Here is a 42,705-nt window from a genome sequence, read left to right on the forward strand (position 1 = left end):
CGCGGCGCTGCTCGGCGACCCGGAGATCCTGGTGCTCGACGAACCGGTCAACGGGCTCGATCCGGACGGCATCCGCTGGGTGCGCACCTTCCTGCGGGAGTTCGCGGCCTCCGGCCGTACCGTGCTGTTGTCCAGCCACCTGATGGCGGAGATGGCCGAGACGGCGGACGAGGCGGTCGTCATCGCCCAGGGAAGGATCGTCGCGCGCGGCTCGATCGAGGAGATCACCGAGGGGCACGCGTCGCTGGAGACGGCCTTCTTCGCGCTCACCGGCGGCCAGGTGGGGTGGTGAGCGCCGTGTTCGCAGCGACCAGGGCCGAACTGACGAAGATCGTCACCCTGCGCACGGTGTGGATCGTCACCGGTGTGATCCTCGCCCTGCACCTGCTGGTCTCCTACGCGAACGTGGGGATCAACATCGAGGCGGTGCGCGCCATCACCCCGGACGGCATGATCGAGCTGTTCGCCGACGACCCGCAGCCCGCCAACCGGGCGATCGTCGACTTCCTGGTGGCGTCGTCGTTCCAGATGGGGCTGTTCCTGCCCGGCCTCGGGGCGGTCATCGCCGGACAGGAGTTCCGTACCCCGCAGCTCGGGCAGACGCTGCTCGCGGTGCCGCGCCGGGGGCGGCTGATCGTCGCCAAGACCGTCGCGGCCACCGTCTACCTGCTGTTCGTGGCCGTGGTCGTCGCCGGGGTCAGCACGGCGTTCATGTACGCCGCGGTCAGGGACTGGAATCCGGGCCTGCTGGTGAGCCCGGGAGCCTGGGTCGGGCAGGGGAAGTTCGTCGCCTTCGCGGTGCTGACCGGCCTGATCAGCTTCGCGATCACGGTGATCGCCCGCAGCACCCTCACGGGTGTCGCGGTCACCGTCGGGCTGATCGCGGTCACCATGACGCAGCTCCTGGCCGTGTTCTCCCCGGCCCTCGACGCGCTGTTCCCGCTCAGCGCGGGCCGCAACCTGCTGCTCAACCCGGTGGAGAACACGCTCTCCGCGGGGCCGGGACACGCCATGGTGGTGCTGGTCGCCTGGCCTTTGGTGACCACGGTCGTGGCCGCCTTCCTGCTCGCCAGGAGGGACGCGCGATGACGAACCTGCCACGCGACGGGGAGCACACGCGACTCCCACGCGGCGAGGGGAACGGGCGACCCCCACGGGGCGACGTCCCCGCGCGACTCCCGCGCGCCGGAGAGGAAACGCGGCTCCCCCGTGACGAGGAGAACGCGCGATGACCGGTCTCTCCGAACGGCGGGAGGCGATCGGGCTGGCCGACCTGGTGCGCGCCGAGTTCACCAAGATCCGCACCCTGCCCGCGACCTGGATCGCGCTGGCCGTCACCCTGGTGGCCAACACGCTGCTGGGCCTGCTCGCGGCCTCCGACACCGTGCGCGTCGCCTCCCAGGGCGGACCGGTCGCCATCGCCCAGCTCGGCACCGTGATGCTGGCCCCGGTCTACGCCTTCGTCGCCGTCCCGGTCTTCGCCGCGGGCAGGGAGTACGGCGGGCAGCTGCGGGTCAGCCTCATCGCGACGCCCGACCGCAACCGGTTCTTCCTGGCCAAGCTCCTGGCCGGCGCGGGGACGGCCGTCGTGGCGGCGACGGCCGTGCTGCTCCCCGGTCTTCTCGTACGGCAGGCGGTGGACGGCCTGCCCGCCGAGGTGACGGCCTATCTGCTGCTCGGCCTTCTCGGGTGTGGTTTCGCGGTTCTGGCCAGGACGGTCGTCACCCCGCTGGCCGTACTGTTCATCCTGCCGATCCTGGTCTCCCCGATGCTCGCGGGCCTGCTGCCCGGCCTCGTACGGCTGCTGCCGCACGAGGCGACGCTGAGCTTCCTCGGCGCCCCCACGAGCCCGGTGCTGGCGCTCAGCCGTCCCGCCGGTTTCGGGGTGCTCCTGGCCTGGGCCGCGGTGTTCGTCGGCGCCGCCTGGGTGGTCACCGTACGGCGGGACAGCTGAGGGGTGTCACGACTGGTGCAGCAGGTTCGCCCGGATGACCACGGCGACGAGCGCGTCCCGGCCCGCTCCCTTGGGGAGCCGCAGCTTCTCGCTGACGTACTTGATGTGGGCGTCGACGGCACGCGGGCTGATGGACCGGTAGCGGGTGCGCAGCTTGTCGGCGATCTCCACGGAGGTGGGCAGGCTCGCGTCCATGGTGCCGTTCAGCCTGTCGCGACAGAGTTCGGACAGGACGGAGAAATAGGTTGAACGGCGGTCGAGCAGCGGACGCGGTGGCGGCGACTGGCACATCACCAGGCGGTCCTGGGAGGTGTACTGCGGCTCGTAGCCGAAGACGGCCACTTTGGGGGCGTTGGGTGAGGGGGCCAGTTCGATCTGCGCCAGTTCGAACGGGACGGGCACGTCGCGGCGTCCGGGTTCGACCACAAGGTACTGGTACCAGTCGTCCATGTTCGTCACGGTCATCGGTGCCTCGCCGGACAGGTTGCTCAGCGACCAGAATCCGGTGTGGGCGGTGACGCGGCCGATCGCCGGTGGCAGTTCGTCGGTGTCGATGCGCAGGTCGACCCTGCAGTGTCCGCAGCGACAGGCTCCGATCGTGGCGGACTGCCCGGCGGTCAGGCTGATCTGGGTGGCCGTCTCACCGATCTCGGCGGGGCCCTGGATCGTGATCTTCTTGTTCATCGCTTCCCCGTTGTTCTTCATGGCTCCCCGTGCTGATCAAGAAACTCTGGGGTGTGGCCGTACGTCGCTCCTCGGATCGTCTCGTCGGTGTCCTCGGGCAGGCCTACGGAGGAGCCGCCGCGGTGGCGACGCCGACCGGTCGGCTGCTGTGCGAAGCGAGAATCGTCACCTCCCGATGATGTCGTCCGGTCTGGACAGGTCACAGCGTCCTTTTTGTAGTTTTATGCCAGCCTGAAAACGGGCGAACGGCCGGAGAATTCACCATCAGGCAGCCGAAAATCACCCTTAATGTAAGACATGTGCGCTCATGGCTACAAGGGTGGCCGCAGGGGTGAAGCGGCTGATCGGGACGCACTGTTAATGGGTGTTCTCAGACGCGCCGGAAGCTGGGAGAACTCCATATCCGTTCGCATTGACTACGGAGAGTCATTGCGGTCACGTGCGACAGTGAACCAGATCACTAATCGGTCGGCACGCGCGCGTGTATCAATGATTTTCCCCAACGGCAACCGGACGACTTCTCGGATCGCCGAGATTACCCCGGGCGGACGGGCGGCTTAGCTTTCTGTGTGGGCACCGGCCGGTGCCGACGCACCAACGACCCACATGAGAGAGGAGTACACCGTGAGTGACTACACCGCGCCCACGCTGACCCGGATCGGATCGTTCGAGGACGTCACCAAGAGCCTCGGCAGCGCCCGTGAGCACGACATCCTCGGCTTCCGCGCGCTGATCGTGATCCACCCGCCGGCGTAACCCGCGAGGGACGGCTGAGCGCGGGCACGGAGCAGCAGACACCTGCTCCGTGCCCGTCCAACCCTACCCAATTCCCATCGACGCGGAACACGATGAAAAGGCCGGGAATTTCGCCATGCCTGTGGTAGTCCTGCCAGACATCCCTTTGCGTCCCGCACTCGTGAACGAGATCGTCGAGCACGCGGGAGAGATCCTGTTCCGACATCCATCGGGATTCCCGTGGATCATCGGCGGCGACGGCCGTGGGATCGTGCGGGCGGGAAACAGGGATATCGACGTCATTCTCCTGGGAAACAGCGGAACGGCATTCACAGAAAGCGATCTTGCCCGGCTCGTCGGCGACAGGAAAACGGTCAGGGAACTCGATTCGGTCGCCGAGCGGCTCGTCGAGGGCGACCTCCTGCTCTTCGCCAGAGAGAACACGCGCATGCGCTCGCAGGGCCCGCTCCTGCTCACCCGCGCCCTGTGCTGGGCCATGGTCGACGGGGTGCCCCTGATCTCCGACGACCAGCACACGCTCAGGACCCTGGCCCGGCTGCGCCCCGACCCGGCCGTCCTGGCGAGCAGGCTCACCGACGCGGAGATCACACACGCCTACGGACTCAGGAGCGTCTGGGAGGGCGTGCACGTCACCGGCCCCGGCGAGTGGCTCGACTCCTGGAACGACCGCGCCCCCGCCCGCACGGTGTGGTGGCGACCGCCCCACCCCGGCCGCTCCGTGGACGACCTCGCGGAGGAGCTGCGCGGGGCCGTCACCGAGGCGCTACGCCTCAGAACGGCGGGACACCAGGAGATCAGCGCCGACCTGTCCGGCGGCCTCGACTCCACGACGCTCTGCTTCTTCCTCGCCGACCTCGGCCTCAAGCCGCACACGCTCTTCCTCGCCTCGGCCAACGTCGCCAACAACGACCACCGATGGGCGGGCCGCGCCGCCGCGGAACTGGGCGTCGACCACCACAGCGTGCCGTACGGCTCGGTCATCCCGCACCTGCTGGACGAGCGGACGGGCACGGTGGCCACGGCGCCGGAGGGGCCGGGCATCGCCAACGCCGCGCTGGCCTCGGTCTCCATGATCGAGGAGGTCATGAAGGAGACCGGGACCACGCTGCACCTCAACGGTCACGCGGGCGACGCCCTGTTCGGCTCGGTCTCCACGATGCTCTGGTCGCTGTTCCACTCGCGGGAGAAGGGGCGCTACCGCCGTACGTGGCGGTTCCGGGTGCTCAACCGGCACCCGCTCGGCCAGACCGTCCGGATGCTCGCCGAGCGGGGCTCCTACCTGGACGACCTGCGCAGGATCGCCCGGCACGACTTCGGCGTCCGTGACGAGGGGGTGGCCGCCTACTCCCGCTGGGTGCCGCTGCCGAAGGTGCACCCGGCGCTGACCGAGACCGCCCGTGAACACCTGCGACGACTGGCCGCCGACGCGGTGCTCGGGGAACGGGGAGCCTTCTCCGAGGACCGTACGGTCAACCAGATCCTCGACTACCTCGTGGTGCACGGCAACGTCGTACGGCGGATGAACCAGGCCGCGACCCCGGGCGGGATCACCTTCGACAGCCCGTATCTCGACCGGCGCGTCGTCGAGGCCGCCCTGGCGCTCGGCGTCGGCGCGCGCAGCCACCAGTACCCGGCCAAACCGCTGCTCGCGGCGGCCAGGCCCCCGGCGATGGCGCTCGACTACTTCACCAGGCCGGACAAGGGCGACTACACCGCCGAGGTGTTCGCCCAGCACCAGGCGGTCAAACCGGTGCTGCGAAGGCTCTTCGCCGACGGCTCCGCCCTTGAGGACCTGGGCCTGGTCTCCGCCGAACGCGTCCTGCGCCTGGCCGAGCGGTACACCACGAGCGGGACCGCCTACACCGACCTGGACAACATCGTGATCGCCGAGCGCTGGCTGCGCTCCGTGGGACAGGGGGAGTGACGACCGTGGTTCACCTCAGGCAGGGCCTGTCGATCGTCGAGGTCGAGGACGGCAAGGTCATCCTCGACACCAGACGCGGCGTCTACTGGCACCTCAACCAGACGGCGATCACGATGGTCGAGGAACTCGGCCGGGGCCGCGCCCTCGACGACCTGGTCGGTCAGATCGCCAGGGAGACCGGGGCCGACGCCGAGCGGGTCCGCTCCGACCACCTGGCCCTGTTCGACGAACTGCGCCGCGCCAAGCTCATCGAGGGGAAGCTGTCGTGAACGGCCTGCCGAAGGAGCCCTTCACGAGCCCGCCGACGGGATCGCCCGCCATGGAAGGCCTGTCGGCGGGATCGCTCGCGACGAACGGCTTCCTGACAGGTTCGCTCAGGATGAGCGGCCTGCCGGCGGGGTGGTCGCTGTGAGCGCGCCGATCATGCCGCAGCGCCGGGTACGGCTGCGCCGCAGGCCCGCCGTCGCCGCCAGGACCGCCGCCGCGCTCGCCCTGCCGCTGTCCAGGCTCTCCCCGCACCTGCTGCGCCGCGTGCTGAACCTGCTGGTCAGGGGCACCCGGCCACCCGTGGCGGCGGACGTGCTCGCCTGGCGGGACGCGGTCAACAGCGTCAGCCGCCGCTGCGCGGGCGAGGGCTGCCTGCAACGCTCGGTCGCGGTCATGCTGCTCGGCCGCCTGTACGGCGCGCCGCCCGCGTGGAAGACCGGCTTCCGGCCCGACCCCTTCGTCGCGCACGCCTGGGTCGAGGTGGACGGAGTGCCGATCGGAGAGCCCGAGGTGGTGGCGCACTTCCACGCCGTCATGTCGGTCCCCCACCGCTGACCCCCACAACTTCCTGAAATTTCCGGAAACGAGGTCGTATACCGTGACCACCGTAGTCGCGCAGGAGACCGTGGCACCGGACGCCACCCCCGGGTCCGGACAGGCGGCACCCCAGGTCGCCGGGTTCCGGCAGGCGCTGGCCCTGCTGAGGCCGTACCGCCCGAGCATGGTCGTGGCGTTCGCGTTCGGCGCCGCCTCGACCGTGCTCGCGGCGCTGCAGCCGCTGCTGGTCTCCTCGACGGTCGACGGGTTCGCCGGGGGCGTGCCGTACGGGGCGCTGGGGCTCATGTTCGCGCTGCTGGTGGCCAGCGCCACCCTCAACGGGCTCGAACAGTACGTCCTGCAGCGCTCGGGCGAACGCTTCGCCTTCGACACCAGGCAACGGCTGATCAGGCACGTCTACCGGCTGCCGATCGGCGTGCTCGAACGGCGTGAGCGCGGCGACCTCGTCTCCAGGATCACCACCGACGTGTCCCAGACCCGGTCCATCCTCAGTTCGGGACTGGTCGAGCTGGCCACCAGCCTGATCACGGTGCTGGTCTCCATCGTCATGATGGCGCTGATCGACTGGGTGCTGCTGGCGCTCGCGGCACTGGCCATCTTCGTGGTCATCGTGGCGGTCTACCTGATCGGACGGCGTACTCGCCCGGCCGGGTTGCGCGCGCAGAACGCCGTCGGCGACCTGGCCACCGTCGTCACCCGGGCACTCGGCGCGATACGGACCATCCGTGCCACCGTCTCGACCACCCGCGAGGCCGACTCCGCCGTGGAACGGGCCCGCGAGGCCCTCGACGCGGGCTTCGCCGTCGCCCGGCTGCGGGCCGTCGTGCAGACCTTCTCCGGCGTCGCCGTACAGCTGCTGCTCGTCGCGGTCGTCGCCGCCGGGGCGATCCGGGTCGCCGCGGGCTCGCTCACCATCGGCCAGCTCAGCGCCTTCATCATGTATCTGCTGCTCATGGCCACCCCGATCACGGTGTTCGGCGGCCTGGTCTCCCTGCTCGGCGAGGCCTTCGGCTCGCTCACCCGGATCATGGAGATCCAGGCGATGGAGCCGGAGACCGACACCCCGCTGACGGCCCTGCCCGCACGGACGGCCCCCGGCGAGCCGGTCTTCACGCTCAGGGACGTCTCCTTCCGCTACCCGAGGCGTACGGAGAACGGCTCCGACGACGAGGCCTGGGCCCTGCGGAACGTCACCCTGGACTTCCCCGGCGGCAGGACGACGGCCGTGGTCGGCCCGTCCGGCGCGGGCAAGTCGACGCTCTTCGCCCTGCTCGAACGGTTCCACGACGTCACCGAGGGGGAGATCGGCTTCCTCGGCGAGGACGTGCGGCGGCTGTCACGCGACGAGCTGCGCGGGCAGATCTCCTACGTCGAGCAGGACGCGCCCGCGCTGTCCGGCACCGTACGGGACAACCTGCTGCTCGGCGCGCACACCGCGAGCCGGGAACGGTGCCTTGAGGCCCTGCGCCGGGTCAACCTGCCCGCGACGGACGACTTCCTCGACGCCCAGGTCGGTGAGGTCGGGGTGCTGCTCAGCGGCGGCGAACGGCAGCGGCTGGCGATCGCGCGGGCGTTCCTCGCCGACGCGCCGATCCTGCTGCTGGACGAGGTCACCTCGAACCTGGACAGCAACAACGAGAAGGTCGTCCAGGACGTCCTGCGCGCCAAGGACGGCACCCAGTCGATCATCGTGATCGCGCACCGGCTCTCGACCGTGGTCGCGGCCGACTCGATCATCGTCATGGAGAACGGCCGGGTCGTGGCCCAGGGCAGGCACGAGGAACTCCTGAGGATCTCCCCCCTCTACCGCGAACTCGCCCACAACCAGCTGCTCGCCTGACGACCGCCTCGCGGAAGCGCGGCAGACCACAGGGGTTTCCCACGGCCGCGAGTCCGGCGGACTCGAACGCCGGTCGCGGTCAGGACCGGCCGGCCTCACGGGCCACCTTTTCGAGCCGGTCGCGGTAGCGGGCCCACCAGGCCTCGTCGCCCGGCGCCATGTTGTCCATGTCCGCCCGCAGGCCGACGGCCCCGTCGATCAGCTCCCGGACGATGTCGGCGTGCCCGGCGTGCCGGTTGGTCTCGGCGATCATGTGGATCAGGATCAGGTGCAGCGTGACCTCGCTGCGCTCCGGCGGCCACCACGCCACCCGTCCGACGGAGTCCAGGGCGAGCGTGCCGATCGTGGTGTCCGCGTGCGCGCACGCGCGGCGGTAGAGCGCGACGATCCCCTCGCGGGTCTCGCTCTCGTCGGCCCACATGTCCGCGTTGGGTTCGGCCTCCTCGGACATCCACGGCAGCGCCTCGCCGTACGGCCTCCCGAAGGTGTCGCCGAAGTAGGCGGCCTCGACCCCGGCCAGATGCTTCACCAGGCCGAGCAGGTTGGTGCCCGTCGGGGTGAGCGGCCGGCGGGCGTCGTACTCCGACAGCCCGTCGAGTTTCCACACCATGGCGTCACGGGCGCGCTGAAGGTAACGGTGAAGGTCCGTCTTCACGCCTGACTCCGTCATGTCCGGTGTCCCTTTCTGTGGACGTTCTTCACGGTCAGGCGCGCCACCACGCCAGGACGCCCTGCTCGACCAGCAACCCGGGGCTCGGGGGTTCGCGCCCAGATCCCTTAGAAGCTAAGAGAAGTACGGTTATCATAACTACACTTCTCACGGCTCGGCCGACGTCAGAGGGTACGGCGTGCCAGGTCAGGCCCCGTTTCGCAGGAACTCCCGTGCGCCGCGGAGTCTCGTTCGCAGGTGTCGCCGGGTCAGGGAGCAGTCCAGGCGGACGTCGAGGGGGCGGGGCGAGGGGAGGTCGGCGCTGCGGCCGGAGGGCAGGCGGGCCGGGTCCAGGCCGTCGCGTTCCGCGATCAGGAGGCCGAGGTCGTAGCGGCTCACCGCGTCGGCCCCGGCCACATGGTGGACCCCCGAACGGCCGGAGGCGGCGAGCTCCAGCAGGGCCGAGGCCAGGTCGGAGACGTGCACGGGGCAGCGCACCTCGTCGGTGAACAGCGCTCCGGGCGTACGGCCCGCGGCCAGGGAGTGGACCATGGCCTCGTGGGAGGAGCCGCCGTCCCCGACGATCAGGGACGTCCTGGCGATCAGGGCCGAGGGGTCGATCACCTGCACGGCCACCTCTGCTGCCGCCTTCGCCGCTCCGTACGGGGTGATCGGGTCGGGGACGTCGTCCTCGGTGTAGGTGATCGCCCTGCCGGAGAACACGGCGTCGCTGGACACGTGCACCAGGTGCCCGCCGTTCTCCCGGGTCGCGACGGCCATGTGGGCGGCGCCGAGCGCCGTGGTCGTCCAGTCGGCCTGGTCGTAGGCCGCGTTGACGACGACGTCGGGGGCGAAGGACCTGACCAGGTCGGCCACGGCCGTACGGTCACGGACGTCGAGCGGCAGCCAGTCGGCCCCCGCCGTCGTTCCCGGGCGGTTCAGATAGGTCGCGGCGACGACATGGCCGGTGGCGGCCCGCCGTAGGAGTTCGCCGCCGAGAAAGCCGCTGGCGCCTACGATGCAGATTCTCATGGGCCGTCACCGTAACCGGAGGCGGTGAGGTGTCACAGACCGGGACGCCGCCCTGTCTTTCAGGCAGGTCAGACTATGGCGGACCAGTCAGGTGCGAACGACAGGAGCAAGACCGTGCCACCAGCCAGCACGTCCGTCCGGATCCGGGTCCGGATGACCGCTCGTGCCATCGACGAGCCGCACCGCGTCTCCAGCCAGCTGGAGCTGCTGTTCGACCTCACCTTCGTGGTCGCGGTCGCGGCCGTCACCGCCCAGCTCGCGCACGCCGTCGCCGCCGGTCACGGCCTCACCGGGCTGGTGCCGTTCCTGCAGGTGTTCTTCGCGATCTGGTGGGCGTGGATGAACTTCACGTGGTTCGCCTCGTCCTACGACACCGACGACGTTCTCTACCGGCTGCTGACCATGGTCCAGATGGGCGGGGTGCTGACGCTGGCCGCCGGGGTGCCCGCCGCGGCCGACCACTCCGACTACGGCATCGTCACGCTGGGCTACATCATCATGAGGATCGGGCTCGTCGCCCAGTGGGTGCGGGCCGGTCTCGAAGATCCGGCCGGTCGTCGCACCGCGCTGCGCTACGCCGCCGGCATCACCGTCCTGCAGGTGGGATGGGTGCTGCGGCTCGTCCTCGCGGACACGGGTGTCCTGCCGGAGTCCGCCTGGCTGCCGGCCTTCGTCTGCCTGGTCGTCCTGGAACTCGCGGTGCCGAGGTGGGCGGAACGGGTCAGGTCCACCAACTGGCACCCGCACCACATCGCCGAACGCTACGGCCTGTTCACGATCATCCTGCTCGGGGAGAGCGTGCTGGCCGCGAGCCGGGGAGTCGCCGGGGCACTCGAAGCGGCGGAGATCAGGCCGTCCTTCGTGGTCATCGCCGTCTGCGCCCTCGTCCTGCTGTTCGCCCTGTGGTGGCTCTACTTCCTCACCGAGGCGGGGGAGGGCCTCAACGACCGCCGCCATCGGTCCTATCTGTGGGGGTACGGCCACTACGTCATCTTCGCGGCCCTGGCGGCCCTCGGCGCCGGGCTCGAAGTGGCGGTGGAACAGAGCGGGCACGCGGTGGCGGCGTCGCCGTCGGCCCTCGGCTACGCCGTCGCCATCCCGACCGGGGTGTATCTCGCCATGCTCTGGGCCCTGCACAGACTCATCACGGCGGAGCCCGTCATCCGTCCCGTCCCGGCACTGGGCGGTGTCGTCGCCGTCCTGGCGCTGCCCCTCGCGGCGCCCGCGATCGGGGTGGCCGCCGTGGTCGGGGCGATCACGGTCGTCTGCGTCCTGCTGGTCGCGGTGACGATCATCACCGCGGGGAGGGCGTCCCGGCAGGAGGCGGCGTAGCCGTCAAAAAAGATTTTCGCGACGGCTGTCACAGGCTCGGGGGCTGCCCTGTCTTAGCTGGCGACCGGTTGGCACACGGGTGCCCCGGCGGACAGAGGACAAGCGGAAAGGGTCTGCCATGAAGATCGTCGTGGTCGGTGGAACCGGCCTGATCGGGTCGAAGCTTGTGGCGAAACTGAACGAACACGGTCACCAGGCGGTGGCGGCGGCGCCGAGCACCGGGGTCAACACCCTCACCGGTGAAGGGCTTGCGGAGGTGTTGGAGGGCGCCCAGGTCGTGGTCGACGTGTCGAACTCCCCCTCCTTCGAGGCCACCGCGGTGATGGAGTTCTTCACGACCTCCACGGGCAACCTGCTGGCCGCGGAGGCGGCGGCGGGCGTCGGTCACCACGTCGCGGTCTCGGTGGTCGGCACGGAACGGCTGCCAGAGAACGGCTACTTCCGGGCGAAGATCGCCCAGGAACAGCTGATCGAGAAGTCGTCGATCCCGTTCTCCCTCGTCCACGCGACCCAGTTCTTCGAGTTCGTCCGGCACATCGCCGACGAGGCCACAGACGGCGACAAGGTGCGGGTGGCGCCCGTGCGCTTCCAGCCCATGGCGGGCGACGAGGTCGCGCAGGAGGTCGGCAAGGTCGCGGTCGGCTCGCCGATCAACGGCAGGATCGAGATCGCCGGTCCGGAACGGTTCCAGATGGACGAGTTCTTCCGCGACGTACTGGCCGAATGGGGCGACCCCCGCGAGGTGGTCACCGACCCGCACGCGCGCTACTTCGGCAGCGAGCTGGAGGAGCGGACCCTGGTGCCGGAGGAGGGCGCCACCCTCGGCCGGATCCGCTACCGCGACTGGCCAGGCCGTACGGCGCAGGCCCAGGGCAGGTGACCCATGTCCGAGGGCACGCGGAGACCAGGATCGAACGCATGGCAGACGGCGCTGACCATGCTGCAGGAGGCGGAACCGCCGTTCATCCCGCAGGGCGCGCACGCGATGACCGTGGTGATCGAGTTCCCGCCCGGTGACCCGGGCACCCCGCCGCACCGCCACTCGGGACCGGCGTTCGGCTACGTCCTGGAGGGCGAGATGCTGTTCGAGATCGAGGGCGAGCCCGAGCGTGTCGTCCGCGCCGGGGAGGCCTTCTGGGAGCCGGGCGGCGACGTCATCCACTACCAGGACGGCAACAACCGCGACGACGTCCCGCTGCGGTTCACCGTCACGATGCTGTGCGAGCCGGGCAGACCGATGCTCACCCTCGCGGACGAGGACGAACTCGCCCAGCGCGGGGACCGTCGCGCCCCGCGCCCCGCCTGACCCCGGCCCACACCGCCCGCACGCCGTACGGCGGAGCGCTCGAACCACACGCGGAGGAAAGATGAGCACCCCGAACGCCGAGAACGAGTTCCTGTACGAACTCCAGGCCGAGGTCGAGATCGAACTGACCCAGGTCGAGGCGAGCCACCCCGAGGAGGTGGCCGGGCTGCCGGTCACCGACTGGCTGTTCGACCCCACCGACGCCGAGCGCGAGGAGATCGGCCTGCGGGGTCTGCTCGAAGCGGTCGAGGTGCTGGAGGACGACTCCCGGCCCGGCGGTCACGGTGCCTGAACACCCGGTCCGGGACGGCCGGGGCGTCAACGGGGGCGTCAACGGGGGGATCGACACGCTCGACAGCCTCAGGGAACACCTGCAGTGGGCGATCGAGCTGGAACACGCGACGCTGCCGCCGTACCTGTGCGCGCTGTACTCGCTGGACCCGGAGCGCAACCGGGAGGCCGTCGAGGTGGTGGGCAGCGTCTTCGCCGAGGAGATGCTGCACCTGACGCTGGCCGCGAACCTGCTCAACGCCGTCGGCGGCAGGCCACGCCTCGACACCCCGGAGATGCTGCCACCGCATCCCCGGCGGCTGCCCCACAGCGACATCGAACTGTCCCTGGTCCCCTTCGGGCCGGAGGCACTGGAGATGTTCCTGCGGATCGAACGGCCCGCGCCCGCCGGTGCCGTGGCGGAGAGCGACGGCTACGAGACGATCGGGCAGTTCTACGCCGCCGTCGAACAGGGACTGCGGCTGCTGTGCGACCGGCTCGGCGAACAGGAGGTCTTCAGCGGCGACCCCGCACGCCAGGTGCGCGCGGCCCACTTCCGGCACACCGCCGGACGGCTGGTCGTCGTCGACGGCCTGAAGTCCGCGCTGACGGCGCTGGCGGAGATCGTCGAACAGGGCGAAGGCCTGGACCACGGCGAGGTCTGGGACGGCGACCGGGACGTCTTCCACCCGGAACGGGACGAGGTCGCGCACTACTACCGGTTCCAGGAGCTGAAGGCGGGCCGCCGCTACCGACGTGGCGACACCCCGCAGTCAGGGCCGACCGGTGAGGCCGTCTCCGTCGACCTGGCCGGGGTGCGTCCGATGCGGCGCGACCCCAGGCCCGCGCCGCCCGGCAGCGCCGCCCGCGCCGCGCAGGAGGAGTTCAACCACACCTACTGCGCCCTCCTGCACCTGCTGGAACAAGCGTTCAACGGCAGCCCGAGGATGCTCTCGGTCGCCACCGGCACCATGTACGCGCTCAAGGCGCAGGCCCAGGCCCTGATGGAGACGCCCGACGCCGGTCCCACCTTCGAGTACGTGGCGCCCGAACTGCGCCGGTGGAGCGTCGGCGACCGGCGGCGGATCGTCGTCCTGCGCGACGGCCCCTACGTGGTGTACGGCGGCGTGCCCCTCAGACGCAAGCGGAAGATCGTCTCCGCCGGGAACGACGCGCTGACCTGGCAGACCCACGAACACCTGGAGACCGAGGACACCTACGCGCTGTGCCGCTGCGGGCACTCCTCGTCGAAGCCGTTCTGCGACGGGACCCACGCGGCGGTCGGGTTCGACGGCACGGAGGCCGCCGTCGCCCCGCCGTACAGGGAGACGCAGCACGTGCACGACGGGGTGGGCATCTCGGCCCAGCGGGTGGGGGAGCTGTGCGTCCACGCGGCCTTCTGCGTCGGGCGGACCAGGCCGATCGCCGAGATGCTCGCCGACACCGACGACAGCGACGTGCGCTCCGACATCATGGGCCGCATCGACCACTGTCCCTCCGGCTCCTACAGCTACGCCCTGAGCCGTGGCGGCGAGACGGTCGAACCCGACCTCCCGCAGGCCGTCTCGGTCCTGGAGGAGGAGAACGGCCTGGCCAGCGCGCTGTGGGTCACCGGAGGGGTGCCGGTCACCCGCTCCGACGGACAGCCGCTGGAGACCCGCAACAGGATGACGCTGTGCCGTTGCGGCCACTCCGGCAACAAACCGCTGTGCGACGGCACCCACCGGAGGATCGACTTCCGGGAGGAGCCGGGGCCGCTGTGCGACGGCGGAGCGTAGGCCGTTTTGGCCGGTCGTGTGACGGATCACCGGCCGGCCGGGGAATCAATGTGGACAGGTTGTCGCCGATGCAGCGAAGGCACGGGTGAACATGCGTACGGAATCCCTGGAACAGGTCGCCTCCGCGTTCGTCGAGCTGCGTCCGCGCCTGTTCGGCATCGCCTACCGGATGCTCGGCAGCGTGACGGAGGCCGAGGACATCCTCCAGGAGGTCTGGATGCGCTGGCAGAACACCGACCGCGCGACCGTCGAGAACCCCTCGGCCTTCCTGGCGTTGATCACCACCCGCCTGTCCATCAACGTCATCCAGTCCGCCCGCTCACGCCGTGAGGCCTACATAGGGCCCTGGCTCCCCGAACCCGTCGACACCAGCCTCGACCCCACCCTGGGCGCCGAACGCGGGGAGGCACTCGAATTCGCCTTCCTGCTGTTGCTGGAGCGGCTCACCCCGACGGAACGGGCCGCCTACGTGCTCCGTGAGGCCTTCGTCTACCCCTATCCGCAGATCGCGGAGATCCTCCAGCTCAGCCAGGTCAACGTCCGCCAGCTCGTGAGCCGCGCCCGTAAACGCCTGACCGCCGAGCGCCGCGAGCCCATCGACAAGACGGAGCACCGGCGCCTGCTGAAGGTCTTCCTCGCCGCCGCCGAGACGGGGAACGTCGCCGCCCTCGAAGATCTCTTCGCGGCGGACGTCGTCAGCTCCTCCGACGGAAACGGCATCAGAGGGGCGGCGCGCTTCCCCATCACGGGCGGTTCCCGGGTGGCGAAGTTCGTCGCCACCTACGCGCCGCGGTTCTGGCCGGGCGCCGACATCACCTGGGTCGAGGCGAACGGCAGGGCCGGGGTGATCGTCCCCCGCAACCACGGCACCACCTTCCTCACCATCGACGCCTCCCCACAGGGCATCCACCACGTCATGTGGGTCGTCAACCCGGCCAAACTCGACGCGTTCGAACGCTCACGGCCTCGCACGGTCGGGGCGGTGGGACATGGCTGAGGTGAGCGCCGGGACGCTGACGGAGATGCTCAACGAACGTCGGCACCTGATCGAGATCGCCCTGTGGATGCTGGGCTCGGAACCCCTGGCCGACCGGATCGTCCAGGAGACCTACCGTCGCTGGTACAGCCTCGACGAGGCGGAACGCGGCGCCATCACGGTGCCCCGCGCCTGGCTGACGAAGGTGGCCGGAGGGATCTGCCTCGAACTCCTCGCCGCCCCGGCCCCGGCTCCCGCCCCCGGCGTCGCCGCCCCGGAGCACCGGCCAGAACCCGTCGGCCCCGCGCGTCCGCCCGCCCTCACCGCCGAACCCACGCGCCCACGGGCCCTCGCCGTCGGCTCGGCACACCCGCGGGCCCTCGCCGAGCACGACCGTGTCGTACGGCGGTTCGCCCGGGTCTGGGGCCTGGGGGACGTGACGGCGCTGCGGGAGATCCTGGCCGGGAACGCGACAGCCGTGAGCGACGGAGGCGGCAAACTACGCGCCGCCGTACATCCCGTTCACGGGGCGGACGCGGTCGCCTGTTTCGTCGTCGCCCTGCTGACCGGCCAGTCCGGCACCGAGGTGACCGCCGAGTCGGTGAACGGCCGGACGGGCCTGGTGCTGCGCCAGGCGGGCCAGGCCGTGGCGGTGGTCGGCATGAGCGTCGCCGGAGCCCTGGTCACCGCCGTGTGGATCGTGCTGAACCCCGACAAACTGCGGCCGTGGCATCGTCCGCTGCCACGGAAGGCGTACCGGTGAACGACCCGATCCTGTCCACGGACCACGACTACGACGGCTCGGCGTTCAAACCGCTCTACGTCACGAGTGTCGAGGTGAGCGGCGGCAGCTCCGCCCACGGCCGGGCCACCGGCCGGGCCCGCTCCGCGGACGGCGCCCTTGACCTGGAGCTGCGGATGCCCGAGGAACTGGGTGGCGACGCCACGGGGCCGAACCCCGAGCAGCTCTTCGCCGCGGGCTACGCCGCCTGCTTCCACGGCGCCCTCAGCCTGCTGGCCCGTCAGCACCACCTCGACCCCGCCGCGATCACGGTCGAGGCGACCGTCGCCTTCGGCCGCGACCCGGCGGACGGCGGGTACCAGCTCCGCGCCGACCTCGTCGTCAACTGGCCCGGAGCCACCCCCGACAGGGCCAACCCCCTCCTCACCCAGGCAGCCGCCCTGTGCCCCTACACCAAAATGACCCGCCAAGGCATCCCCACCACCCTCACCCTCGCCCCCTGAGCTTCGGGCGCCCCTCCTGAGGCCGGAACGTCATCCCACCCGTCGCCCCGCCGTACCTCCTGACGTGCGGCTCGGGCACGCCACCGCGGGCGGCTTCCGTGCGCCGGGGACCCGTCCTCCGCGAAATGCCCGGCCTCTCCGAACTCCGGCTCCTACACGGCCTTGTGCGGGCTTATGTGAAGGCTCACGGTCGCTCCGAAACCCGGGACTCACGGTCCGAATGAAGAACCTCGGAAATTTCGGCCCGGACGAAAGTTCCCGGGAATTCCAGCCCAGGTGAGGAGTCCCGACTTCACGGATCGAACGACGTGTGTTCCCGCCCGCCGTCCGAACCGGGACGACCATGACCATCAGCGCCCACCGGGCCCGGCCTGTCTCGGTGGTGGGCCGTCCGGTGTGAGCCGTCGCGGCTCGACCAGCGCGGACCCGGGGCGTGCTCCCCGCACGTGCGGGGAGCACGTCGGTCAGTGGGACTCGTCGGTCTTGGGGCGGGGGGCGCCGGCTTTGAGCCAGTTGTAGAGGGCTTCGCCGGGGCAGTCGGTCGAGTAGCCGTCACGGTGGCCCTTGACCTCGTTGCCCGCGCCGCCGTGTTCGCGGAGGTAGTCGATCGCGTCGAGGATGCCCAGCAGCATGTCGTCGGGCGGCTGGGTCAGGCCGGAGGTGCCGACGAGCCCCAGGACGGCGTAGTGGTCGGAGTTGAGTCCGGCGCCGTTGGCGGCGGGCAGGTGCCCGGCGCCCCGGCCCTGGAAGATCGTGCGGTGCGGGCAGACCACCAGCGAGTAGCCGATGTCGATCCAGCCGTTGCCGTCCATGTGGTGGTCCTGGATCGCCTTGACCGTGGCCACGCACCTGGCGTGCTCCCTGGCCAGGGCGGGATCGACGTGGTCGCCGGTGTAGTGGATCTTGACACCCTTGGTGTGGGTGAGCGTGGTGTAGGCGTCCTTGGGGGGCCTGGCCCCCCAGTCACGGCGGCTGAGCATGCTCATGGGCATCTCCTCTGTCGGTGTTCGGACTCACGGTGTTGCTCCGGATCGCGGTCTGGTCCTGGGGCGAGGCCCCGAACGAGCTCGCAGTGTCGTCCTGAGGTGTCATTCCGCACAGGTTCGCGGTGTCGCTCCAGGTCACGGCCCTGCTCCGAGGCGCCTCCCCGAACAGGCCCGCGGCGCCGTACGAGTCGGGCAGGCCGTACGTGGTGGTGGGCGGGGTCACGCGTGTTCTTCCTCGTCGTCGATGTCGGGGACCAGGCCCACATGGGTGAGTTGCCGGGTCAGTCTGGCGACCTGCCGTTGCAGGGTGCGGATCTGCTCCGCCTGGCGTGCGATCTCGGCCTGCATGCGCATCTGGGTGTCCACGTCGAAGGCGCTCGCCCGTTGGTAGGCGCCTTGTTCGACCTGGCGGAGCGCCGCGCGTTCGGCGGCGGCCTCCTGGTCCTCCGCGGCTCTTCTGGCCTGTCGGGCGGTGTAGACGGTGGAAAGCAGGCCGGCCAGCGCGCCCGCAGCGCCGACGATGACGCCAGGGTCCATTCAGTGCCCCCGTTCTGTTGGCTCGGGCCAGCGCGACAGGCGCAGGATGAGGCTCGCGACCGCCACCTGCACGACGCAGGCCCAGTACGCCTGGGGGATCGCTCCCCTGACGCCGCCCACCAGGTGGATCACGGCCCAGGCGACCAGGACGCCTGCGGCGAGGGCGAAGGCCACCCAGTCGGTCATGGTGAAGGCCTGGATGCCGCACATGATCGCGCAGGCGGCCCAGGGAACGGCCAGCATCCCGAGTGGGGCGACGCTGGCGAGGTAGACGTAGGTGGGGGTCCTGGTGACAAGGGGGTCGGGCCAGGCGAGCCGGATCGCCTGGCTGGCGCTCCACAGTGCCAGGAACAGCAACACCGATCCGCGGAAGCCGACCCGGCGGTCGAATCGGTGAATGAGCCGGCGCAACACGTCAGTGCCGTCCCCGGGGGCCGCTCCAGAAGGAGACGGAGCGTGGTCCGGTCGACATCGGCTTTCCTTTCCTAGGGCGTGCCGTGCACGACGTCTATACAGAGGGTGACTAATGTAATACGGAAAGTACAGATAGCGAGCCGATTCTTGGGCTTCCGGTAAGGGGCCAGTGACTCTTCCGCCACGCACTGCCACGCACCGTGGGGGTCGTGTTTCCCCACCCGTATTCTTGGGCCGTGGGAAGACCGTCACAGCACGATGTCGACCGGCTCCTCGACGCCGCGGTGCGGCTGGCGGCGCGGTCGGGGCCGGGGAGCGTCACCATGGCGGCGGTCGCCCGTGAGGCGGGGGCGCCGAGCGGTTCGGTCTACCACCGCTTCCCCAGCAGGGCGGCTCTGCTCGCCGCGCTGTGGCTGCGCACCGTCGACCGTTTCCAGGAGGGTTTCCTGGCCGCGACGCACGAGGAGCCGCCGGAGCGGGCCGTCATGGCGGCGGCCGGTCACGTCGTCGCGTGGAGCCGGGCCAACCCGCTCCAGGCCCGTGTCCTGTTGTACGGCCCCGCGGACTTCGGCGAGTCCGACTGGCCGCGGGACGCCCGTGAACGGCTGAGGACCGGCAACCGCCGGATCGAGGAGGCCCTCGTCGCCCTGGCCAGGCGCCTCGGGCCGGGCACGCCGCCGGAGGTCGAGCGGCTGGTGCTGGCGACCGTCGATCTCCCCTACGCCACGGTGCGCCGTCACCACCAGGCGGGCGGCGCGATCCCCGCCCACGCCGAGGACCTCGTCGCCCGCTGCGCGGGCCTGCTGCTGGCCCAGCCGGTCACCGGTGGCTGACGACGTTGACGACCTTGCCGTTCGGGTCGAGCACGAAGAACCGGCGCACCCCCCACGGTTCGTCCCGCAGGGAGTGCACGATCTTCGCGCCCCGCGCGACCAGCGCCTCGTGGACCGCGTCCACGTCGTCCACCTCGACGCTGACGTCGGGGTGCACCGTGGCGCTCGCCTCCGGTCCCATCAGGATGACCTGCGCCGTCGGGTTGGCCGGTGAGGCCATCGTCACGACCCACCCCAGGTCCATGACCTCGACGAGGCCGAGCAGGCCGTAGAAGTCACGGCTCTGTTCCATGGACTCCGTATGGATGTCCGGTACGACACGGCGAACGCTCATGGTTTCCTCCCCGAAGGACGGTCTCCTTCATACCGGATCAGCGGGTACGGACCATCCTGAACCGAATGAGGGAGTCGTCGACGGTCTCCTCCGAGTAGGCGACGGCCTCGTTGCTCGCCGCGTAGTGGACCTCCCGCATCGCGATGTACGGCGTGCCCGGCGCCATGTCGAGGCGGAACCCGGCGGCCTGCGGCACCACGGCGGGAACCAGTTCGACGAGGGAGTGGTCGATCTCCCGGCCCGGCCATGACCGGCTGAACTCGAAGATGGTGTCCGGGGGGTCGAAGCGGTGCCCCGCGACGAGCCTGCGCCGTACCTCCTCGGCGACGAAGCCGAGCGGCACCTCCTGTGACAGGTGCACCGCCGGGCGTCCGTCGGCGAAGATGACCTTGTCGTGCGCCACCATCGGGGTGTCCTCGCCGATGCCCAGGGCCGTCATGCCCGCGGGGGTCGGGTGTTCGCGCACCTCGAAGCGCTGTTCGACGCGCACCTCGTCGTGGTTGGCCTCAAGCAGTCCGCGGAAGCCGACCAGGCGGTGCAGCAGGATGCTCTCACGCCCGACGTGGGGGCGGATCTGGGTGCCCCTGGCCGGCGCCCTGCTGACGACGCCGAGCCGTCCGAGCGTCTGCAGCGCCGTACGGATGGTGGTACGGCTGACGCCGAGCTGGGCGGCGAGGTCGGGTTCGTTGGGCAGGCGGTCGCCGGGGAAGCGGCGCTCCATGATGGCCTCAAGGAGGGCACGGGTGGTCCGTTCGGCCAGGGAGCCGTTGCCGACGCGGGGTAACCCACCCGCGGCGCCACGCGGGGTGCGGCGGGCCGGCGAGCCGCTCATCCTCTTGTTTCCCCCTTGGGTCGGCATTCGCGGCGGACTACCACTGACCGGGACATTTCCATTGATCGTATCGAGACCGTCGCCCCTCGCGGGTCCGTTCCACGGCTCAGGGGCGTTTCAGGTGGTGCAGGACGAGGCCGCGGGTCCTGTCGTCCAGGCCGTCGAGCAGCCGTTCGGCGAGCCCGGCGGGGAGGTTCCGCAGCGCCGTGGCGACGACCGCGGGCGGCACGTAGCAGAGGACGTCGCAGGCCCGGCGTAGCGGCATGGCCTCGACGAGCCGGACGGCGGCCGGGGTTCCGGAGAGTTCCCTGACGATCCCGGCGGCGGTGCGGACGTGGGCGTGGGCGAGGATGCGCGCCGCCTCACCGGAGGGCAGCGCGCCGACGATCGCGGAGGCCTCCTCAAGGCGGATGTAGTCCACCACGCGGCCCGCCCTGGCGGCGGACATCATCTGCAGCACCGAGGCGGCCCGCGCGGGGACGACGGCCATTCGTTCCAGCAGACCGCCGACGTCCCTCACCTGTAGCCCCACGAGGACGGCGGCGGCCTGGCTCTCGGGGAGCTCCAGCAGGATTCCTCCGGCGGTCCGCGGCTCAAGCAGGGACACCACCTGCTGGGCGGTCTCCTTGGGCAGCGTCTCCAGGAGTCTCGCGGCGGGTCCGGCCGCCATGGCGCCCAGGCGGCGCGCGGCCTTCTGCGGGTCGACGGCGCGCCGCTCCGTGACCTGACGGTCCTGGCGCTCCGGGGGTTCCCGGCGTTCCGGTCGTTCCCGAGGCGGCGGCGGGGGGATCGGGCCCGCGACGACCGACCTCAGGACGCGGGCGAGTTCGTCGGCGCCCATCCGCCTGGCCGGGTCCTTCTCCAGCAGTCGTACGACCGCCTCGGACAGCCGCCCCCCGCGGGAGAGCGGCGGCGGTGGCTGGGTGAGGACGGCGCCCATGGTCGCGGCGGCGTTGTCGCGGCGGAAAGGGGAGTATCCCTCCAGGGCGTGGAAGAGGGTGACCCCCAGGGACCACAGGTCGGCGGGCGGGCCGGTCCGTCCGCCGTTGACGCGTTCCGGCGCCATGAAGTCCGGGGTGCCCGCCAGGGCGTTGTGGGTGGTGAGGCCGCTCAGACCGTTGATCTGGGCGATGCCGAAGTCCACCAGGAACACCTCGCCCTCCTCGCTGATCACGATGTTGGCGGGCTTGACGTCGCGGTGCACGACACCGGCGCGGTGCGCGGCGCTCAGCGCGTCGAGCACACGGACGCCGATCCTGGCCAGTTCGCGCTCGCCGAGCCCGCCGTCCTCGATCAGGTTCAGGAGCGAGCGGCCCTTGATGTAGTCCATGACGATCCAGGGCCTGCCCTCTTCGAGGAACACGTCGTAGATCTTGACGATGCCGGGGTGGCCGACGCTCGCCGCGGCGCGCGCCTCACGCAGCGCCCGCTCGGTGCGTACGGACAGGTCCTCCCCGTACGGCGTCAGCACGACCTCCTTGAGCGCCACGTGGCGGTCGAGCACCACGTCCCTGGCCAGCCAGATGGCGCCCATGCCTCCCTGGGCGAGCGTGGACAGCAGGCGATAACGGCTTCTGATCAAATGACGGCTCACTCGTCGTCGGGGAACAGCTCGAATCCGCCGGATCGCTCCGCGCCCTGGCCGGAGACGGTGGTGCGGGTCACCCACGTGTCCGGCATCTGACGCAGCGCCTCGTCCTCCAGGGAGACGTGCCCGTCGTCAGGGTCGAGGGTGTCCGGCCGGGTCTCGAAGGTGGTGGAGCCGTCCCGCGCGTCGGACCGGGGAGGCGGCATCGGGACGGTGCCCGGGGTGTCGGGCTTCGGGGAGGGGGCGGCGTCCCGGCGCCAGATCTCCCCCATGGCCGGGGACGCCCCGGCTCCCTCGGTCCGGACGCCCGGGACGAAGCTGTCCTTGACGGAACGGAACTCGTGTCGTGCCGCCAGGTCGAGGATCTTCTCGTAGTTGCCGGGTTTCTGCATCATCTTGACGGTCACCGGCAGGCACTCGATCAGCAGGAACAGCAGGAACAGCAGGAGACGGGCCGCGTTGAGGGTGAGGTCCCTGCCGGAGACCTCGTTGAGCGCCCGCAGCCTGATCAGCAGTCCGTTGGCCGACCTGTTCTCCGCGTCGAAGGACTCCTGGAGGTCGCTCTGCCGTCGTACGGCGGCGTCGAGCTGCTCCTGGACCTTCGGCAGTTCGGCCTTGGCCGCCTCGAACCGGATCTGCTTGGTGGTCTCGTCGTTGGCGGTCAGCTCCCGCTTGCGCTTCTCGACCTGCTTGTTGAGGGTGTCGAGCCGGGAGTTCGCCTTGTCGTAGGCCGCCTTGCTCGCCTTGGCCACCACGCCGTCGCCCTTGCGGGGGCAGGTCGGCCCGCCGTACAGCTGGCACTGCCACTTGTCGTAGTACTCGTCCGCCTGTTTCTTCTGCGCGTCGCGTTCGGCGGTCAGCGCCTTGATTTTCGGGTCTTTCGCCGGGTCCTGCGGCACGTCCCCCTGGGAGGCGATCACCTTCCGCAGATCGGCGACGGACTGGCGCAGGGCGGTGACGTCCTGGCCGATGTCGCCTTTCTTCTGCTCGCGGGTGAAGCTATTGGCGCGATCTTGTCTGATCTGGACGATCTGGGCGTCGATCTCGGATTTGAAGATCTGCAGAACGAGGGGGGTCGAGATGACCGCGCCGAGCAGCACGGCCATGAGGATTCTCGGTATGACCAGTCGCCAGCGGCGTGGCCCGTCCGTCTGGATGGAACCGACCAGCCACCGGTCGAGGCTCATGATGGCCAGGCCCCACAGGACGCTGGCGGGTACGGCGAGGAAGATGCTGACGCCGAGCGCGCTGTACAGGGCGAACGTCATCGAGACAATGGCCAGCACACCGGTGGTGAGGACCGCGCCGCCGATACCCTCGAACTTGCCGTGCTCGGTCGGGCAGCTCCTGACGATGTCGGGCTGGGCCCCGGACAGGGTGATCAGAAACTTTCTCACATGTTTCCTCTCGGGAATGGCTCCCCTGCTCGGATCGTGAGCACCATGATTGCCTCGTATCAGATCTACCAGTACAGGGCCAGGATAGGCTATGCATATTGCCAAATATGAGCACGGTGAATGACGGCGAAATATAGCAAAATTTCTGACTTGTGTCGTTTTTTCGGTTTGACGGCATAGGTGACTATTCGGGGAACAAGACCGGCTTTGGGGAGATGTGGCAACGGGAGTCTTAGTTGACCGAATCGAGCTTGCTCCGCAAGACCTTCACCGAAGCGGTCGCCGAGCTGGGCGGCACCAGGCGCCTGTGCGTGGCGGAGGTCGCGGCTCAGGGCGTCACCGTCTTCGACCTGCACCGTGACGAGGCGGGAACACCCCGTGGCCAGGGGAGAGAGGTGGTCCGCTGGACCGACTCGGAGGACACCCCAGGAGGTCCCGGGGACAGACAGGCGGTTCTCGACGCCGTGCGGGCCTCCGCCGAAACCACGGTGGTGCTGGTCGGCTCGGCTCCGGGCGACCCCCGGGCCGAGGAGGCGATGGAGTGGTTGAGGGCGGCCCATCCACGGGCCTTCTCCTTCACCCGCTCCGGGGTGCGGGTCGAGGCGCTGCTCCGTGAGGTCGTCGCCGACGAACCCCTGTGCCGGTCCTACGAGCTCGTCGTCCTGAGACGCCACCCGGCGACCAACCGGCTCGAACTCACCTGCGCGCCGCTGTTCGCGATCGACACCCAGCGCGGCAGCTCCTCCGCCGTCACCGTCCGCTGCGAGCCGAGCGACGAGCAGGGCACGGCGTTCGTGGTCGTGGCGTGGCAGGACCGGCGGCCCACACCGTTGTCCGTCCACACGGCGAAGGTCCCGCCGGGACGCTACGAGATCACCGCCGAGCTGGAACGGCCCGGCCGGGTCCGCTTCTCCGGTCTGCCCGGTCTCACCAGAGGCGGCCGGAGCTGGACCGAACTGGTGGCCGCGGTGCCGTACCGGCTCGAACCGTCGGTCGGGCCCGCGCATCTGATCTGCGCCGTCGAGGTCAGCGGGGCGGCCGAGCGGGTGCACGAGAGGCTGCGGCGCGTCAGCCAGATGATCACCACGATATCCGGCGAACTGGACGACCGGCTCCAGGTGTCGCTGGTCGCCTACGGCGCGCACTCCTTCCAGCGGAAGGTTCTCGACGATCCGGTCGACGTCGCGGACTGGCAGGTGCCCGCAGAACGCGCCCGGCGGTCCCTGGAGCTCCTGGAGGAACGCGTCAGGGAACGCGAGGCCGTCTACCGGGGTTACACCGGCGCGGCGATGGTCGAGGACATGCTGGCCGAGGTGACGAGCCGTCTTCCCCCGGCCTTCCAGGGGCGTACGGCGCTGCTCACGGTCGGCGACGGGCCGCCGCACCCGCCCAGGGCGCACCACTCGGAGGTCCTGCCCTGTCCGCGCAGGATCGACTGGGAACAGCAGGTGCGCAGGCTTGAGCAGTACCCCGGCCTGGTGTTCGGGGCGATCTGCGACCGGCCTCCGGGGCGGGAGGGCTCCGCCTGGTCCCGCCTGGGCCGGGACGGGCTGGTCCGGCTCGACGACGCGGTGGACGTCCGGGAACTCGGCGCCGGGCTCGGCCTGATGGCGTCGCGGACCCAGCGGATCCCCTTCCCCCTGATCGAGACGCCGTGAGTGAGATGTCAGCGAACAGATGGAATGAGGCTCACCGTGCACCCTGACCTGGGACAACCGGCACGTTCCGATCACAACATCGCCATATGGGGGGCGCCGGGCAGCGGGAAGACCACGTTCCTCGCCGCCCTCGACATCGCTCTCATCCTCAAGAAGGGGCCGTGGCGGGTCATCGGGGCCGACGGTCCCTCGACCGACTTCCTCATCGAGATGACCACGGCGCTCTCCCACGACCAGCGCTTCCCCCCGGCGACCGGGGCACTGGGCCACTACCGCTGGTTCCTGAGCAAGAAGCCGGAGCCGCAGCCCAGACGATGGGGGCGCAGGCGCAAGGAGGAGCGCGCCTGGAAGATCGGGATCGACGTGCTGGACGCGCCGGGCCGTTCGTACCACTCCAAGCGCGGGCGCGGGACAGACCGGGAGGACCTGCTCGACAACCTCGCCTCAAGCAGGGGCATCGTCTTCCTCTTCGACCCGATCCGGGAGTTCGAGGACGGGGACGCCTTCGCCTACCTGCACGGCGTGCTGGCCGACCTCGCCCAGCGGATGCTCGCCACGGACGAGTTCGCCGACGGCATGCTGCCGCACCACCTCGCCGTCTGCGTCACCAAGTTCGACGAACTGCGGGTTCTGAAGACCGCGCAGAGCCTGAGCCTGCTGAGCCCCGACCCCGCCGACCCCCACTGCTTCCCCCGGGTCGGAGAGGAGGACGCCGAGGAGCTGTTCCAGGCCCTGTCCACCGTCTCGGCCAGCGGAAACGCGAACATGGTGCTGCCCACCCTCAAACAGTTCTTCCACCCCGACCGGATCAAGTTCTTCGTGACCTCGTCGATCGGCTTCTACCTGAACCCGATGAGGGGGACCTTCGACCCCGACGACTTCCAGAACCTGATCCCCGAGGCGCTCGGAGGCGCGGGCGGCGCACGGGACCCGCACACCCCGCCGGGAAGCGGCTACCAGATCCGCGGGCAGGCGCACCCGATCAACGTGGTCGAGCCGATGCTCTGGCTCGGGCAGCAGCTGTCGTCGAACGGGGACGCGAAGGGAGTCCGATGACCAGGGGGGAGGTGCGGCTCGCGGCGGAATGGGCTCTGTGGGGCAAGCTCTCCGACACCAGGGACGACTACAACGTCCTGGCGTGCAGCAGGGGGCGGCTGGGCCACGACGACTTCGTCAAGATCGTCACCCGCTACGCGCCGGGGACCCCCACGGACCTGCCCCAGGTGACGGTCAGCTGGGTCGGGGGAATCGACGCCCCCTACATCGGCCTGGCCATCCAGGAGTGGTCGGACCGCAGGGACCGGCTGGGCAGGCCGATCGCCGACACCCGCTACTTCTGCGTGCCCTACGGTCAGGTCGCCGACGGCCCGGTCTCCTACGAGGGGCTCTACGACGCCCTCGTCGGTCGCACGCTGCCGGTCGACGGCCCCCTCAACGTGAACGTCCCCGTCCTCGACCCGAGGGTGATCGCGGACCGGGTCGACAGGACGGCGATGAACGCCGCGGCGCTGCTGCTGACGGACGAGCAGGTCTGCGTGCTGCGGGGCGAGGCCGTCTCGATGCGCGAACGGCTGCGCTTCCTCGACACGGTCGCCGCGCTCCTGCCGTACGGCCTGCGGGCACGGCTGACGGTCTCGACGTGGACCGACAGCTCCGCCGAGCACCGGATCAAGCTCTCGTTCGCCAAGCACACCAGGGAGGGGGCGTACTCCGTCACCTGGGGGGCCGACGACGCCGTCGCCGCCCGCCGTGACATCGCGGGCCGGTACGTGGAGCTGCTCGACGCGTTCTCCCCGGAGGAGGCCGTGACCAGGCTCGCGCGGCAGACCGAGCCGCTGTCGTTCAAGGACGCCCAGCAACGGGTCCTCACCCTGCTCGACGAGGCGAGCCGCGCGACGGCGCTGATGCCCGTCAGGTGGTCGTCCGCGCAGGTCGGTGAGGCGTTGAAGGCCTGCGCCGACCTCCTTGAGCAGGAACGGTACGACGAGCTTGAGGCTCGCCTGGGAAGGCTCAACGCCGCCGCCGGTCTCCTCGACGGGGACCGGCGCCTCCACCGGGAGACCATCAGGGTGAAGCGGCTGCTGTGGGAGTACCCGAAGCTGCCCAAACGCCTGGAGACCTTCCTCTACGACACCGTCCTGGCCGTCGGGTACGGCCCCGAGCTCACCGTCGAAGGCGTGGGGAGGATCCAGGAGGAACTGGGCGGGCTGAGCAAAACGCTGGTCAACGCCATGCTGCGCATGCCCACCGAGCCCGGCGCCGTGGTGAGACTGCTGCCGCTGTGTTCCGACAACGAGCGCAAGGCGGACGTACTGCGGAAACTGCAGACCGGGGACCTGGTCAGGGCCGCTGCCGCGGAACCGTTCGACCCGCCGATCGTGCAGCTGGTCTACCGGGAGCTCGTCATGAGGGGCGGCGACGCCGCCGAGGACCCGGCGATCGCCCCGGCGCTGCGGGAGCACGGCTATCTCGCCGCCGCGATCGGGGCCGTCCATCCGGACGACGGGGAGATCCGGTTCGCCTGGTTCAAGAGCCTGCTGGTCGCGGCCTACGGCCGGTCGTTCGGGCGCGCCGAGCTTGAGGAGGTGCTCAGGTTTCCCCTCCCGCCGGAGTCGGCGGGGCTCGTCGCCGCCGCAGTCGACCTGTACGGGCCGGGCGCGCGGAACGTCGTGATGAGCGCCTTCTGCGAGTTCCTTGAGCGGGCCCGGCTCTCCACCAAGACCCTCAACCGCGTGGTCGGCCAACTGCTGCCGCCACCCGAACCGAATCCCCAGCCCGTCAGCCCCCAGCCGGTCAAGCCCCCGGTCGCCCACCTCCCGGCTGTCAGGCCGCTGGAAGGACTGAGCCCCGCCTCGTCGTCCCCCTCGCACCAGCACCAGCGTTCGCATCCGCGAGAAGGCTTCCTCTCCCGGTTCCGGCCGGCTCCGGAGCGCCGGAGCTCCGAGCCGCTCATTCCCCGGCCGGTTCTCTTCGTGCTCTTTCTCCTGCTCTTCGGCTTCATCGGGGCTGCCATCCCCTATTTGATCATGTATCGGTGAGGAAGCGTTGACCGTACGACTGACCGCCGAGTGGGCGCTGTGGGGCAAGGAACCGAGGACGCGGGACGGGGAGAAGGTGCTCGCCTGCAGCGACGGGAAGGTGGGCGGCGGCGACTTCAGCAAGATCATCACCCGCTACGCGCCGGGCACCTCCACCGAGCTGCCCCAGGTGACGATGAGCTGGTTCGGCGGCAGGGACAGCGCGCACCTGGGCCTGGCCGTACAGGAGTGGTCCGACGAGCGGGACGGGCTCGGCAGGGACATCGCGATCACCCGGTACTTCTGCGTGCCCTACGAGCGGGCCGCCGAGGGGCCGGTGTCCTTCGAGGGGCTCTACCGGGCGTTCGCCGAACGCGCGCTGCCCGTCACGGGGCCGCTCCTGGTGGACGTGCCGACGCTGGACCCGCAGGTGACCGCGCGGGCCGCCGACGAGACCGTGGTGGGCGCGGCGGCGCTGCTGCTGACCGGGCAGCCGGTCTGCGTCGTGAACGGGGAGGACGTGCCGCTGCTCGACCGCCTGCTGTTCTTCGACGCGGTGACGGCGCTGCTGCCGTACGGCTTCAGGGCGAAGATGACCGCCTCGACCTGGACGGACAGCGCCTCGCGGCACCGGATCAGGCTGTCGTTCGCCAGGCACGCCCCCGCGGGGGCGCATCCGGTCTCCTGGGGGCGCGGGGCGGAGATCCCCAAGGATCAGGACGCCGCGCGTGTCTACCACAACGCGCTCCTGGGCGGCGACCGGCTCGTGGAGCTGACGGCGCGGTTCGCCCGGGACACCCGGCCGAGGTCCATGAGCGCGGAGAACCTCGCCACGGTCCTGCCGGTGCTCGGTGAACTCGGCCTCCTCTTCGAGTTGCCTGACATATCCGATATATCGGATTTTGAGGAGTGGTTGGCGACCGGGGGAGACGAGGTGCTGACCTCGTGCGCCGACGCCCTCGGGCAGGGGAGGCTCGACATGCTCCCGCAACACCTGGTCCAGCTCAACATCCTGGCGGCGCGGGCGCGTGAGGGAGGCGAACAGGAACGCCACCGGCAGATCATCGGCAGCCGCAGACTGCTGGTGCCGGACCCCACGCTGGACCAGACGATCCAGGAACGCCTCTACGACGCGCTGCTGAGCCTGGCCTACGGGCCCCGGCTCACCGTCGACGGCCTCGACCGGATCGTCCGTGACGCGGGACGCCGGATCCCACCGCCGCTGGTGGCCGCCCTGCGCCGGATGACGGCCGCCGAGCCGGCCGTCACGGTACGGCTCACCCGCTACCTCGGCGCGGCCGAACGCGCCGCGCTCCTCGCCTCGCTGTCGCCGGACGACCTGGCCGACGCGGCGGCCAGGGAACCCGTCGATCCGCCGGCCGCCAGGACCGCCTGCGACGAGCTGGTACGGCGGGGCACCGACGAGACCGGGCGGACGGCCGTCCGCGCCGCGCTGCGGCGACGCGGGCAGCTCGTCGAGATGGTCCAGCGACTCCACCCGGGCGACCAGGAAGGCCAGATCCGGCGGCACCGCGACCTGCTGACCGCCGCCTACGGCCAGGAACCCGGGGAGGAGGCGCTGCGGGAGGTGCTCTCCGCCGGGCTTCCTCCGGCGCCGTTGCTCGCCGCGCTGGCCCTCACGTGCGCGTGGGACGCCCGCCCCCTCCTCATGAGGGAGGTGTTCCTGACGCTGCTCGGACAGGGGATCACCCGTGAGCTCCTCGACGACGTCATGCGGGAACTCGGTGAGCCGGGACGGGACCCGTCCGAGCGGCGGAGGAACACCGCCCGCCGCTCGGGACGGTCCTGACGGGTCACGCCTCGGACAGCAGGGCCGTCCAGCGGGCGTGCAGCCGTTCGACCAGGTCACGGTCGAACGGGGCCCGGTAGGTCACCTCGACCAGGCCCTCGTCGGCGACCGGGATGACGTCGAAGAACAGCCCGTACTTGGCGTGTCCCGCCTTCGGCGCCTCGATCTCGACGTCGAGGCCGGGCCACGACAGCTCGGGCACCGCCGGGTTGAGGTCGAAGACGACCTCGACCGGTGTCCCCTGGTCGCCGGGCGCGCCCAGCAGGGCGCCGAGCCGTCCCTGGAGCCCGGCGCGGTAGTCCTCGAAGGAACCGGCCGCGGTGCTGGGGACGGCCACCACGTCGAGGAAGTGCCCGGCGAAGGCGTGCTCCCGCTCGGTCGTCCTGCGGTCCACGTGGACGCCGACGGACAGCTCGGCCCTGCCGGTCACCTCGTGCAGCGCGTGGCCGAACGCGCAGAAGGCGAGCGTGAACGGCGTGCACCCCAGGCTCCTGGCGCGTTCGGCGACCGCCGCCCACAGCCCCTCGGGCAGGCGGGAGGTGTGCCGGGCCGCCGGGGCGAAGTCCTCCTCGGCGACCGGCGCCACGGCCCCGACCGGTCCCGCGTCCCCCGTGCGGGCGGGGACGGACGTGACGACCGGGGTCAGCGGAAGGCCCTTCTTCGCCTGGGCGTAGGCCTCGGTGAGGTCGGACAGCAGGAGCGCGGCGGACACCCCGTCCATGACGACGTGGTGCGCGCACAGCACGAGCGTGTGCAGGCCGGGACCGCGGTCGAGCAGCGCGGCGCGGAACAGCGGCCCCCGGTCCAGCGGGAACGGCCTGTCGGTCAGCTCCCGGATCACCTCCACCGCCGTGCCCTCAAGGAGGGGCACGTCGAGCGTGGCCTCAGGGTCACACCGCAGCAGCGTCCCGTCCCCGGAGAGTACGGCCCGCAGCGCCGGGTGACGGCGCCAGACCGCCCTGACCGCCGCGACCAGGGCGTCCCTGTCGAGGTCACCGCGCAGGTGCAGCAGCACGGTCTCGTGGTAGGCGCTCCACTCGGGGCCGTGCTCGTTCTGGAGGCGTGCCAGCCGCCGCTGCTGCGGGGTCGCGGGCCATTCGAGGGGCTTCCTCGCGGGCAGGAAACCGGCGGAACGCAGCCGGTGCACCCCCCGCTGGACCGCCTCGACCAGCTCGTCGGCGTCCCGGTCGTCGTGGGCGGTCGACAGGAAGAACGTCCGGCCCTCCCAGACGTAGAGCCCGTCGGACAGCAGGCTCTGGTACAGCATCTCCAGCTGCAACGGCTGGTAGAAGTTGGACGCGCCCCGGTACTCGAACCGCCACAGCGGGCCGAACGAGGCGATGGTGTACGGCAGCTCCTCGGCCCGGATGATCTCGGAGAGCGCGTCGGTGATCCGCTTGGCCCGGCCGTTCAGATCCTCGTAGAGCGCCGGTCCCCGGCTCTCCAGATGGTCGAGTACGGCACGGGCCGCGCTGACCGCCAGCGGATGCTTCTGGAAGGTCCCGCCGAACAGGGTCGTCGCCGCCGTCGGCGCGCTGTCGTCGCCGTAGCCCCAGCTGCCGCCGTCCATGCCGTCCATCAGGTCGGCGCGGCCCGCGATGGCCGCGATCGGCAGGCCGCCACCGAGGATCTTGCCGTAGGTCGCCATGTCGGGCGTGATGCCGAAGTATCCGGCCGCGCCCCGGATGCCGATCCGGAACCCGGTGATCATCTCGTCGAAGATCAGCACGATGCCGTTCTCGGCGGTGAAACGCCGCAGCTCGGCCAGGAACTCCGCGGGCTGCACGGACGGGTTGCGGTTCTGCACGGGCTCGACGACGATCGCGGCCAGCTCACCGGCCACACTCCGCAGGTGGGCCAGCGATTCGGCCTCGCCGTACGGAAGCACGACCGCCTCGCCGATCGCGCCGGGGGACAGGCCGGGGGCGATCGGCATGGACTGGCCGGGCTCAAGGCCGCCCCTGGCCAGGACCGCGTCCACCAGCCCGTGGTAGGACTTCTCGAAGTAGGCGATCTTGTGACGGCCGGTGGCGAGCCTGGCCAGCCGGATCGCGCCCATCACGGCCTCGGAGCCGGTGTTGCAGAACGTCACCCGGTCGTGGCCGGTGATCCGGCAGAACTGCTCGGCCAGCTCGTAGCTCTGCCGTAGCTGGTAGCCGAGGGAGAAGGCCCGGTCGAGCTGACGCCGTACGGCCTCGGAGACGAACTCGGGGGTGTGGCCGAAGAGCTGGACGCCGAACCCCATGCAGTAGTCCGTGTAGGGGTTGCCCGACTCGTCCCAGATCCTGGCGCCCTGGACCCGGTCGGCCACGATGGGGACGAGCAGCTCCTTCACCTCGGGCCTGAAGTTCGCCCACGGGCGGCTCTCGGCCAGACGAGGCCGGTAGGCGCCCGCCAGCTTCTTCGACGCCGCGTCCCGCGCGTCCATCCGCGAGGCCAGTTCGTCCACGTAACGCTGCTGGTCGTCGGTGAGCCTGCCGGCGGGACGGGACGCGGGGGCCGTGACCGGCGGAGCGGCGGCGGGCCTCGCCACGGGAGGCTCGGGGGCCTGCGGAAGTTGCGGGGCGACGCCGTTGACCACGGGGGCGGGGGCGGGGAGAACGGAAGGCGCGGGGGCACCACCGGGGGCGAGCGCCCGCAGCTGCTCCCGCATGAGGGCGAGCTGCTCGGCGACGACATGGGCGACGGTCGCGTCGACCGGCCCCGGCGCCGTGTTCTGCGCCAGGCCGTACACCAGGTTCTGGGCCGTGTTCTGCACCGTGTTCTGGGGCAGGGGCGAGACCGGGACCACCGTCTGGGTCGTCGCCGTGGTGACCGCGACCGTCGTGGTCACCGGCGTGGTCTGCGCCGGGGCCTGCGCCTCGACGGCGGAGGCCAGCGCCCGCACGGTCGGGTGCTCGTCGAACAGCATCGTCGGCTGGAAGGCGGTCCCGTACCGCTCGTTGATCTGCGAGACGACCTTCAGCAGAACCAGGCTGTCTGCGCCCAGGTCCAGGAACCTGGCGTGGTCGGAGAGCTCGGCGGGACTCAGCTTGAGGTGTCCGGCGAGCAGCGTCCTGATCGTGGTGACGACGTCGTCCCTCATGCCGCTTTCCTTCGAGTTCTCGGTGAGCGCCCAGTGACGGGTCCGCTGCCAGGGATAGGTGGGGAGGCCGGGCAGGAACGCGCCGCCGGGGGAGACGGCCGTCCAGTCCAGTTCGGCCCCCGCTAGATAGAGATCGACGAGCGTGGGGACGGTGCCGCCGTCGCGGTGCGCCTGCACGACACGGGCGGTGCCGCCGTTGCGCCGCGCGGTCCTGACGATCCCCGACGCGAGGGTCGGCTTCGGGCCGATCTCAAGGAAGGCGCCGAACCCCATCTCGACCAGCGCCTCGACCGCCTCCTGGAAGCGGACGGGCCCGGTGATGCCCTCCGCCCAGTAGTCGGCGTCGAGCCGTACGCCGTTCACGATCGCGCCCAGCGAGGTCGAGCAGAACAACGCGGTCCCGCCGGGGGCCGTCGGCGCGACCCGCGCCCGCCGCATCGCCTCGGCGGCGGGCCGCATCAGCGGGCTGTGGAAGGCGTACTCGCCGGGCAGCGGCGTGCAGGTGAACCCGGCCTTCCTCAGCGCCTCGGTCGCGGTGGTCAGGGCGGGCCCGGGGCCGGAGACCACGAAGGCGCCGGGGCCGTTGTGGGCGGCGACCACGACCTCGTCCCCGAGGTACGGCGCCGCGTCGGCCACCGGACCGCCCACGGCGACCACGTGACCGCTCCCGTGGGCCAGCCGCATCGCGGCCCCGCGCGCGGCCGTCAGCCGGGCCGCCGACTCCAGGCCCAGCAGCCCCGCCGCGTAGGCCGCGGCCGTCTCTCCCGCGCTGTGCCCGACGACGGCCGCCGGGACGATCCCCAGGGAACGCCACAGCTCGTACAGCCCGGCCTGGAAGGTGAACAGCGTCGCCTGCGCCACGTCGGTGTACGGCGGCAGCGCCTCCTGCCCGGTGAGCAGCTCCCGCACGGAGACGTCCAGCTCGGCGCGGAAGACCGGCTCGCAACGCGCCACGACCTCGGCGAAGGGGGCCCGGTCCATCAGGTGACGGGCCATGCCCGGGTACTGGGCGCCCTGACCGGAGAAGACCAGCACCGGGTCCCGCCAGGGCGGCCCGTCGTCGGAGGTCCTCGGCAGGTCCCGCAGCTCGTCCAGGAGCCGCGCCCTGCCCTCGGCGCCGTCCGCCACGACCAGGGCGGCCCGGTGCCGGTGGTGTGCCCGCCGTACGGCCGCGCTGTGGCACAGGTCGGTGAGGGAGACCTCCTCGTGCGCCGCGACGAAGTCGGCGTAACGCCCGGCCAGGACCCGCAGGGCCTTCGCACTGCGCGCGGAGAGCGGCAGCACCAGCGGCCCGCCCCCGGCCTCGGTTCCGCCCCCGGCTTCGGTTCCGGCTTCGGGCTCGATTCCGGCCTCGGTTTCGGTTTCGGCCCTGGCTTCGAGTTCGGTCCCGCGGGCGGTGTCCGGTGGTTCGGGGGCGCGGGCCGTACGGGTGGGGGCGGCGGAGACGACGACGTGCGCGTTGGTGCCGCCGAAGCCGAACGAGCTGACGGCCCCGACCAGCGGTCCCTCGCCGGTCCAGGCGAGCGGTTCGGTGACCACCCGCATCCTGGTGCCCTCAAGCCTGAGCCTGGGGTTGGGCGGGGTCGAGTGCAGCGAGGCGGGCAGGTGGCCGTTGCGCAGGCACAGGACCAGCTTGACCAGCCCCGCGATCCCGGCCGCCGCCTCGGCGTGCCCGATGTTGGACTTCACCGAGCCGACGTGACACAGGCCCGCCTTCCGCCTGCCGTACGTGCGGGTCAGCGCGCCCATCTCGATCGGGTCACCCAGCGCGGTGCCCGAACCGTGCGCCTCGACGTAGGAGACCGCCTCGGCGGGCAGGTCCGCGTCGGCGAGCGCGGCCCGGATCACCGCCTCCTGGGCGGGACCGTTGGGCGCGGTCAGGCCGTTGCTCCGGCCGTCCTGGTTGACCGCGGAGCCCCGGATGACGGCCAGGATCTCGTCACCGTCGCGCACGGCCGCGTCGAGCGGCTTGAGCAGCAGCAGGGCACAGCCGTCGGAACGCACGAAACCGTCGCCGTCAGCGCCGAAGGAACGGCACCGTCCGTCCGAGGCCATCATCCCGAACCTGGACAGCGACACCCAGTTCTCCGGCGCCAGCACGAGATTGACCGCCCCGGCCAGCGCCACCGGGCAGGAACCGCGCCGCAGGCTCTGCACCGCCATGTCCACCGCCACCAGCCCCGAGGAACAGGCGGTGTCGATCGCGACACTCGGCCCGTGCATGTCCCAGGCGTAGGAGATGCGGTTGGCCGCGATGGACAGGGCCTGACCGGTGCTGAAGTACGGCCCGATGGCCGACAGGTCACCGCCCAGGGCACGGCCGTACTCGCTGCCGCTGATGCCGACGAAGACCCCGCAGTCACGGACCAGGTCGTGGGTCGGCGGCAGCCCGGCACGTTCCATCGCCTCGTAGGCGACCTCAAGCAACAACCGCTGCTGGGGGTCCATCTGCTCGGCCTCGGCGGGGGAGAGACCGAAGAAGGCGGCGTCGAACTCCTCGATCCCGTCGACGCAGCCCGCCCACCGGCTGCTGATCTTCCCGGCCTCCGCCGGGTCCGCCGAGTACAGCCTCTCGACGGACCACCGGCTGTGCGGCACCTCCCCGACGGCGTCCACCCCGTCGACCAGGAGCCGCCACAGCTCCTCGGGCGAGGTGACACCGCCGGGGAAGCGGCAGGCCATCGCGACGACGGCGATCTCCTTCACTCTGATTCCAGTGCTTTGGCCAGGTCGGAGATGGTCGGGTAGTCGAAGACCATCGACGAGGGGACCGGCGTGCCGAGCAGACGCTCCAGCTCCCCGGCCAGCTCGTGGGCACCCTTGGAGTCGAGACCGTAGTCGGCGAAGGGAACGTGGTCGTCGAGCTGGGTGACCGGGACGCCGACCACCCTGCCCAGCAGGAACCTGAGCATCGGCTTGGCCGCGGCGGCGCTGACCCGCGCCGAGACCACGGTCCGCTCCGCGCGGTGACGAACCCGCAGCTCACCGGCGGCGAGCCTGCGACCGCACTCGTTCCTGCGGACCTTGCCACTCGACGTCTTCGGCACGCTGCCCGGCTGGACCAGGGCGATCACGTCGAGCTTGAGCTGGAACGTCTCGGAGATCGCCCGCTGGATCGTGGTCGCCGTCGCCGCGAGCGCCTCCTCGGACTGGTTGCCGCGAACCTCGCAGACCATGCCGACCGAGTCACCGTCCTGGAAGGCCGCCAGGCAGCCGGGACGGATCTGCGGATCGGCCCGCTCGGCCACCTGCTCCAGGTCCACCGGGTGGTAGTTCTGGCCCCGGACGATGATGACGTCCTTGAGCCTGCCGGTGACGTACAGCTCACCCTCGTGGAAGAAGCCCAGGTCACCGGTGTACAGCTCGGTCATCTTGGCCGGGTCCCCGTGGAAGCCCCGCGCCACGCCCCACCCGGTCACCCGGATCTCGCCGACGGCGTCCTCCGGCAGCTGCTCGCGGGTCGTCGGGGAGACGATCGAGACGTTGATGCCGGGGATCGGGCGTCCGCAGGACAGGAGCGTCCGCCCGGTCGGCGACAGTTTGACGACGCTCTCGGCGAGCGCGTCCCGGTCGGCGACGACCCGGCCCGGCATCTCGTGCAACGGGGGAGTCGTCACCGCGAGCGTGCACTCGGCCAGGCCGTACGAGGGGCGCATCGCGGCGGGGTCGAAGCCGTACGGGGCGAAGGCCTCGACGAAACGGTCGACGGTCTCGGCCTGCACCGGCTCGGCGCCGTTGATCGCCACCCGCCAGGTGTCCAGCCGCAACCCGGCCCGCCTGGCCTCGGGAATCCTGCGCAGGCACAGGTCGTAGGCGAAGTCGGGGGCGGCGGCGTGGGTGCCTCCGAAGTCGGAGATCGCCCGCAGCCAGCGCTCCGGGTCACGCACGAAGGCCTGCGGCGACAGCGTCACGATGCGGGCACCCCGCAGCAGCGGGACCAGGGTGCCCAGCACGAGGCCGAGGTCGTGGAAGACCGGCACCCAGGTCACCAGCACCGACTCGGCGTCGAGGCCGAGCGCGGCACCGAAGTAGTCGACCTCGTCGAGCACGTTGCCGTGCGTGATCTCGATGCCGCGCGGCGAACCGGTCGAGCCCGAGGTGTACTGCAGGTAGGCGACGTCGTCCCGCCGGGCCGTACGTTCACGCGCGGGTCCCGGCTCGCCCGGTGTGGCGTGGCTGAGCCACGTCACCTCCGACAGGCGCGGGCTCAGCGCGACCACGTCGGCCACGGCCACCTGACGGGCGGCCGCCGCCGCGGTGATCCCGGCGTCCTCGACGATCCTGGTGAGGCGTTCGGCGGCCCGGTGGTAGGGGATCTGCGGTTCGGGCGCGGGGACGGGAACCGCCCCGGCCATCAGACAGCCGAAGAACTCCACGACGAAGTCGACGCCCGCGTTGTGCAGCAGCATGACGTGCTGCCCGGGGGCGACGACCGCGCTCAACCTGGTGGCGAACTCGGTGGCTCTGGCGTGGAGCTCGCCGAAGGTCACCTCCAGCTGCCTGGGCGTGTGCCCGGCCTCGAAGTCAAGATGGGTGACGGCCAGCCGGTCCGGCCGTAAGCGCGCCTGGTGCGCGAGGGCGTCCTCGATGAGCTGCACGGGCTCAGATCCGTTCACGCAGGCTGCGCGGGCGCATGTCGGTCCACACCTTCTCGATGTGGGCCAGGCACTCGTCCTCGGACCCCCGATGGCCGGCGTCGGCCCACCCCGGGGGGAGCGTCCGTTCCGCGGGCCATATCGAGTATTGGTCTTCGTCGTTGACCACGACGACGTGGGTCATTGGAGCTCCTCGCGGTAGTTGGAGTACGGCTGGGAGGTCATGGCGTGCACGGCCCGCAGGAAGGAGTCCGCGTAGTCCGCGGCGACCGTGTGCGGCAGTTTCGAGGCCGGATAGTCGGCGATGAGCAGAGCCCGGTCCGTGGACGGGTCCTGCACGAACCCGATGCTGAGCGTGAAGTGGTTGGGTTCGTACCGCATCGTCGGCGCGCACCCGATGCGGTCGTCGTCGATCCGGACCCCGGCGAGCGCGTGGAACCGGTTGAATCCGAAGTTGGCGTCCAGATTCCAGTCGCGCATGTGACGGGCGAGCGTCGCGAACGGCACCCGCCGGTGGGGCATGATCGCCGTCTCCTCCCGGTGCACCCGTCGTACCAGGTCGATCCAGGTCCCCCCGTCGAGACTGACGGAGAAGGGGACCGTGTTGAGGAACAGGCCGAGCGCCTCGGTGCCCGCCTCCTCCTCGACCCTGCCGTTGACGCCGAGACCGGTGACGACCTCCGTGCGGCCCGACACCCGGCCGAGGGCGACCAGGTGGGCGGTCAGGGCGACGCTCTTCCTGCTGGTGCCCGCCGTCACGGCCAGCTGGGACATCGCCCGGAACAGCTCGCCGTTCACCTCGCGGTCGATGCTGTGCGCCACGGTCGCCGTCTGGCCGAGACCGGTGAACAGGGTGCCGTCCACCCCCGACAGGCGTTCCTTCCAGAACGCGACCGACTCCGCCGAACCCGCCGCTGCCCGTTCCAGGGCGATGAACCTGCTGAAACGCGACTTCGGCGGTGCCGCGGGCGGCGTCTCGGGGTGGTCGCGCAGCAGGGTGTGCCGCTTGAGGATCTCGGCGACCAGTGAGGTGAAGCTCCAGCCGTCCAGGATCGCGTGGTGCTCGGTGAGCGTGAGCTGGAAGGCCGTCGGGGACAGCCGCTGGGCCGTCACCCGGAACAGCGGGGCCGTACGCAGGTCGAACGGGGTCGCCCACTCCCGTTCGACGAGCGCGGTGATCGCCGCCTGCTGGTCGGCCCCCTGGAGGTCCTCGACGATCAGCGGCGACGGCGCGGCACGGTGGACGAGCTGCATGGGCTCGCTGAAGGAGGCCAGGTCGAGGGAGGTGCGCAGCACCGGGTGCCGCGCCACGGCCTCGGTCAGGACCCTGGCGAGCGCCTCCTCGTCCAGCGGCGTCGCCACCCGGTAGCTGTTGACGTTGTGGTACGGCCGCCGCTCGGGTTCGAGCTCCATGTGGTAGACCATCGCCAGCTGCATGGAGGTCATCGGGTAGGCGTCCACGACGTCGTCGAGCGCCTCGACCCGCCGCCGGTCGCCCTCGCTGAGCAGCGAGAACGGCTCGGGAGGCGGCCCGTCCTCGGCCGGGGTCATCAGGACCGCCGCGTCGTGGACCACGGGGTGGGCGAACAGCACGTCGAGCGGCAGCGCGTACCCCGACCGCCTGAGCCGTCCTGAGACCTGCACGCTGCGCACCGAGTCGCCGCCCAGCTCGAAGAAGTTGTCGTCCCTGCCGACCCGGTCCAGCTTCAGCACCTCGGCCAGGGCGTCGGCCAGCGCCTGCTCCGCGGGGCCGCTCGGCGGGTCGTAGGGCCGCTCCCCGCGTCCCGGGTCGGGCAGCGCCCGCTGGTCCACCTTGCCGTTCGGGGTCAGCGGGATGCCGTCCAGCGGCACGACCGCCGACGGCACCATGTAGTCCGGCAGCCTGGCCGCCAGGTAGGCGCGCAGTTCGGACGCCCCCGGCCACCCGTCGCGGGGCACGACGTAGGCCAGCAGCCGCCCCTCCCTGACCACGACCACGCAGGAACGCACCGCGTCGTGCCCGTCGAGGACCCGCTGGATCTCACCCGGTTCGATGCGGAAACCACGGATCTTGACCTGGTCGTCGATCCTGCCGAGATACTCCAGGTCCCCGCCGGGCAGCCTGCGGACCAGGTCACCGCTGCGGTAACGCCGCGCTCCCGGCCTCGCCGGGTCGGGCACGAAACGCGAGGCGGTCAGCCCGGGGCGGCCCACGTAGACGCCGGTCACCCCGTACCCGCCGACGTACAGCTCCCCGGGAATCCCGTCCGGTACGGCCCGGCCGTACCGGTCGACGATCTCAGCAGACAGGTGGGGCAACGGCCGCCCGATCACACTTCGGTCGAAGGGCGTCTCCGGGGTGATGTCGTAGGCCGTGACGTGGACCGTCGTCTCGGTGATGCCGTACATGTTGCACAACCGGGCGTTCGGCCCCGCCCCGGTGGCGAACCACCGGCGCACGTGGTGCGGCTGCAGCGCCTCACCGCCGAAGACGATCAGCCTGAGGTCGTCGAGGACCCTCGGCGCCTCCTCGAAGAGGCCGACGAGCTGGCCGAACGCGGAGGGCGTCTGGCTGAGGCAGGTGACCCGCTCCCGCCGCAGGAGGCCGGCGAAGTCCTCCGGCGACCTGGCGACCTCTTTCGGCACGACCACCAGGCGCCCGCCGTACAGCAGGGCACCCCACATCTCCCACACGGAGAAGTCGAAGGTGTAGGAGTGGAACAGCGTCCACACGTCCCCCGGGCCGGGGGTGAAACGCTCCTCGGTCGCGTCGAACAGCTCCGCCACGTTCGCGTGGGTGACGGCCACCCCCTTCGGACGGCCGGTCGATCCCGAGGTGTAGATGATGTACGCGGTCGTCCCGACGGGGACGGCCAGGCCGAGGTTGTCCGACGGGTGGTCGGCGATGGCCTCCGCCTCCTCGTCGAGCCCGACGGTGACGCCCTCCCCCGCCCGGTCGGCGACGACCACCTTGGCACCCGCGTCCTCAAGCAGGAACGCCACCCGTTCCGCCGGGGTCTCCGGGGCGATCGGCAGGTAGGCGGCGCCCGCCTTCAGCACCGCGAGCACGGCCTCGACCTGGCGGGGAGTGCGTTCGAGCAGCAGGGCGACCCGGTCGCCCGGCCGTACGCCACGGGCCCGCAGGTGACGGGCCAGCCGGTTGGCCCTGGCGTTGAGCTCCTCGTAGGTGACGTCGGTCGCGATCCGCTCCCGGTGCAGGGCGGTGACCGCCTCGAAACGCTCGTGCAGGCAGGCCCGGGGCTCACGGCTCACCGGTACGGCGACGCCGTGCCCGTCACCGGAGGTCAGGGGCAGTTCGGAGACCGACGTCCCCGGCGCCTCGACGGCGGCGCTCAACAGGGTCAGCCAGTGCCCGACCAGCCGTTCGACCGTGGCGGCGTCGAACAGGCCCGTGGCGTACTCGACCTCGCCCCGCATGCGGCGCCCGTCGTCGAAGACGGACAGCAGCAGGTCGAACTTGGCGGTGCCGGTGGTCATGACACGCGGGGTCCCGCTCACCTCGCCGAGCCGCATCGGCCCGGTGCCCTGCGCGCCGTGCGCGCCGAAGGCGACGTTCATCAGCGGCCGGTCGACGACCATGTCGAGCGGCGCCCGGTGGTGGTCGAGATCCTCCATGACGTCACGGCCGACCGCGGCCAGCAGCTCGTGGAAGCTCTCCCCGCCGTCGATCCTGGTGCGCAGCGGCAGCACCGTGACGAAGTCGCCGATGAGGTCCTCGATCTCGATCCGGTCCCGGCCCGCGACCGGGGAGCCGATGACCAGGTCGTCCTGGCCGGTGTAGCGGTGCAGCAACACCGCGAACGCGGTGAACAGCACGACGAACGGGGTGACCTCCTCGTCCATGGCCAGCACCCGCACCCGTTCGGTCACCTCGGGCGGCAGGTCGAACAGGTGGGTCGCCCCCTCCGTCAACCGCACCGGGGGACGGGGCCGGTCGGTGTGCAGCGTCACCCGTTCCGGAGCACCCGCCAGACGCCGCTGCCAGTAGTCGAGGTCCTCACGCGGGTCCTGCTCCCGCTGCCACGCCGCGTAGTCGGCGTACTGGATCGGAGGCGCGGGCAGCCGGGGCGTACGGCCCTCGGCCCGCGCGGTGTACAGCACGGCCAGTTCGTGCTCGAAGACCTGCAGCGAGAGCCCGTCACAGGCGATGTGGTGGAAGACGACCACCAGGACGCACCCGTCCTCGGCCCAGCGCAGCAGCCGCGCCCGGACCGGCAGGTCACGCTCCAGGTCGAACGGCCTGCGCGCCTCGTCGAGGACCAGGTCGTCGACGGCCTCCGGCGCGCACTCGGTCACCGCCAGCGCGAACGCCGCCTCCTGCTTGACCACCTGGTACGGCTCCGACACCGAGGCGAGGAACGCGCTGCGCAGGATGTCGTGCCGCCCGACGATCGTCTCAAGGCACTCCGCGAGCAGGGCGGCGTCGACCGGCCCTTCGAGCCGCAACACCCAGGGGATGTTGTGCAACGCGGTGCCCGGGGTCAGCCGGTCGAGCAGCCACAGGGCACGCTGGCCGTACGTGAGCGGGGCCGTCTCCAGGTTTCCCGGCCTGAGCGGCTGCCAGCCGTGTTCGACGGTCGTCATGTCAGTCCTCCCCGTCCGTGAGGCCGGCCACGGCCGCCGCCCACTCGTGGTCACTCATCTCCGGCAGTGCGGCGACGGCCTCGGCCCGGCGCAGTACGGCCTCCGGCGAGGACGCCTTCTCCAGCAGCACCGCGGCCTGTTTCGCGACGGTCCTCGCGGTGAAGAACACCCGGGGCGGCAGGTCGATCCGCAGCGCCACGGCGACCCGCGCCTTCACCTTGGCGATCGCGAACGAGTGCGCCCCCAGCTCGAACACGTCGTCCTCGGCGCCCACGGACGCCAGGCCGAGCACCCGTCCCCAGATGTCGGCGAGGGTACGGCGCACCGGGTCGGTCTCCCCGGCGACCTCCCGCACGGCCGCCTGGTCGTTCGGTAGGGGGGTGAGGGTGTGGGGTGGGGGCAGGGCGTTGCGGTCGGTCTTGCCGTTGTGGGTGGTGGGCAGGTGGGTCAGGGGCAGGTAGGTG

The 42,705-nt window shown here is 71.0% G+C and carries 37 protein-coding genes (1 of these 37 running past the window's edge); 22 read left to right on the forward strand and 15 right to left on the reverse strand.

Annotated features, from left to right (window positions below; all coding sequences use genetic code 11):
* The 3 genes from ABZ463_RS33955 to ABZ463_RS33965 form a co-directional block, all read left to right on the forward strand.
* Nucleotides 1–292, forward strand: partial view of an ABC transporter ATP-binding protein gene (locus tag ABZ463_RS33955; protein WP_352012932.1) — the 3' portion only. 416 nt of this gene lie to the left of the window's left edge; only the last 292 of its 708 coding nucleotides appear in the window; its start codon lies beyond the left edge, outside the window; the stop codon is at nt 290–292.
* Nucleotides 289–1,089 (forward strand): ABC transporter permease, encoded by an 801-nt coding sequence (locus tag ABZ463_RS33960; protein WP_362782516.1) that lies wholly within the window; start codon nt 289–291, stop codon nt 1,087–1,089. Before ABZ463_RS33955 ends, ABZ463_RS33960 begins: the two co-directional genes overlap by 4 nt.
* 139 nt (nt 1,090–1,228) lie before the next feature.
* A complete protein-coding gene (locus ABZ463_RS33965) occupies nt 1,229–1,954 on the forward strand; it encodes an ABC transporter permease (RefSeq protein ID WP_362782519.1) in 726 nt (241 codons plus the stop codon).
* Between the two features lie 6 nt (nt 1,955–1,960).
* Here the strand turns inward: ABZ463_RS33965 and ABZ463_RS33970 are convergent, their stop codons facing one another.
* Nucleotides 1,961–2,638: a hypothetical protein gene (locus tag ABZ463_RS33970; RefSeq protein WP_352012935.1), complete on the reverse strand. Its 678-nt coding sequence runs from the start codon at nt 2,636–2,638 to the stop codon at nt 1,961–1,963.
* Nucleotides 2,639–3,262: 624 nt separating this feature from the next.
* Between ABZ463_RS33970 and ABZ463_RS33975 the strand changes: the two genes are divergently transcribed.
* The 6 genes from ABZ463_RS33975 (at nt 3,263) to ABZ463_RS34000 (ending at nt 7,983) form a co-directional block, all read left to right on the forward strand.
* Nucleotides 3,263–3,394, forward strand: a complete 132-nt coding sequence (locus tag ABZ463_RS33975; RefSeq protein ID WP_352012936.1) for a lasso RiPP family leader peptide-containing protein — start codon at nt 3,263–3,265, stop codon at nt 3,392–3,394.
* Between the two features lie 160 nt (nt 3,395–3,554).
* A complete protein-coding gene (locus tag ABZ463_RS33980; RefSeq protein ID WP_362782523.1) occupies nt 3,555–5,318 on the forward strand; it encodes an asparagine synthase-related protein in 1,764 nt (587 codons plus the stop codon).
* On the forward strand, nt 5,315–5,587 hold the full coding sequence (locus ABZ463_RS33985) for a PqqD family peptide modification chaperone (protein WP_352012938.1): 273 nt from the start codon (nt 5,315–5,317) through the stop codon (nt 5,585–5,587). Before ABZ463_RS33980 ends, ABZ463_RS33985 begins: the two co-directional genes overlap by 4 nt.
* Nucleotides 5,584–5,730, forward strand: coding sequence for a hypothetical protein (locus tag ABZ463_RS33990; RefSeq protein WP_362782527.1), 147 nt, complete (start codon nt 5,584–5,586; stop codon nt 5,728–5,730). Before ABZ463_RS33985 ends, ABZ463_RS33990 begins: the two co-directional genes overlap by 4 nt.
* Nucleotides 5,727–6,140: a lasso peptide biosynthesis B2 protein gene (locus tag ABZ463_RS33995; protein ID WP_362782530.1), complete on the forward strand. Its 414-nt coding sequence runs from the start codon at nt 5,727–5,729 to the stop codon at nt 6,138–6,140. The genes ABZ463_RS33990 and ABZ463_RS33995 overlap by 4 nt, the downstream gene beginning before the upstream one ends.
* Nucleotides 6,141–6,183: 43 nt before the next feature.
* Complete coding sequence (locus ABZ463_RS34000; RefSeq protein WP_362782532.1) at nt 6,184–7,983, forward strand: ABC transporter ATP-binding protein; 1,800 nt, start codon at nt 6,184–6,186, stop codon at nt 7,981–7,983.
* 79 nt (nt 7,984–8,062) lie between these two features.
* Here ABZ463_RS34000 and ABZ463_RS34005 read toward each other — a convergent pair whose 3' ends face one another.
* Nucleotides 8,063–8,638, reverse strand: coding sequence for a DinB family protein (locus ABZ463_RS34005; protein ID WP_352012942.1), 576 nt, complete (start codon nt 8,636–8,638; stop codon nt 8,063–8,065).
* A gap of 201 nt (nt 8,639–8,839) precedes the next feature.
* Nucleotides 8,840–9,664 carry a sugar nucleotide-binding protein gene (locus tag ABZ463_RS34010; protein WP_362782534.1) on the reverse strand — a complete coding sequence of 275 codons (825 nt, stop codon included), beginning with the start codon at nt 9,662–9,664 and terminating at the stop codon, nt 8,840–8,842.
* Nucleotides 9,665–9,817: 153 nt separating this feature from the next.
* Here ABZ463_RS34010 and ABZ463_RS34015 point away from each other — a divergent pair, with 153 nt between their 5' ends.
* From ABZ463_RS34015 to ABZ463_RS34050, 8 genes are all read left to right on the forward strand, one after another.
* Nucleotides 9,818–10,996: a low temperature requirement protein A gene (locus tag ABZ463_RS34015; RefSeq protein WP_362782537.1), complete on the forward strand. Its 1,179-nt coding sequence runs from the start codon at nt 9,818–9,820 to the stop codon at nt 10,994–10,996.
* A 118-nt stretch (nt 10,997–11,114) separates the two neighbouring features.
* Nucleotides 11,115–11,876, forward strand: coding sequence for an SDR family oxidoreductase (locus ABZ463_RS34020; protein ID WP_352012945.1), 762 nt, complete (start codon nt 11,115–11,117; stop codon nt 11,874–11,876).
* Between the two features lie 3 nt (nt 11,877–11,879).
* Nucleotides 11,880–12,302, forward strand: a complete 423-nt coding sequence (locus tag ABZ463_RS34025; RefSeq protein ID WP_362782539.1) for a cupin domain-containing protein — start codon at nt 11,880–11,882, stop codon at nt 12,300–12,302.
* 61 nt (nt 12,303–12,363) lie between these two features.
* Nucleotides 12,364–12,594: a hypothetical protein gene (locus ABZ463_RS34030; RefSeq protein ID WP_352012947.1), complete on the forward strand. Its 231-nt coding sequence runs from the start codon at nt 12,364–12,366 to the stop codon at nt 12,592–12,594.
* Nucleotides 12,587–14,350 (forward strand): ferritin-like domain-containing protein, encoded by a 1,764-nt coding sequence (locus tag ABZ463_RS34035; protein WP_362782541.1) that lies wholly within the window; start codon nt 12,587–12,589, stop codon nt 14,348–14,350. The genes ABZ463_RS34030 and ABZ463_RS34035 overlap by 8 nt, the downstream gene beginning before the upstream one ends.
* A 91-nt stretch (nt 14,351–14,441) precedes the next feature.
* On the forward strand, nt 14,442–15,347 hold the full coding sequence (locus ABZ463_RS34040; RefSeq protein ID WP_352012949.1) for an RNA polymerase sigma-70 factor: 906 nt from the start codon (nt 14,442–14,444) through the stop codon (nt 15,345–15,347).
* A complete protein-coding gene (locus ABZ463_RS34045) occupies nt 15,340–16,089 on the forward strand; it encodes a hypothetical protein (RefSeq protein WP_362782544.1) in 750 nt (249 codons plus the stop codon). The genes ABZ463_RS34040 and ABZ463_RS34045 overlap by 8 nt, the downstream gene beginning before the upstream one ends.
* Nucleotides 16,086–16,571: an Ohr family peroxiredoxin gene (locus ABZ463_RS34050; protein WP_352012951.1), complete on the forward strand. Its 486-nt coding sequence runs from the start codon at nt 16,086–16,088 to the stop codon at nt 16,569–16,571. Before ABZ463_RS34045 ends, ABZ463_RS34050 begins: the two co-directional genes overlap by 4 nt.
* Nucleotides 16,572–17,035: 464 nt before the next feature.
* Here ABZ463_RS34050 and ABZ463_RS34055 read toward each other — a convergent pair whose 3' ends face one another.
* From ABZ463_RS34055 to ABZ463_RS34065, 3 genes are all read right to left on the reverse strand, one after another.
* Complete coding sequence (locus tag ABZ463_RS34055) at nt 17,036–17,557, reverse strand: peptidoglycan recognition family protein (protein WP_352012952.1); 522 nt, start codon at nt 17,555–17,557, stop codon at nt 17,036–17,038.
* A 219-nt stretch (nt 17,558–17,776) separates the two neighbouring features.
* Nucleotides 17,777–18,094 (reverse strand): hypothetical protein, encoded by a 318-nt coding sequence (locus ABZ463_RS34060; protein ID WP_352012954.1) that lies wholly within the window; start codon nt 18,092–18,094, stop codon nt 17,777–17,779.
* A complete protein-coding gene (locus ABZ463_RS34065; RefSeq protein WP_352012955.1) occupies nt 18,095–18,505 on the reverse strand; it encodes a hypothetical protein in 411 nt (136 codons plus the stop codon). It lies immediately after the preceding gene.
* A 239-nt stretch (nt 18,506–18,744) separates the two neighbouring features.
* On the opposite strand from ABZ463_RS34065, the gene ABZ463_RS34070 reads away from it, so the two are divergent.
* A complete protein-coding gene (locus ABZ463_RS34070; RefSeq protein WP_352012956.1) occupies nt 18,745–19,341 on the forward strand; it encodes a helix-turn-helix domain-containing protein in 597 nt (198 codons plus the stop codon).
* On the opposite strand, the gene ABZ463_RS34075 is transcribed toward ABZ463_RS34070, so the two are convergent.
* The 4 genes from ABZ463_RS34075 to ABZ463_RS34090 form a co-directional block, all read right to left on the reverse strand.
* A complete protein-coding gene (locus ABZ463_RS34075) occupies nt 19,328–19,675 on the reverse strand; it encodes a VOC family protein (protein ID WP_352012957.1) in 348 nt (115 codons plus the stop codon). The two genes, ABZ463_RS34070 and ABZ463_RS34075, sit on opposite strands and share 14 nt — an antisense overlap.
* Nucleotides 19,676–19,712: 37 nt before the next feature.
* On the reverse strand, nt 19,713–20,507 hold the full coding sequence (locus tag ABZ463_RS34080) for a GntR family transcriptional regulator (RefSeq protein ID WP_352012958.1): 795 nt from the start codon (nt 20,505–20,507) through the stop codon (nt 19,713–19,715).
* Between the two features lie 106 nt (nt 20,508–20,613).
* Complete coding sequence (locus tag ABZ463_RS34085; RefSeq protein WP_362782550.1) at nt 20,614–22,089, reverse strand: protein kinase; 1,476 nt, start codon at nt 22,087–22,089, stop codon at nt 20,614–20,616.
* 8 nt (nt 22,090–22,097) lie between these two features.
* Complete coding sequence (locus ABZ463_RS34090) at nt 22,098–23,492, reverse strand: DUF4407 domain-containing protein (RefSeq protein WP_362782553.1); 1,395 nt, start codon at nt 23,490–23,492, stop codon at nt 22,098–22,100.
* 236 nt (nt 23,493–23,728) lie between these two features.
* On the opposite strand from ABZ463_RS34090, the gene ABZ463_RS34095 reads away from it, so the two are divergent.
* From ABZ463_RS34095 to ABZ463_RS34110, 4 genes are read left to right on the forward strand one after another with little or no spacing between them, the layout of a single operon-like run.
* Nucleotides 23,729–25,150 (forward strand): hypothetical protein, encoded by a 1,422-nt coding sequence (locus ABZ463_RS34095; RefSeq protein ID WP_352012961.1) that lies wholly within the window; start codon nt 23,729–23,731, stop codon nt 25,148–25,150.
* A 36-nt stretch (nt 25,151–25,186) separates the two neighbouring features.
* Nucleotides 25,187–26,206: a hypothetical protein gene (locus tag ABZ463_RS34100; protein WP_362782557.1), complete on the forward strand. Its 1,020-nt coding sequence runs from the start codon at nt 25,187–25,189 to the stop codon at nt 26,204–26,206.
* Entirely contained in the window at nt 26,203–28,188 is a 1,986-nt protein-coding gene (locus tag ABZ463_RS34105) for a hypothetical protein (RefSeq protein ID WP_362782560.1), read from the forward strand. Before ABZ463_RS34100 ends, ABZ463_RS34105 begins: the two co-directional genes overlap by 4 nt.
* A gap of 7 nt (nt 28,189–28,195) precedes the next feature.
* Entirely contained in the window at nt 28,196–29,977 is a 1,782-nt protein-coding gene (locus ABZ463_RS34110; RefSeq protein WP_362782562.1) for a hypothetical protein, read from the forward strand.
* A 4-nt stretch (nt 29,978–29,981) separates the two neighbouring features.
* Here the strand turns inward: ABZ463_RS34110 and ABZ463_RS34115 are convergent, their stop codons facing one another.
* The 5 genes from ABZ463_RS34115 to ABZ463_RS34135 all read right to left on the reverse strand — a co-directional run.
* A complete protein-coding gene (locus ABZ463_RS34115; RefSeq protein ID WP_362782564.1) occupies nt 29,982–35,768 on the reverse strand; it encodes an aminotransferase class III-fold pyridoxal phosphate-dependent enzyme in 5,787 nt (1,928 codons plus the stop codon).
* Nucleotides 35,765–37,678, reverse strand: a complete 1,914-nt coding sequence (locus tag ABZ463_RS34120; protein WP_362782566.1) for an AMP-binding protein — start codon at nt 37,676–37,678, stop codon at nt 35,765–35,767. The genes ABZ463_RS34115 and ABZ463_RS34120 overlap by 4 nt, the downstream gene beginning before the upstream one ends.
* Complete coding sequence (locus ABZ463_RS34125; protein ID WP_352012967.1) at nt 37,665–37,841, reverse strand: MbtH family NRPS accessory protein; 177 nt, start codon at nt 37,839–37,841, stop codon at nt 37,665–37,667. Before ABZ463_RS34125 ends, ABZ463_RS34120 begins: the two co-directional genes overlap by 14 nt.
* Complete coding sequence (locus ABZ463_RS34130; protein WP_362782569.1) at nt 37,838–42,241, reverse strand: amino acid adenylation domain-containing protein; 4,404 nt, start codon at nt 42,239–42,241, stop codon at nt 37,838–37,840. Before ABZ463_RS34130 ends, ABZ463_RS34125 begins: the two co-directional genes overlap by 4 nt.
* 1 nt (nt 42,242) lies before the next feature.
* A partial coding sequence (locus ABZ463_RS34135; protein WP_362782572.1) for a phosphopantetheine-binding protein occupies nt 42,243–42,705 on the reverse strand: 463 nt, incomplete at its 5' end.

Origin of the sequence: Streptosporangium sp. NPDC020145, from assembly GCF_040631275.1 — a bacterium.
GTDB lineage: Bacteria > Actinomycetota > Actinomycetes > Streptosporangiales > Streptosporangiaceae > Streptosporangium.

Coding starts and splice junctions, on each gene's coding strand:
- ABZ463_RS33965 (WP_362782519.1), top strand. CDS start 1,229: ATGACCGGTCTCTCCGAACGGCGGGAGGCGATCGGGCTGGCCGACCTG.
- ABZ463_RS33970 (WP_352012935.1), bottom strand. CDS start 2,638: ATGAACAAGAAGATCACGATCCAGGGCCCCGCCGAGATCGGTGAGACG.
- ABZ463_RS34010 (WP_362782534.1), bottom strand. CDS start 9,664: ATGAGAATCTGCATCGTAGGCGCCAGCGGCTTTCTCGGCGGCGAACTC.
- ABZ463_RS34015 (WP_362782537.1), top strand. CDS start 9,818: ATGACCGCTCGTGCCATCGACGAGCCGCACCGCGTCTCCAGCCAGCTG.
- ABZ463_RS34020 (WP_352012945.1), top strand. CDS start 11,115: ATGAAGATCGTCGTGGTCGGTGGAACCGGCCTGATCGGGTCGAAGCTT.
- ABZ463_RS34025 (WP_362782539.1), top strand. CDS start 11,880: ATGTCCGAGGGCACGCGGAGACCAGGATCGAACGCATGGCAGACGGCG.
- ABZ463_RS34030 (WP_352012947.1), top strand. CDS start 12,364: ATGAGCACCCCGAACGCCGAGAACGAGTTCCTGTACGAACTCCAGGCC.
- ABZ463_RS34040 (WP_352012949.1), top strand. CDS start 14,442: ATGCGTACGGAATCCCTGGAACAGGTCGCCTCCGCGTTCGTCGAGCTG.
- ABZ463_RS34045 (WP_362782544.1), top strand. CDS start 15,340: ATGGCTGAGGTGAGCGCCGGGACGCTGACGGAGATGCTCAACGAACGT.
- ABZ463_RS34055 (WP_352012952.1), bottom strand. CDS start 17,557: ATGAGCATGCTCAGCCGCCGTGACTGGGGGGCCAGGCCCCCCAAGGAC.
- ABZ463_RS34060 (WP_352012954.1), bottom strand. CDS start 18,094: ATGGACCCTGGCGTCATCGTCGGCGCTGCGGGCGCGCTGGCCGGCCTG.
- ABZ463_RS34075 (WP_352012957.1), bottom strand. CDS start 19,675: ATGAGCGTTCGCCGTGTCGTACCGGACATCCATACGGAGTCCATGGAA.
- ABZ463_RS34080 (WP_352012958.1), bottom strand. CDS start 20,507: ATGAGCGGCTCGCCGGCCCGCCGCACCCCGCGTGGCGCCGCGGGTGGG.
- ABZ463_RS34105 (WP_362782560.1), top strand. CDS start 26,203: ATGACCAGGGGGGAGGTGCGGCTCGCGGCGGAATGGGCTCTGTGGGGC.
- ABZ463_RS34125 (WP_352012967.1), bottom strand. CDS start 37,841: ATGACCCACGTCGTCGTGGTCAACGACGAAGACCAATACTCGATATGG.
- ABZ463_RS34130 (WP_362782569.1), bottom strand. CDS start 42,241: ATGACGACCGTCGAACACGGCTGGCAGCCGCTCAGGCCGGGAAACCTG.